The sequence below is a fragment of the Microcoleus sp. PH2017_09_SFU_O_A genome (genome assembly GCF_020738625.1).
GTDB lineage: Bacteria > Cyanobacteriota > Cyanobacteriia > Cyanobacteriales > Microcoleaceae > Microcoleus.
Genome location: NZ_JAEQCF010000051.1, coordinates 1 through 56,981, shown reverse-complemented (window position 1 = coordinate 56,981; position 56,981 = coordinate 1). Strand labels below are relative to the sequence as shown.

Annotated in this window: 55 protein-coding genes and 1 pseudogene; 25 read left to right on the top strand and 31 right to left on the bottom strand. The window is 46.0% G+C overall.

Translation table 11 applies throughout. The features are described 5' to 3' along the window. Positions 1-67: 67 nt before the first annotated feature. Entirely contained in the window at positions 68-1,195 is a 1,128-nt protein-coding gene (locus tag JGK16_RS19605) for a formylglycine-generating enzyme family protein (protein ID WP_293191945.1), read from the bottom strand. Positions 1,196-1,430: 235 nt separating this feature from the next. On the opposite strand from JGK16_RS19605, the gene JGK16_RS19600 reads away from it, so the two are divergent. The 3 genes from JGK16_RS19600 to JGK16_RS19590 all read left to right on the top strand — a co-directional run bounded on the left by JGK16_RS19600 (position 1,431) and on the right by JGK16_RS19590 (position 3,442). Next, positions 1,431-2,372, top strand: coding sequence for a M23 family metallopeptidase (locus JGK16_RS19600; RefSeq protein WP_293191942.1), 942 nt, complete (start codon positions 1,431-1,433; stop codon positions 2,370-2,372). 212 nt (positions 2,373-2,584) lie between these two features. Continuing rightward, positions 2,585-3,127, top strand: coding sequence for a late competence development ComFB family protein (locus tag JGK16_RS19595; RefSeq protein WP_293185350.1), 543 nt, complete (start codon positions 2,585-2,587; stop codon positions 3,125-3,127). Positions 3,128-3,283: 156 nt separating this feature from the next. Beyond that, the gene (locus JGK16_RS19590; RefSeq protein ID WP_293196268.1) at positions 3,284-3,442 is read left to right on the top strand and encodes a hypothetical protein; all 159 of its coding nucleotides are present in this window, start codon (positions 3,284-3,286) and stop codon (positions 3,440-3,442) included. 20 nt (positions 3,443-3,462) lie between these two features. Here JGK16_RS19590 and psb29 read toward each other — a convergent pair whose 3' ends face one another. Then, positions 3,463-4,176, bottom strand: a complete 714-nt coding sequence (gene psb29, locus JGK16_RS19585; RefSeq protein WP_293185349.1) for a photosystem II biogenesis protein Psp29 — start codon at positions 4,174-4,176, stop codon at positions 3,463-3,465. Positions 4,177-4,199: 23 nt separating this feature from the next. On the opposite strand from psb29, the gene JGK16_RS19580 reads away from it, so the two are divergent. Beyond that, positions 4,200-4,535, top strand: coding sequence for a hypothetical protein (locus JGK16_RS19580; RefSeq protein ID WP_293191939.1), 336 nt, complete (start codon positions 4,200-4,202; stop codon positions 4,533-4,535). After that, on the top strand, positions 4,519-5,169 hold the full coding sequence (locus JGK16_RS19575) for a chromophore lyase CpcT/CpeT (RefSeq protein WP_293191937.1): 651 nt from the start codon (positions 4,519-4,521) through the stop codon (positions 5,167-5,169). The genes JGK16_RS19580 and JGK16_RS19575 overlap by 17 nt, the downstream gene beginning before the upstream one ends. 191 nt (positions 5,170-5,360) lie before the next feature. Here JGK16_RS19575 and JGK16_RS19570 read toward each other — a convergent pair whose 3' ends face one another. From JGK16_RS19570 to hemF, 3 genes and pseudogenes are all read right to left on the bottom strand, one after another. Continuing rightward, positions 5,361-5,723 carry an STAS domain-containing protein gene (locus JGK16_RS19570; RefSeq protein ID WP_106149243.1) on the bottom strand — a complete coding sequence of 121 codons (363 nt, stop codon included), beginning with the start codon at positions 5,721-5,723 and terminating at the stop codon, positions 5,361-5,363. A gap of 111 nt (positions 5,724-5,834) precedes the next feature. Continuing rightward, a pseudogene (locus JGK16_RS32780) lies at positions 5,835-5,966 on the bottom strand (zinc ribbon domain-containing protein); the annotation flags it as partial. A 346-nt stretch (positions 5,967-6,312) separates the two neighbouring features. Then, positions 6,313-7,356: an oxygen-dependent coproporphyrinogen oxidase gene (gene hemF, locus JGK16_RS19565; protein ID WP_293185344.1), complete on the bottom strand. Its 1,044-nt coding sequence runs from the start codon at positions 7,354-7,356 to the stop codon at positions 6,313-6,315. A gap of 189 nt (positions 7,357-7,545) precedes the next feature. Between hemF and JGK16_RS19560 the strand changes: the two genes are divergently transcribed. The 4 genes from JGK16_RS19560 (at position 7,546) to JGK16_RS19545 (ending at position 11,421) form a co-directional block, all read left to right on the top strand. Further along, complete coding sequence (locus JGK16_RS19560; protein ID WP_293145049.1) at positions 7,546-8,616, top strand: Mrp/NBP35 family ATP-binding protein; 1,071 nt, start codon at positions 7,546-7,548, stop codon at positions 8,614-8,616. Between the two features lie 198 nt (positions 8,617-8,814). Further along, positions 8,815-9,006, top strand: coding sequence for an NAD(P)H dehydrogenase subunit NdhS (locus tag JGK16_RS19555; RefSeq protein WP_293185343.1), 192 nt, complete (start codon positions 8,815-8,817; stop codon positions 9,004-9,006). A gap of 170 nt (positions 9,007-9,176) precedes the next feature. Beyond that, complete coding sequence (locus JGK16_RS19550; RefSeq protein ID WP_293203350.1) at positions 9,177-9,845, top strand: HAS-barrel domain-containing protein; 669 nt, start codon at positions 9,177-9,179, stop codon at positions 9,843-9,845. A gap of 115 nt (positions 9,846-9,960) precedes the next feature. Further along, positions 9,961-11,421 carry a serine/threonine-protein kinase gene (locus tag JGK16_RS19545; RefSeq protein WP_293185339.1) on the top strand — a complete coding sequence of 487 codons (1,461 nt, stop codon included), beginning with the start codon at positions 9,961-9,963 and terminating at the stop codon, positions 11,419-11,421. Between the two features lie 319 nt (positions 11,422-11,740). On the opposite strand, the gene JGK16_RS19540 is transcribed toward JGK16_RS19545, so the two are convergent. From JGK16_RS19540 to JGK16_RS19520, 5 genes are all read right to left on the bottom strand, one after another. Then, positions 11,741-11,944, bottom strand: a complete 204-nt coding sequence (locus JGK16_RS19540; protein ID WP_293185337.1) for a hypothetical protein — start codon at positions 11,942-11,944, stop codon at positions 11,741-11,743. Then, a complete protein-coding gene (locus tag JGK16_RS19535) occupies positions 11,941-12,285 on the bottom strand; it encodes a hypothetical protein (RefSeq protein ID WP_293185335.1) in 345 nt (114 codons plus the stop codon). Before JGK16_RS19535 ends, JGK16_RS19540 begins: the two co-directional genes overlap by 4 nt. A gap of 249 nt (positions 12,286-12,534) precedes the next feature. Further along, positions 12,535-12,660, bottom strand: a complete 126-nt coding sequence (locus JGK16_RS19530) for a hypothetical protein (RefSeq protein ID WP_293185334.1) — start codon at positions 12,658-12,660, stop codon at positions 12,535-12,537. 5 nt (positions 12,661-12,665) lie between these two features. Next, positions 12,666-14,408: a serine protease gene (locus JGK16_RS19525; protein ID WP_293203349.1), complete on the bottom strand. Its 1,743-nt coding sequence runs from the start codon at positions 14,406-14,408 to the stop codon at positions 12,666-12,668. 365 nt (positions 14,409-14,773) lie between these two features. Next, the gene (locus JGK16_RS19520) at positions 14,774-15,307 is read right to left on the bottom strand and encodes a COP23 domain-containing protein (protein WP_293203347.1); all 534 of its coding nucleotides are present in this window, start codon (positions 15,305-15,307) and stop codon (positions 14,774-14,776) included. A 116-nt stretch (positions 15,308-15,423) separates the two neighbouring features. Between JGK16_RS19520 and JGK16_RS19515 the strand changes: the two genes are divergently transcribed. Beyond that, positions 15,424-15,732, top strand: coding sequence for a Rieske (2Fe-2S) protein (locus JGK16_RS19515; RefSeq protein ID WP_293185331.1), 309 nt, complete (start codon positions 15,424-15,426; stop codon positions 15,730-15,732). A 625-nt stretch (positions 15,733-16,357) separates the two neighbouring features. Then, positions 16,358-16,828: a cupin domain-containing protein gene (locus tag JGK16_RS19510; protein ID WP_293185330.1), complete on the top strand. Its 471-nt coding sequence runs from the start codon at positions 16,358-16,360 to the stop codon at positions 16,826-16,828. A gap of 248 nt (positions 16,829-17,076) precedes the next feature. Here JGK16_RS19510 and JGK16_RS19505 read toward each other — a convergent pair whose 3' ends face one another. Then, positions 17,077-19,941 carry a TIGR02921 family PEP-CTERM protein gene (locus JGK16_RS19505; protein WP_293203345.1) on the bottom strand — a complete coding sequence of 955 codons (2,865 nt, stop codon included), beginning with the start codon at positions 19,939-19,941 and terminating at the stop codon, positions 17,077-17,079. Continuing rightward, complete coding sequence (gene xrtO / locus JGK16_RS19500; protein ID WP_293185328.1) at positions 19,919-21,469, bottom strand: exosortase O; 1,551 nt, start codon at positions 21,467-21,469, stop codon at positions 19,919-19,921. Before xrtO ends, JGK16_RS19505 begins: the two co-directional genes overlap by 23 nt. A 138-nt stretch (positions 21,470-21,607) precedes the next feature. On the opposite strand from xrtO, the gene smpB reads away from it, so the two are divergent. The 3 genes from smpB to JGK16_RS19485 all read left to right on the top strand — a co-directional run bounded on the left by smpB (position 21,608) and on the right by JGK16_RS19485 (position 23,738). Further along, the gene (gene smpB / locus JGK16_RS19495) at positions 21,608-22,075 is read left to right on the top strand and encodes an SsrA-binding protein SmpB (RefSeq protein WP_293185326.1); all 468 of its coding nucleotides are present in this window, start codon (positions 21,608-21,610) and stop codon (positions 22,073-22,075) included. Positions 22,076-22,824: 749 nt separating this feature from the next. Next, positions 22,825-23,511, top strand: coding sequence for a tetratricopeptide repeat protein (locus tag JGK16_RS19490; RefSeq protein WP_293203343.1), 687 nt, complete (start codon positions 22,825-22,827; stop codon positions 23,509-23,511). Next, positions 23,508-23,738: an Osc7112_2153 family protein gene (locus tag JGK16_RS19485; protein ID WP_293185323.1), complete on the top strand. Its 231-nt coding sequence runs from the start codon at positions 23,508-23,510 to the stop codon at positions 23,736-23,738. Before JGK16_RS19490 ends, JGK16_RS19485 begins: the two co-directional genes overlap by 4 nt. A gap of 856 nt (positions 23,739-24,594) precedes the next feature. Here the strand turns inward: JGK16_RS19485 and JGK16_RS19480 are convergent. The 3 genes from JGK16_RS19480 to JGK16_RS19470 form a co-directional block, all read right to left on the bottom strand. Beyond that, positions 24,595-26,034, bottom strand: a complete 1,440-nt coding sequence (locus JGK16_RS19480) for an IctB family putative bicarbonate transporter (protein ID WP_293191920.1) — start codon at positions 26,032-26,034, stop codon at positions 24,595-24,597. A 181-nt stretch (positions 26,035-26,215) separates the two neighbouring features. Next, positions 26,216-27,109, bottom strand: a complete 894-nt coding sequence (locus JGK16_RS19475; protein ID WP_293182804.1) for a histidine kinase dimerization/phospho-acceptor domain-containing protein — start codon at positions 27,107-27,109, stop codon at positions 26,216-26,218. A 454-nt stretch (positions 27,110-27,563) separates the two neighbouring features. Then, a complete protein-coding gene (locus JGK16_RS19470) occupies positions 27,564-29,009 on the bottom strand; it encodes a 1-acyl-sn-glycerol-3-phosphate acyltransferase (protein WP_293182802.1) in 1,446 nt (481 codons plus the stop codon). Between the two features lie 236 nt (positions 29,010-29,245). On the opposite strand from JGK16_RS19470, the gene JGK16_RS19465 reads away from it, so the two are divergent. Next, positions 29,246-29,368 (top strand): hypothetical protein, encoded by a 123-nt coding sequence (locus tag JGK16_RS19465; RefSeq protein WP_293191917.1) that lies wholly within the window; start codon positions 29,246-29,248, stop codon positions 29,366-29,368. Positions 29,369-29,525: 157 nt separating this feature from the next. On the opposite strand, the gene JGK16_RS19460 is transcribed toward JGK16_RS19465, so the two are convergent. From JGK16_RS19460 to JGK16_RS19430, 7 genes are all read right to left on the bottom strand, one after another. Next, positions 29,526-31,535 (bottom strand): ribonuclease R family protein, encoded by a 2,010-nt coding sequence (locus tag JGK16_RS19460; protein WP_293182800.1) that lies wholly within the window; start codon positions 31,533-31,535, stop codon positions 29,526-29,528. Positions 31,536-31,837: 302 nt separating this feature from the next. Next, a complete protein-coding gene (gene rpsR / locus JGK16_RS19455) occupies positions 31,838-32,053 on the bottom strand; it encodes a 30S ribosomal protein S18 (RefSeq protein WP_006631377.1) in 216 nt (71 codons plus the stop codon). Between the two features lie 211 nt (positions 32,054-32,264). After that, positions 32,265-32,453: a 50S ribosomal protein L33 gene (gene rpmG, locus JGK16_RS19450; protein WP_293182798.1), complete on the bottom strand. Its 189-nt coding sequence runs from the start codon at positions 32,451-32,453 to the stop codon at positions 32,265-32,267. Between the two features lie 38 nt (positions 32,454-32,491). Then, positions 32,492-33,025 carry an RDD family protein gene (locus JGK16_RS19445; RefSeq protein ID WP_293203341.1) on the bottom strand — a complete coding sequence of 178 codons (534 nt, stop codon included), beginning with the start codon at positions 33,023-33,025 and terminating at the stop codon, positions 32,492-32,494. Between the two features lie 105 nt (positions 33,026-33,130). Beyond that, positions 33,131-33,418, bottom strand: coding sequence for a type II toxin-antitoxin system mRNA interferase toxin, RelE/StbE family (locus tag JGK16_RS19440; protein WP_293191911.1), 288 nt, complete (start codon positions 33,416-33,418; stop codon positions 33,131-33,133). Beyond that, the gene (locus JGK16_RS19435; protein WP_293191909.1) at positions 33,393-33,623 is read right to left on the bottom strand and encodes a hypothetical protein; all 231 of its coding nucleotides are present in this window, start codon (positions 33,621-33,623) and stop codon (positions 33,393-33,395) included. Before JGK16_RS19435 ends, JGK16_RS19440 begins: the two co-directional genes overlap by 26 nt. 57 nt (positions 33,624-33,680) lie before the next feature. Further along, on the bottom strand, positions 33,681-33,776 hold the full coding sequence (locus JGK16_RS19430) for a nucleotidyltransferase domain-containing protein (protein WP_293191989.1): 96 nt from the start codon (positions 33,774-33,776) through the stop codon (positions 33,681-33,683). 294 nt (positions 33,777-34,070) lie between these two features. On the opposite strand from JGK16_RS19430, the gene JGK16_RS19425 reads away from it, so the two are divergent. Then, a complete protein-coding gene (locus JGK16_RS19425; RefSeq protein WP_293191907.1) occupies positions 34,071-34,925 on the top strand; it encodes an SGNH/GDSL hydrolase family protein in 855 nt (284 codons plus the stop codon). A gap of 285 nt (positions 34,926-35,210) precedes the next feature. Here JGK16_RS19425 and JGK16_RS19420 read toward each other — a convergent pair whose 3' ends face one another. The 3 genes from JGK16_RS19420 to JGK16_RS19410 form a co-directional block, all read right to left on the bottom strand. Continuing rightward, entirely contained in the window at positions 35,211-36,113 is a 903-nt protein-coding gene (locus tag JGK16_RS19420) for a DUF4436 family protein (RefSeq protein ID WP_293191904.1), read from the bottom strand. Between the two features lie 124 nt (positions 36,114-36,237). Further along, positions 36,238-37,749: a carotenoid oxygenase family protein gene (locus JGK16_RS19415; RefSeq protein ID WP_293191901.1), complete on the bottom strand. Its 1,512-nt coding sequence runs from the start codon at positions 37,747-37,749 to the stop codon at positions 36,238-36,240. Between the two features lie 162 nt (positions 37,750-37,911). Beyond that, positions 37,912-39,366 carry a folate/biopterin family MFS transporter gene (locus JGK16_RS19410; protein ID WP_293182782.1) on the bottom strand — a complete coding sequence of 485 codons (1,455 nt, stop codon included), beginning with the start codon at positions 39,364-39,366 and terminating at the stop codon, positions 37,912-37,914. 198 nt (positions 39,367-39,564) lie between these two features. Here JGK16_RS19410 and JGK16_RS19405 point away from each other — a divergent pair, with 198 nt between their 5' ends. The 5 genes from JGK16_RS19405 to JGK16_RS19385 all read left to right on the top strand — a co-directional run bounded on the left by JGK16_RS19405 (position 39,565) and on the right by JGK16_RS19385 (position 43,247). After that, complete coding sequence (locus JGK16_RS19405) at positions 39,565-40,044, top strand: hypothetical protein (RefSeq protein ID WP_293182780.1); 480 nt, start codon at positions 39,565-39,567, stop codon at positions 40,042-40,044. A gap of 4 nt (positions 40,045-40,048) precedes the next feature. Beyond that, positions 40,049-40,561, top strand: coding sequence for a cupin domain-containing protein (locus tag JGK16_RS19400; RefSeq protein ID WP_293191898.1), 513 nt, complete (start codon positions 40,049-40,051; stop codon positions 40,559-40,561). Between the two features lie 129 nt (positions 40,562-40,690). Beyond that, the gene (locus JGK16_RS19395) at positions 40,691-41,335 is read left to right on the top strand and encodes a class I SAM-dependent methyltransferase (protein WP_293182776.1); all 645 of its coding nucleotides are present in this window, start codon (positions 40,691-40,693) and stop codon (positions 41,333-41,335) included. Between the two features lie 104 nt (positions 41,336-41,439). Next, entirely contained in the window at positions 41,440-42,411 is a 972-nt protein-coding gene (locus JGK16_RS19390; RefSeq protein WP_293191895.1) for an AraC family transcriptional regulator, read from the top strand. A 239-nt stretch (positions 42,412-42,650) separates the two neighbouring features. Continuing rightward, positions 42,651-43,247 (top strand): ferric reductase-like transmembrane domain-containing protein, encoded by a 597-nt coding sequence (locus JGK16_RS19385; protein ID WP_293182772.1) that lies wholly within the window; start codon positions 42,651-42,653, stop codon positions 43,245-43,247. A gap of 126 nt (positions 43,248-43,373) precedes the next feature. On the opposite strand, the gene JGK16_RS19380 is transcribed toward JGK16_RS19385, so the two are convergent. The 6 genes from JGK16_RS19380 to kdpA all read right to left on the bottom strand — a co-directional run bounded on the left by JGK16_RS19380 (position 43,374) and on the right by kdpA (position 51,334). Next, positions 43,374-44,642 (bottom strand): sodium:proton antiporter, encoded by a 1,269-nt coding sequence (locus JGK16_RS19380; protein WP_325315472.1) that lies wholly within the window; start codon positions 44,640-44,642, stop codon positions 43,374-43,376. Between the two features lie 192 nt (positions 44,643-44,834). Continuing rightward, complete coding sequence (locus tag JGK16_RS19375) at positions 44,835-45,977, bottom strand: universal stress protein (RefSeq protein ID WP_293182816.1); 1,143 nt, start codon at positions 45,975-45,977, stop codon at positions 44,835-44,837. A 208-nt stretch (positions 45,978-46,185) separates the two neighbouring features. Further along, positions 46,186-46,812, bottom strand: coding sequence for a K(+)-transporting ATPase subunit C (gene kdpC / locus JGK16_RS19370; RefSeq protein ID WP_293182770.1), 627 nt, complete (start codon positions 46,810-46,812; stop codon positions 46,186-46,188). Between the two features lie 162 nt (positions 46,813-46,974). Continuing rightward, positions 46,975-47,244: a K(+)-transporting ATPase subunit F gene (gene kdpF, locus JGK16_RS19365; protein WP_293182768.1), complete on the bottom strand. Its 270-nt coding sequence runs from the start codon at positions 47,242-47,244 to the stop codon at positions 46,975-46,977. Positions 47,245-47,393: 149 nt separating this feature from the next. Next, positions 47,394-49,499, bottom strand: a complete 2,106-nt coding sequence (gene kdpB, locus JGK16_RS19360; RefSeq protein ID WP_293182766.1) for a potassium-transporting ATPase subunit KdpB — start codon at positions 49,497-49,499, stop codon at positions 47,394-47,396. Positions 49,500-49,573: 74 nt separating this feature from the next. Continuing rightward, positions 49,574-51,334 carry a potassium-transporting ATPase subunit KdpA gene (gene kdpA / locus JGK16_RS19355; RefSeq protein WP_293182764.1) on the bottom strand — a complete coding sequence of 587 codons (1,761 nt, stop codon included), beginning with the start codon at positions 51,332-51,334 and terminating at the stop codon, positions 49,574-49,576. Positions 51,335-51,689: 355 nt separating this feature from the next. On the opposite strand from kdpA, the gene JGK16_RS19350 reads away from it, so the two are divergent. From JGK16_RS19350 to JGK16_RS19335, 4 genes are all read left to right on the top strand, one after another. After that, the gene (locus JGK16_RS19350; RefSeq protein ID WP_293182762.1) at positions 51,690-52,796 is read left to right on the top strand and encodes a HAMP domain-containing sensor histidine kinase; all 1,107 of its coding nucleotides are present in this window, start codon (positions 51,690-51,692) and stop codon (positions 52,794-52,796) included. Next, positions 52,786-53,478, top strand: a complete 693-nt coding sequence (locus JGK16_RS19345) for a response regulator transcription factor (RefSeq protein WP_293182760.1) — start codon at positions 52,786-52,788, stop codon at positions 53,476-53,478. Before JGK16_RS19350 ends, JGK16_RS19345 begins: the two co-directional genes overlap by 11 nt. Positions 53,479-53,524: 46 nt before the next feature. Continuing rightward, positions 53,525-54,469 (top strand): Rpn family recombination-promoting nuclease/putative transposase, encoded by a 945-nt coding sequence (locus JGK16_RS19340; RefSeq protein WP_293191892.1) that lies wholly within the window; start codon positions 53,525-53,527, stop codon positions 54,467-54,469. Positions 54,470-54,534: 65 nt separating this feature from the next. Further along, positions 54,535-56,981 (top strand): esterase-like activity of phytase family protein (locus JGK16_RS19335; RefSeq protein ID WP_293191889.1); only part of this gene is annotated, 2,447 nt, incomplete at its 3' end.

The following is a 56,981-nucleotide window of genomic DNA, read 5'->3' as shown; positions in this document are numbered from 1 at the left end:
CTGTGACATTTTCGCTGGAATTTGCATATTTTAGAAGGCGACGCACCGTACTATTGTGTGGAATCATTCACACAAGGTCAATAACAACGCGAAAACCAATGTCATTCCTCCGGCTGTCGCGCGAGAGAGAGTAACGATACAAACTAGAGCACTTGGAGCTATCACTATCCCAAGAGCCTCCACGCAACATCCGTTGATTCTCCGATCCACCTATTTCCCAGGAACTTCCGTCAGAGGGGGCCCCGTTATAGTTAGAGTGGTAGCAATCACTGCACCATTCCCAAACATTTCCGTGCATATCGTAGAGTCCAAAACTATTCGGATAAAATTTCCCATTATTAGTTGTTTGATTACTGCGATGTATAAAAGCATAGTCAGTATCTAGACCCTCGAAAGCAGGAAAACTTGACGTATAAGGCACATCAAAGCTAGTATTAACCAAATCCGTTGTAATTGTCGAACCAAAATAGAAGTCTGTGTTCGTTCCAGCGCGACAAGCATATTCCCATTCTGCTTCTGAAGGTAAACGATAACTATTGCCTGTTTTTTGAGTAAGCCGATCGCAAAATTCGATAGCTTCATCCCATGATACTTGTTCGACAGGTCGTTTAGCTCCTTTAAAATGAGAGGGATTACTTTTCATTACCCTTTCCCACTGTGCTTGATTAACTGTATATTCCGCCATAAAGACAGGTTGAATCGTTACTTGATGCGACGGCTTTTGCTCACTTCCAAGATGTGACGCACCCATCTCGAATTTGCCACCAGGAATATAAACCATCTGAAGTGCAAGTTTGTCACCTAAGTCTTCATTAAAAACTTGAGCCGACTTAACACAACGACTATTTTCGTTGCCGCTGTAGTGGTCTACCGTGATGACATCAAAATTAAAGGTATAAAAAAAATTATTTAATTGCCATTTTATCTTTGATTCATCTCGATCTTTTAGCAAATTGTAAACCGCAAATTTTACTTGTAGCGATTTATCATTCAGTCCTTGAAGAAGCAAGTCTAAGCCAGCTTCTCCATATTGGAGCGCCTCAGATAGTGCAGCGATTCTGACTTCGACAGCGGGTGAGGCTAAGCGGCTTTTAACGCCTGTAATTCCTCCCAGTACCGCCGCATCGACAGGAGTTGAATTTTGACCGCCAAGGACGGCATCATATTCTCCAGGTTGATTTTGCTCATTTGGCATGGCATTTTGACCTCTGTATGATTAACCACTGTGGCATTTACTTAATAGCTATGTCAAATATTCAAAACTTACCAACGCTACAAATAAGACAAATAGTGCGTTACGCTCCGCTAACTCACGCTACATTCGCGTACTTTGCGTAAGTCTTAATAGTCCTTTACCTTTTTGAGTCAAAGCGTGCTAAATTTAGCTACTTTGTGTAACATTAGCTAGACAAAGGTTAAGGATATCGGTAATGACAGCAACTGCGAATCGAGCTAACTGGGGACAAAGTGCCAAAATAGTTGCGAGTGCTATTTGGGAGTGTAGGCTATTGAAGGCAAACATAAACAGGGCGATTTTGACTGGCCCAATTGTTGCCAGCATTCTCAGTCTGGTATCGCCGGTGCAAGCTTTGCAGGTGCAGGTGACGCCGCCAAATCCCGAACTGGGTGATACGCTGTCGGTAATTATTCAGGTTGACGGTAACGGCGGGGAAACTCCAAAAGTGTCTTTACAGCAGAAAAATTACCCTGCTTTTCCGATCGGCAATAATCGCTTTCGGGCCCTGCTACCGACGACACCACTGGAGAAACCCGGTGCGCGCGTTGTTCAAGTCTCCGGTGACGGACAAGTGCAGAAGTTGAATGTGCAAGTGCGCGATCGAGATTTTCCCACTCAATCCATCTGGCTGCCACCTGGGAAAGACTCCGAAGGTACCGATGCCGAATTCGATCGCGTGGACGCGTTTAAAGCACTGGTGACACCCGAAAAATTTTGGGATGGCAAATTGTTGCGCCCCAACTCCGGCGAAATTACCACTATTTACGGCGTGCGTCGGTACTATAATGGGGTATTTGCTAAGGACTACTACCACCGCGGCGTCGATTACGCGGGCGCTTACGGTTCCCCTGTAGTTGCACCGGCTGCCGGTCGCGTGTCTCTCGTGGGACGCGAATCCCAAGGGTTCAAAATCCACGGTAATGTAGTTGGTATCGACCACGGTCAAGGGGTAGCAAGTATTTTGATGCACCTCAGCCGGATTGATGTCAAGGAAGGCGATTTCGTGAAAGCGGGTCAAGTAATTGGTGCTTTGGGGTCAACGGGGGCTTCGACAGGCCCTCACCTGCACTGGGGACTTTACGTGCACGGGCAGTCTGTCGATCCGGTACCTTGGCGGCTTCAGGGAGTTGAGTAGGACTTTTTACCGATTTTGACGAATTTAAAAGTCAATTATGGGGTAAGTTTGTGGCTGGGGTGTGTAGATAACTGTTCTGGGTTATCACTATTGGGTTATGATTTGTACAAAAATTCTCAACTCAAGCCTCAAAACTCGAATCTCAAGACGCCAGCAATTGCGTCTTTACAAAACAAAACTGTATTAATGATGCCGTTGAGCGGGAAGCATATATGAGTATTGAAAAAATTGTTGAACAGGCTTTGCAAGACGGCTATTTAACGCCGTCTATGGAAGCTGAGGTGGGACGAATCTGCAATACGGCTTCTGAATTGTCGATCGAAGAGTACATGGCTCTCGATCGCCTGATGGGAGCTTTGTTGACCGGAGAAGTGGTGGTTCTGCCACGCAAACAGTTCATCAATGTGATGGAAGAGTTGGTGCTTAGCGAGGCGATCGCCAGGGTGGCAGAAATTGAGGCGGCGAGCAGCGAGCAGAGTCTGGATGTGGGAGATATTGCGGCTTATGCTTTAAATAGGCTGCCCCCTCTGTACGCTACGACGGAAGAGGGAGCTCACTTTCAAAGGGCTAGGGCTAAAGAGCAGCTTCACGATTTGATTTCCAAAGAAGTCAACGCAGCGATCGACCGCAACTTGGTCAGACCTGAACCCGTAAACCCCACAGCTTTGGGTAAGCCGTCTTCTGGAACCGAAGTTCTGTCAAATCTCAGCAATTGGCTGCAAGCTAACGCCGTTAATTTTGAGCCGCAGCCGTAGTACCACGTCCAACAGCTCTATTTTGGTTAAGTCGATCCCGCTCAATTCAAAAAGCGGGATTTTTAGTTTTTGAGCCAGAAACAGTTGACAGTTGACAGTTGACAGTTGACAGTTGACAGTTGACAGCAGAAGGAAGGGGGATGTGGGATTGGAGTAATGAATCGTCTGATTTTAATTTCTCCCGATCGGGATTCCGGCTTTAAACCAATTCTTTTTGGTCACAAGACATCCGTCACAATTGAAAAAAAAATTAAAGGAATTGTTTGTTTGCCACCTAAAACAAACAATTCCCTTTTCCTTCTGACTAATGACTAATGACTAATGACTTCAAACAATTAATTATTGCTCTCAGAAGAGTCTGCGGAGGGGCCGGCAGTAACTTTTGTTTCTCGTTTTTCACGTTTTTTCCGTTCAGCTTGGATGACATCTTGAAGCACTATTCGCGCTTGGGCCATTTTTTCCAAATTGCTGCGGTACAAATCTAAATCTTTGCTAACTTTGTCTTCAGGTAAATGCAAAGCTGCACTGATTTTGCCGATCGCCTCGTTGCGAGTTTCTTGGTTTTTTACCATTTCGGGGTCAGCTTTTTCTAACAGCGAGAACAAACCGATCGCAAATAAGCGACTGTACTTAAATTGAGCGTTGCTGGCGATCGCCCCTAAGGACGCTTGCAAATCTCCTGTATCTTCAAAGCTGGTGGAGCGATCGAGCCACGAGAGCAACTCAGACCCTCCAAGGCGATCGGCCAAGCTTTCCAATCTGTGAGCGTCTTGCTTGTAGCGATCGGGATCGTCTTCTAGGGCTTTGCACAAAGCGTTAAAAATCGAAAGTCTGTCTGCTTCTGGGGCGTACCCGAGCATGAATCGATCGAAAGCTGTCACCACGCCCAAAGCATAAATCGGGTCGTATTGAAAATCTACATTCGCCGAAAGCAAGTGCATTTCTACCATCAACTCTTCCACCACTCGACGGTAAATTGAGTTAATCGGTCGAGTGTGAATCGTATAGAAACTTCGCTTAGTATCTGAAACAGTACGGTTCTTGTTCACCTGAGTTTTATAGATAAATAATTGTGCCGCCACAGGTGGACCAGCGCGGCATGAGTAAAGTCGGGAGAGTCGATTGGCGATCTCCCTGGCAAAATTTGCCAGTTTTTTTTAACTGTGCAGCCGAGACTGCGAGGCAAAATTTTACCCTGGAAGATTTTGCGGGCGATCGGCAGCAACAATTAATCTGTCGCAATACGATGGCAAAAGCCAAGTATCTTTACAATCATAGCTCTTCTGGGATCGCTGATAAATCCCATCTTCTGACTTGCCCGGCCCTCTTCGGGCAACCCTTACCACAATCAAATTTTATTGTCAAGCCCAATCCTCAAAAATCGAACGAACATGACAATTTCTCCTGAATTAAGAGCTTTAGCCCAATACATGGCGGGCGAATTTGACAACCAAGAACAAGCGCTAGCAGATCCGGCGTGGTACGTCCACCTGCGTTTTTGGCAAAGACCCCTGCCCGTGCCTCTCTTGGACGAACCCAGCATTGCCCTGTTTGCCGAACAAGCCAATATTCTAGAATTAGACAAGCCCTACCGTCCCCGCATCGTGCAACTGAGGCACGTGAAGACAGCGCCGGAACTTATAGAAGCTCAGTATTATATGTTCAAGGATATCGCAGCCGTCAAAGGAGCCGGTCGCAACCCCGACTTACTGGCAAAACTCAAGGGCGAGCAAGTCGAACTTCTTCCCGGCTGCACCCTCTCGGTTGCGGTGCAAAATTTAGGCTCAAACCGCTATCGATTTCGGGCATCTCTGCCGGAGGGAACTCGTTGCTGCTTTACCTACGATGGGCAAACTTACCAAGTAGACTTGGGATTTGAAGCCGCAGACGAGGAATTTCTCAGCTACGACAAAGGAATAAACCCCACGACAGGTAAGGCTATCTGGGGAGCTTTAATGGGCCCTTTTAGATTTGTCAAGCGTCAGGATTTTGCTTCTGAAATATTTGCCAATACGCTTGGGATCGGATCGGACGGCGGTTGAAACCGCGTCTACAGAAACAAAGTCCGCCTCCGCGGACTAAAGAAGAAGATCGCGTAATTTTCACCGCCCGGTCTTTAACCTGCACCAGACACGTGCAAGTTTGTGTAGACGCGATTTCAATCGCCCGGTCTTCTTCAACCTGCGGAGGCAGGTTTTGTTTGTGTAGAAGCGGTTTCAACCGCCCGGTTTTCTTAACTTGCGCGCGGCACCCCCTCTAGAGCTTCTTCTTCTGTTTCAAATATTTCAAAGACAGAATCCATCATGGTCACTTCAAACACCAGTTTGGCTTCTGGATGAACATTGCAAATGCGGAAACTGCCCTTAACTTTATCCGCATCGCGCATACCGGCTACCAACGAGGTCAGGCCAGAACTATCGATAAAGTTTACCTGACCAAGATTCACGACGACATGACGGCTGAGTTTGGAAATACACTCTTGCAACTTGAGGCGGAATTGCCAAGCTGTCGTGATGTCCAACCGTCCTGTCGGTGCTAAGACGATAACTGTTGTACCGTCAGATAGCGTGTGGGTTTTTTGATCAATATGAATCACTGACCCTTCCCTCAAATTTATTACTATTTATCGCGGTGGTTACTTTCTGCTATACAAATACTAGACAAGTCTAGACATTTGCTTCTTACTTCACAGGGAGCATGGGAGCGGTTATCCCTCAGTAAGCTTTCGCGCTTTAGCCAAGCGTGATAAATTAATCGCTGCCTTCAAGTCTCTGTCCATCGAATTACCACAACTTTCGCAGTTGAAGGTTCTTTCTTTCAGTGGCATATCTTGGATATGCCCACAGCTTGACTATTGTTTTGCAAGGGCGGAAACCAGCGGTCAGCAATGATTATTTCACAACCAAACTTTTTCGCCTTATATTCTAGGTGACGCTTGAATTCAGAGAATCCACAGTCAGCTATTGCCTGCGCTAGTTTGTGATTTTTTGGCATCCGATCAACATTTAAATCTTCTACTTATAGTTGCGTGGTTTTTGCATAAGTAAGTAGTGACTTGATACTGAAAGTCCAAGCTTTTTCGCAAATCGCGCAGGGTTTGAACATGGCACACTATGAGTGTTTGTGTAAAAGTTTACCATTCTGTCTACTTAATTGCTAGCTAAGGACTTTCTCAGTAGTTTAACTCACGTCGGTGACTGCTGAGGCATCCAATTCGCCCAATCTTGCGGTTTTAAGAACTTTGAGTAGAGTTCGGCTTCTGGAGAGTTGGGTTCTGGCTCGAAACAATACTCCCAGCGTACCAGAGGTGGCAGGGACATCAGAATCGATTCGGTGCGTCCGTTGGTCTGTAAGCCAAAGGTCGTGCCCCGATCGTACACTAAGTTAAATTCAACGTAACGGCCGCGGCGGTAAAGTTGGAAATCGCGCTCGCGCTCGCCGTATGCTTTCGATCGATGTTTTTCAACAATTGGGGTGTAAGCCGGCAAAAATGCGCGGCCGCAGTCCTGTATGAAGGCGAACAGCGACTCCCAGCTTCTAGGCTCCGGGTTTCCGACATTTTTGCTGTACTCAGCAGCTTTCCCTTTGACATTTTGGTCGCGGTAAAGCGGGCCTTGAGCGTTTTGGTAGTCAAAAAACAGGCCGCCGATACCGCGAGTTTCTTGGCGGTGGGGCAGGTAAAAATATTCGTCGCACCAGAGTTTAAATGTCTGGTAATAGTCCGAGTGGTGTTTGTCGCAAGCTGATTTCAGAGTTTTGTGAAAATGAGCTGCATCCTCATCCAACAGGTAATAAGGAGTCAAATCGACACCACCACCAAACCACCAAATCGGGCCCGCTTCAAAATAACGGTAATTCAGGTGAACCGTAGGCAAGTAGGGATTGCGGGGGTGCAGCACCATCGAAGTACCAGTGGCGTAGAAATCGTGACCGGCAGCTTCTGGGTGCTTGGTCAGAATCAAAGCAGGCAAACTTTCGCCCCAAACTTGGGAAAAATTAACTCCGCCTTGTTCAAACACATTGCCTTCGCGCATAACGCGAGAACGTCCGCCCCCGCCTTCGGAGCGTTCCCAAGAGTCCTCTTTAAATTTGCCGCCGCCATCGACCTGTTCGAGGGCTTGACAAATTTCGTCTTGTAGGCTTTTCATAAATTGGCTGACTCTAGCTCTAGAGTCAGCGGGCGGCAAAAACGGAGAAGTCGTGGTTTTAAGTGTTGTAGAAACTGTCATAAAATTTTCTGTTGTCAGATTTGAATCTTAGATGGTGATGATTGCCAAATCCAGTCGCCATGTAATTATGCCACCGCAGGTCTGCAAATGATCGCTATGAAGTTACATTAAAAAATAGCAATAAAAATATACTTAAACTTGCGATCGAACATTCACTGACACAATTGCAGAGCTATGGTGGAGAACACAATGCCCAGTACACTCGATATTAGTTCAGTCTTAGAAATCCTGCGACCTGTGCAAGACCCCGAACTGCAAAAAAGTTTGGTGGAATTGAACATGATTCGTAACATCAAAATTGACGGCGGAGTCGTCAGTTTTACTTTAGTGCTGACAACGCCTGCTTGCCCGCTGCGAGAATTTATTGTCGAAGATTGCCAAAAAGCGGTCAAACAGTTGCCAGGAGTCGAAAAAGTGGCTGTGGAGGTGACAGCCGAGACTCCCCAGCAGAAGGGAGTGGTCGATCGCCAAGGCATAGAAGGCGTTAAAAATATTATCGCAATTTCCAGCGGCAAAGGGGGCGTCGGCAAAAGCACGGTGGCGGTGAATGTGGCAGTAGCCCTGGCGCAAACCGGCGCAAAGGTGGGTTTGCTGGATGCCGATATCTATGGGCCCAACGACCCAAATATGTTGGGTTTGGGGGACGCGAAAGTAATGGTTAGGGATGGAAAAAGCGGAGAAAGCCTCGAACCCGCATTCAACTACGGCGTCAAATTAGTGTCGATGGCGTTTTTAATTGAGAAAGACCAGCCTGTAATTTGGCGCGGCCCGATGTTGAACGGAATCATCCGACAGTTCCTCTACCAGGTGAATTGGGGCGATTTAGATTATCTGATTGTCGATATGCCTCCGGGTACTGGAGACGCGCAGTTGACAATGGCCCAAGCGGTGCCGATGGCTGGTGTGGTGATTGTGACGACGCCGCAGACGGTGGCTTTGTTGGACTCCCGCAAGGGGTTGAAGATGTTCCAACAGTTGGGAGTGTCGGTGTTGGGAATTGTGGAAAATATGAGTTATTTTGTGCCGCCGGATATGCCTGACAAGCAATACGATATTTTCGGTTCCGGCGGCGGCGAAAGGACGGCGGCAGAGTTGGGAGTGCCGCTGTTAGGCCGCATTCCGCTGGAAATTCCGCTGCGGGAAGGTGGCGATTCGGGTGTGCCGATTGTGGTGGGACAACCGGGTTCTGCTTCGGCGAGGGAGTTGCGGGCGATCGCGGGTCGCATTGCTGGTAAAGTTTCTGTAGCAGCCCTAGCCTAATAGACATCTCATCCAAAATTTCGTCAAGGGCAGGCTCTCCGGCCTGCCCCACAACAGTTTTTGGGAGAAGTCTCACAAACTTTCGTTTCCCAGCTTTGTCTCCTGTTGGCGAAGGTTTGCCTAATTCCCGAGCTCTGCTTGGGAACTAGAAACGAGAAACGGTAAGCTATAAAGAGCAAACTTAACATTCAAAGAATTATGATTTTTCCAGGTTCGGCAGTTCGAGTTAAAGATAAGGGCGAGATTTACTACGGCTTTCAAGGACTTGTGCAGCGAGTTACCGACGGGAAAGTCGCGGTATTGTTTGAAGGTGGCAATTGGGACAAGCTGATCACGTTCCGCTTATCGCAATTGGATATTGTGGATGCTACGGCTGGCCGCGCGAAATAGTAATTAGTCAGCGGTCATTAGTCAGTTGTTATTTGTTATTAGTTATTGGTTATTGGTTATTAGTACCCACTCACAAATAACAAATAATAAATAACCAACTGCTAACCGCCAACTGCCAACTGCCAACTGCCAACTGCCAACTGTCAACTGTCAACTGTCAACTGACTAATATGCGTTTACCTTTACCCCAATTTGGAACAAAAGAGCGGCATCCCGATCGCATTGCTGAAGTCATCGAGACGGCAACTACAGAGTTTTTGGCTCAATGCTTGGAACCGGATGACTTGAGTTTTCCGGTGATGCCACCTTTTGGGAGTTGGGTGAAGGCCCAAGATGAAGAGTCAAAAAATCAAATCTACGGCGTGGTTTACCATGCTACCACTAGCCCGATCGACTCCGTGCACAGAGCCCGCGCCTTGGGTTTGTCGCTGGAAGAGTTGCGGGAAGAACAACCGCAGATTTTTGCGATGCTCAAAACCGAGTTTCGAGTGGCGCTTGTGGGGTTTGAGAAGCCACCGGAAAGGTTGAACGGCCACGGCCCATCGAGGGGTACAATTTATCAGTATTTGCCGCCGCGCCCGCCGCAAATTCACCAGGCGGTTTATCGCTGCGAACCGGATGAGGTGATTGATTTTACGGTGCAGTTGGATTTTTTGAGGACGCTGCTGGGAGTGACGAATGCGCCTGTGGATGCGCTGACGGCGGCGACGATTCGGGAGATTTATCAGTTGCGAATGCGCGATCGATCTTGGTTGGTGGAAGCGGGCAGGAATTTAAGTGTTTTGTTGAAGGATGATTATGACAGGTTGCGGGTGATTTTGAGTCAGATTCATCCCTAATACCTGACAAAATTGAGATCGTCTGAAGCTAGCCGTTAAACATGACAGGTTTCCCAAATTAAACTAAACTATCAATAGTTCAGCCCGCACACTACTGCTACCCAACATAACTCTCATGCAAGGACAAACACTCGCAGGACGCTATCACATCATCAACCACTTGGGAGGCGGTGGCTTTGGTCAAACTTACTTGGCTGAAGATAAAAGGCGATCGGGAAATCCTCGGTGTGTCGTCAAGCAACTCAAGCCGCAGTTTACAGATCCGCAAACTCTAGAGATAGCTAGACGTTTATTTACAACAGAAACAGACACCCTCCACAATCTAGGAACTCATCCTCAGATTCCCGAACTTTTGGATCATTTTGAGGAAAATCAGGAATTTTATTTAGTTCAAGAGTTGATTGAGGGGAGAGATTTAAGCAAAGAAATTACTCCCGGCCAGCGGCTTAGTGAGTTGCAAGTTATGGCTATTTTGCAGGAAATCGTAGAAATATTGGTGTTTGTTCAGCAGCACAAAGTCATCCACCGGGATATTAAACCTCCTAATTTAATGAGGCGCAATTCTGACGGCAAAATATTCTTAATTGACTTTGGGGCTGTCAAACGAATTAGCACTCAAATAGTTAACACTACAGGGCAAATTCCGCCGACTATTGGCATCGGCACAAATGGTTATACGCCAGCGGAACAAAATAACGGACATCCTAACTTTGGCAGCGATATTTATGCTGTGGGAATGACTGGGATTGAATGGCTGACGGGCATACTTCCTCACGAGTTGCCAAAGGATGCTAACGGTGAAATTGTTTGGCGCGATCGCACTCAAGTTAGCGACGGCTTTGCTAATATTTTAAACAAAATGGTGCGATATCATTTTCGCGATCGCTACCAGTCAGCCGCAGAGGTGTTGCAAGCTTTCAACAATTTGAGGAGAATTCCACCATCTTCTACTGTAGTATCATCTCCTAACTTATTGACATTAATGAGTAACTGGACGCGAGATCATATAATTGGTTTGCTTGGGGTTGGTTTGGCTGCTATATTTGGTGTAGCAGCATTGTTTACACCAGAAATTAGAAAAATGCTGGGATTGGAGGCTGCGGACAATTTGGCAAGTTATGACAATACAGCCCAAGGTATTAAAATCAAATATCCCGATAATTGGACTAAACAAGAAGAGTCTAACGCCGTTACCAAAGATGTGGTTCAATTTATTTCACCTAAAGAAAACGATGCTGATAACTTTCAGGAACGGCTGATTGTGACAGTTGAACCTACGACGAATAATAAAACCCTTGATGAATATACGAAGTTATCTAAACAAGAAATCTTGAATTTAGATAAAAATGCTAAGATAGCTCAAGAGGGTGAATCTACTCTAGCTGGTAAAAACGGGTATAGAGTTGTTTATACAACAAAAGAAGGGAATGAAGAGTTTAAAAAATTGAATGTTTGGACAATGAAAAATGACAAGGCTTATTTGATAACCTACGAGGCAAAAGCGGGGAAGTACGAGCAGTTTTTGCCTGTTGTTGAGAAAATGATTAAGTCGCTCGAAGTTCAAAGCACGAAATAAATTTATTGAGGCAGTTGTCAGATTATGGTGACAGTATCAATCAAATAAGATCCCCCTAAATCCCCCTTAAAAAGGGGGACTTTGAACCGTCTTGTCCCCCCCTTTTTAAGGGGGGTTAGGGGGGATCTCCGGGTTTAATTGCTAAAGCGATAGAAAAACACCGCAAGTTAGGGGAATCAATTAGCATTTGGCAAGATGGCAAAGTAATTACTTTAACTGCCGATCAAATTCCTCCCTTGAAATTAGATAATGATAATTAATCCTTATTTTGCCATCAAATGAGGAACAGATATTTTAGTCAAAAATTTTGGGCAATTATTTAGGATTCGGCTACTTTTTCTTGCACTCGGCGATATTTGCCATCTAAACGTTCCTGTCGCTGACGGCGATTATCAGCTTCTAACATTGCGAGGACTTCATCTAACTTTAGCGTCCAAGCATCAAGCAGGCGACAAGATTCTCGCATTCTAGCAACATTTTGCTGTCTAGTTTCTAAATCGGGTATTCTTGGTTGTTGAGTCATGGCAGATTCCAACTCCTTTTAATTTCTTGAATACTGGCTTCTGAGGCATCGGCGATCGCCTCTCCTTGGTCTATCGTCCTATACAGAAAGTCTAGCACATCGGTTGTTGCTGCTGGTTGAGATTCTGCCACCTGTTGCAAGATTCTGTGCAAACGGTTGTAGGGAATTCTCAAGCGTTCCTTGACATTATCAATTGCTTCTAACTCAGGCATTGTTTCCTGGGTTTCGCCAAATTGCTGTAAGAGGGAATATTCTGCTGCTGTTGCTGTGTCGAGAAGTGCGACTAACCGTTGTTGCAATCTGAAAATAGTGGTGATAGTTTGGTCTGGTAATTTTGCCATGAATTTGAATTTGGAGGATGACAAATTATCAGTATAATAGCACTTGCTGGAGTTCAGAAACCGGGTTTTTTACGAAAAACATTCGTGACCGCCGACAGATTAAATAAAAACCCGGTTTCTTTGGTTAGGACTGACGCATGGGGGTTGAGAAACCGGGTTTTTACGCAAATACTTTCGTTGCAGCCCATATATTCGGTAAAAACCCGGTTTCTTTCTCCCCACGCCGGACACGGCAATGCCGTTTCCCTACTAGCGAACTGTTAAATTGTACCGACCTCTTTCGCCTTTTTTATTAGCATTAACAACTACGGTATAGCGGCCGCTGGCGGGTAAGGTGAAGGTGAGAGAAGAATTGGAATTTGAGATGTTTGCCAAGTCGATTACCTCCCTTGAAGTTCTCTAATTCTATTTAGTGCATTTTGGTAATTATCTCTATCTCCTTTTTGCTGAAATAAGTCTGCGGCTTTTTTGAAATCTTTTATTGCACCCTGCTTGTCTCCTAATTGATAGCGGGTAAAACCTCGGTTGTAGTAGGGAGTGGCATAGTTGGGGTTAATTTTCAGGGCCTGGTTGTAATCTTGTATCGCTCCCTGCTTTTCTCCCAATTCTGAGCGGAGAGCACCCCGGTTGTTGTATGCTTGGGCTAAGTTGGGGTTAATTTTCAGAGCCTGGTTGTAATCTTGTATCGCTCCCTGCTTTTCTCCTAAATCTGAGCGGGCTTGGCCCCTGTTGTAGTAGAAATAGGAATCGTTGGAGTCAATTTTCAGGGCCTGGTTGTAGTCTTGTATCGCTCCCTTCTTGTCTCCTAATTTATAGCGCGCAAAACCCCGATTGTTGTAAGCTTTGGCATGGTTAGGATTAATTCGCAAAGCTTGGTTGTAATCTTGTATCGCTCCCTGCTTGTCTCCTAAGTCATGGCGGACAAGACCCCGGTTGTTGTAGGCTGTGGCATAGTTGGGGTTAATTTTCAGGGCTTGGTTTAAATCAGCGAGCGCTCCCTGATTGTCTCCTAAGTCGTTGCGGGCAAGACCCCGGTTGCTGTAGAGTTCAGCATTGTTAGGGTTAATTTTTAGAGCCTGGTTGTAATCTTGTATCGCACCCTGCTTGTCTCCTAAGTCTGAACGGGCAACACCCCGGTTGTTGTAGGCATAGGCATCATTGGGGTTGATTTTCAGGGCCTGGTTGTAATCTTGTATCCCGCCCTGCTTGTCTCCTAACCTTGAACGAGCAACGCCGCGCTCGTTGTAGGCATCGCCATAACTAGGATTAAGCTGAATTGCTTGGTTGAAATCTTGTATAGCCCTCTGATAATCTCCTTTATTTAATTTTTCCCTACCCTGAATATAGAAATCATCAGCTTTCGGCCCAGTCGCCACTGGCGCACTCGGAACCTTCACCCCTAAATCCACTTGAGATGAAGCCAACAATCTCAAACTCGTATTAATCGGAATCCCCAGATTAAAACCAGTCTTAGCAATTTGAATATTCTGATTAATACTGCTAGATTCCGCCGCCCTCGTATCCGCCCTCCCGTGAATTCCCACCACCTCTCCACTCTCATTCAACACCGGCCCCCCGCTCATTCCCGGCAGTGTATTGTTACTATAAACTAAGGCATAACCATCATCATTTATTGGTTTAGAAGCATTAGCAGTAATCCGCCCATCCGTGAAATTGTAAATTGAAGTGTTAATCGCCGCTGAAGTCTTCGGAAAACCTGCCACATAAGCTGCTTTCCCTTCCGTCGCCAAATCCGAGTTGCCAATCTTCGCCACGCTGTAAGTTTGAGTGCTGGTAAACTCGACAACTGCTAAGTCAATATTTGGCAGTTTTTTGACACTGCTGTAATTGAGCAAATAGCGTTTGTCATCAGGGGTGACAATCTCATATTTAGCTTGAGCATCTTTGAAAACGTGACGGGCTGTGAGCACCGTGTAAGTGTTGCCATTCCGTTTGATGATGATTCCAGAACCGGGATTTTTACTGTCAATCAGGACTGTGATTGATTTAGCTATTTTGCCTACTTCATCAGCAGATATTGCGAAAACTGCGGTTGGTTGGGCGATGACAATAGTTGCAACTGTACCGATTAAGGCGATGGGAATTTTGTTATAGAAGTTCATTGATTTTAGCTGTTAATAGAAGAGATGAGTTGAGCTTAATTTAATTTGTACCTTCGGAAATCTCGTTTTTATCGAAGGCTCGATCCCCCTAAATCCCCCTTCTTAAGGGAGACTTTGAGTTTTCTTGGGTTTCTATGGTTTGTATCGAAGGCTTGATCCCCCTAAATCCCTCTTAAGAAGGGGGGACTTTGAGTTTTCTTGGGTTTCTATGGTTTGTATCGAAGGCTTGATCCCCCTAAATCCCCCTTAAGAAGGGGGACTTTGAATGCTCTCTTGTCCCCCCCTTGTTAAGGGGGGCTAGGGGGGATCTCCGGGTTTGAAAACACGCGCTAGGGGAATCGATCGCCCATAATGAAACGAATCGACTATGGAGAAATAGGAGAAACATTTTCCTCAACAGGTGTCTCTTCCAAATATCTCTCCATATCAACAGAACCAGGCCCAGTTTCAGATAGTACATATCCAGAAGCCAACCCGCGACGATCCATCAATTTTTTCAAAGTAGCGTCAGCATCACTCCCCCGCTTGAGAGTGAATAGCAAAGTCCTATTCGTACAACTATCGTCTTTGTTAACAGCAGCACACACCACCGGTTCTCCGTTCAGAGTCCCAGTGTTAATATATTTGAGAGTACCGTTATCGTAGTTTCGCTGAAATCTTCGACCTACCTCTTCGCAGCGTTTTTGAGCAGTCCACGGCGGCGGAAAATAGTTGTTAGAAGTCCAGCGGACAAGGGGTACACTGCCCCGTGGGGTGCGAACCAAGGTGACAGGCTGTCTATTGAGAGTGCCGCAGAAAAAGCTATTATTGCCCGCACGGCTGGGTTGACAAAACAGCGCACTCGTGCTATAAGAAACAACTAGCCCTGTCAGGAGTCCGGTCAAGATTTTGGATTTCATAAATATAAATTTTTGATATATTATCTCATAGCTGAGCTACATTTGCAACCTGGAACTTATCCTGATGCTAAATCCGCAAATCAGTCTGTCATAATTTATTTAAACCAAAAAATCATATGTGGGTAGACGTAACAGCGCTAAATCAGATTCCCGAACGGGATATTTTGAAGGTAAAAGTTGAAGGAATTTCACTAATTTTGAATCGCCAAGGTGCGAATGTCACTTGTTACCGCAATGCTTGCACTCATTTAGAATATCCGATCGATATGGGGAAAGTAAGTAATGGCATTATTACCTGTCCCTTTCATAAATTTCAATTCAAGTTAGATACTGGTAAATGTTTGAATGCACCGAGTGATTCCCTAGAGTCTTATCCCGTAAAGATTGAGGGCGAAATCGTTTTTGTTGACATCAATGAATCATGATTCATCAGTCATTTATTCATACCAATTTGAAACAAAATCTCATAATAATAAAAAAATAATAACAATAAATTAGAGGTTTTTACCTGTAGGGACACGGCACGGCACCGTGTCTGGCAATCTATGCCTTAAGATAGATATTTTTTATACAGTTAATAACCGTTAATAACCGTAACAACAATTTGTCAAAATCTTATTATGTGCTGTTTCCAACACAAACCTGCTAGCGCCGGGAGGCTTTGCCGACATGGGAGCCAAACAAGGCAGAGCATAAGAATCTGAGTTGCCTGGTAAATTACAAAGTCCCACGCATTTAATAGAAGGGTTCCGAGCGTGATACCAGTAATTTTATAACCCAATACGGTTCACTTAAGACAGATCCCCCCTAACCCCCCGGGAGATGCGGGGGGGACAAGAAGCTCTTAAAGTCCCCGCAACGATGCGGGGGATTTAGGGTGATCTCCGGGCATAAATAGTGTTAAGTAAACCGTATTGTTTTATAACCCAACAAACATTCTCAATAGTGTTCATACTCCTCGTACCTTCACGCGGCAAGGAGCGTCAAAGATAAAATCTCAACTAGGGACGGAAAACCAGATATTCCAACAAATAAAATCATGAAAAAACTATGCCTGTTTTTTTTTTGATGGTGATGATTAGCTTGGGAACAGTTGCAATTGTCAGAAGTCAGCAAACACCACCACCTATCAATACCTATAGTCAAACCGTGAAACGGGAAGTCTTCGCGAGTGGTTATCCTAGTGAGGCAGAAGGTAGAATTTTAGAATTAGTACGTTATACCATTCCTGGTATGGCAAAACTGCTGCCTCACGTTCATCCAGGGATGCAAATTTTCAAAGTTGAATTGGGGACACTCACCTATACTGTTGTCCAGGGAATCGCGAAAATTAAACGCGCCAATGGTAAAGAAGAAACCCTAGACGCGGGCCAAACTACTCGTCTGACGGTGGGAGATTCTTTAGTTGAGGCAGGGGGTATGGTGCATCACGGTCAAAATGAAACAGGAGATCTGGTAATTCTGCTTTCCACTTCTCTCCTGGATTCTCAGAAACCGAAAGCAATTTTGATCGAGCGTTAATCGACTTTACTGGTGCTTGGTGGTGGCGGATTAAAGTTTTGAACTGGCATCTGGGGTTCATATGGTGTCCGAGTAATTAAGCACAATCAGATTGGTTCGTAGTGCGGACTTCAGTCAGCTTTCATGCGGAGGACACTCCCGACGCACTACAAACTGTTTTTGTTATGGTAATAGAGCGGACATGATATGACTCTTTCCCAAGCACATCGCTTGGGAAGGAGTTAATTAACTTTAAACCACCGCACTTTTCAACCTATCACTTTGGCGCGCCGCTGACGGAGGAAAACCCCCAAAAGCCCGATCGCCCCAACGATCAAAAGCAGCCATTCTTCCGGTTCCGGAACCCCAGAAACATTCAAAGGATTGTTCGGTTTCGTCAACTCCTCCTTACCCGATTCTATCTTTCTTTCAAATCGATCGCTCTTAGCTTCCGCCGCCTTTAGCTGCGCCCTTTGCGCGTCATTAACTAGCACAATCATCGAAGAATAAGGCGTGACGACTTTAAAAGTTTTAGCTAGCGAGTGCATTGCATCCAACTGAGTCAACTGATTGGAAGTTTTCTCTTTGCTAAGGGCGGTTATCAACTGCCGCGCAGCTATCGGTTTAAAACCTTCATTTTCATCATCAGTTATTTTCGCAACCGCCGCCGACTTGGGAGTTTTGGCATAACTCCAAACATAGCCATCAACAACACTAATTGCAGATTTCCCTGATGATGCTGTCGTCGCCACTCGCTGCATCGCCTCTTTGATATCGGTAGAAACTCCGCCACCGCTATCTTGAATCAGCTTTAAAGTTCCATCATCGTAAGCCGGTGGTAAGCCTCCCAAATGCACAGTCCATAGGGGTGAGGGCATGGAAACGCTGGTTTTGCGATCGTCGGATAACTCATAGCTGTGGCGATCGCTCACCAAGAATACAGTATCATAAGTGCGATCGGCGCGTAACTGTGCAAACTGTTGCAGAATATCCTTAAGTTGGAGCGTACCATAAAACGTCAACTTTCCAACATCAAAACTCCCCAAATCTTCCACCAACTTCGGCGGCATCCCCGCAGCACTCCCCACATACAAATCAACCGTATTTGCTTTTAAACTATTCGCTTTCAACCATTCAAAAGTCTCCTTAACCTCCTTTGTTTTCCCCGTCATACTGCGGGAAGTATCCAGAATAACTGCAAACTTTTTGCCCTGCGGTAGCGAATAATTTGCATCAACCAGTGGCTTAGCAGAAATCGTATTTTCTCCCGGAAAATTTGCCAGACGCGGTATTGCTTGCTGCCGGGAAACTGCTAGCACAAAACTCGGCAACCAAGTTTCTTTTGCCTCTTTTCCTTTGTAATTTACCTGTTTTCCGGCAATTGTGCGGCGAGTATTTCCATCCCAATAAATGTTACGTTTTTCTGCTAAAACAGGCATCGCCCAACCCTGTGGTTGTCGCATCACTTTGTAAGTCAGCCACAAGTGCATTTCCGTTGGCCCATCAGTTTGCGTGCGCGAAAACTCTCGTTTAGCCGGAATTGGAAAAGCTCGCAAGCGGTATTGTTTCGGGCCAACTTGTTCGAGCAAAGCCGGGTCTACATTTTCTCTCACCTGCTGGTTGTAAACTTGCTGTGCAGCACCTCTGGGCGACACACTAAATGCAAAACGCCTTTTCAAATCCCCAGTATCGCCCAGCCAAACTCCTGTAACTGCGGCGCTTTCCGGCAGTGAAAAGTAATAAAATACTTCTTGCAAGTTCGGCGTTTGATTTTTGTAAACTTCGTAGAGTTGAACATCAGCCCAATCGCCCTTTTCTGTGATTGTAACTTCTTGCGACTGCAACCATACTTTTTCCTCATTGACATTCAGCAAACCTGCCTTAGCTTCTTGGCGGTTAGATGTTGACTGCACTGCGTGCTTTACTGCTTCCGTGTCACCTTTTTGAATTTCGGTATCGAAGAATCCAGCGTAGAGTTTTTCGGCTTTTTTAACATCGGAATCAGAGCCTTGATACAAAAACGGCGACATTAAAAAATTGTAGCTGTTCTGCACGTTGCGAGCCGCTGTGTTAGGCAAACTGAACGTATTTTTGTACATCTCATAAATGTGGTTGTTTTCTCCCACAGTGCTGAGATAGCGGTACGGAGATAAATAAGCATTAACTAAGCCCGATCGAATCATATCAGACTTGGCTAATAAAGTTTGACGCGCAGTGTCATTTGCTGCGGGAGTTGCCAGAATTTTCATGGCTTGAATTTGCGGCTGCTGTAGCAAAGCTGCGAAAATTGCCAGCCAAGCAGCCATGACTCCCAAGCTGCCCATGATTGCTTGATTCTTTCCGTATTGGGAAGCAAAACTGCGAAATACTTTGCGTCCAGATTGGATGTATAGAAAGCCGTAAAGCGAAGGCATTACTACGAACAAGCTGGAGGTAAGACCAAACAGAATCAAGGATAATGGTAGCCACCAAATTATGGATAATGAAGTGTACTTTAGAGAATCAATCAGTGGTGCTACCCAGGCAAAACTTAAAAATCCAACTACCAGCGTAAATGCGACAGGTAGAGCGTAAAACATCAGCAAGGTTGCCGCCCAAGTTCCAACTAGCAGCATTAAGCTGTGAAATGCTAACTGTATCCACGCACTTCGCTTGTTTCCCATGAATCCAATAGAACTGGACTTTCTGTTGCGAGCATCTTGAGATATTGAAATATCTTCAATATTTTCTTGTTTCCCAAAATATCCGTACAGCATTTCTACTAAAAATGCTGCAATGCACAAAACGATTGTAGCGATAATTAGCGAGCTGGCTGGATTCAGTTCTCGAAGCATAAACAGCCTGATTAAGCAGAGCAAAAACAACGGCGCTTCTACTCCGTAAAACAAGCGCATTAGCTGCAATGGTTGCTTGTGAAAGCGCCTTGCTCCTACTATGGTAAACACTGTCGGTACTGCTATCAGTGCTGTTAGGGTTAAGGAAAATTCAAGGGGAATAATTCCGTCTATTGTTGCTTGGATTAACGGAATTGCTAGGTATGGCAAAATTCCTAGATAAACAGTTGACAAAAATGTCAGGTTCCACACCCAAAAAACAATTCTAAAAATTGCATCAAATACCTGCTTTGCTTTCATTTTTTGCTCCTTTTAAGCTTTGTTTGACAGCATTATGTACGTTAGCAGTAAACTCTTGTACCTCGGAATTTTCAGGATTTACGAAACTGTCAAAAAGAATGGAAACTAGCACCCAAGTCTGATTGCGATGGGTGATGTCGCTGCCGATGCGCGACAAGAAGTTATCTGTGGTTTGCGCTTGAGATTGCAGCCAGTATGCAGCGGATAGTTGGTTGTCTTTGAGATACAGCCAGCGAGCGGTTACGGTAGGAGTTAGCTGTTTTTGTTCTATTCGATTAACGGAGATGCCACTGGTTACAAAGCACAACTCTGGTGCGTGATAAGTCTGCCAAGATGTGCTGGCTACTGCGAGGAGGGAACCGTGCAAGTTACCTGAGACAAATCTCTTTTTTTCGGCTTTTGTATCTGGGTAATTGCCGAAGAATCTTTGTTCGCTGGGATTCAGCGGGATTGCTTCGGATATAATTTGTTGGGGTAGTTGTAAAGGGGCGATCGCTACTTTTGTACTTTCGACATGATACAATTGAGAAATTCCTGCTAAAACAGTCACCGTCACAATTAGTCCGGCTTTTGCCAGAGGCTGATTTTTCAGTATTTCCGAATCTCGTTGCGAGTTGAAATCAATTTGTTTTGTTGGCTGAAATTTGGGAACTTGTTGCAGCATCAACCAACTTACAAAACAACCGCAGACTAAACCTACAATTCCCAGTGGTACGTGGAGGATTTCTGCATAGGTTGGCTGTTGCCAAACTTGGGCAACCAGCACTAGCGCGACAACCCGCAAAGCGTTAGCAGACAGCAACATTAACAAGTTAGCAGCGCATACTGCCAGCCATTGAAAACTTAATTTTCGGCTTTCTAACCAGGTAGCCACTAGCAAAAATAGCGTCCCGACTAATAGGGTTTTAATGCCGCTGCAAGGTATATCAACGTGAGCGATGCCGTTTTCCAAAATCAGGATATCGTAGGAAGAAATAGCTCCCACGTGCAGGAATGAGAGCAACTGTTCTACTACGTGAGCAGTCATCACTCGCGCGGGCAAGCCGAGGCCGCTATTAAACTGATTGCTGAAGGGTAAAATACAAGCCAGCAAGCCGGCAATTGGCAAGTTTTTTTGCCAAAAATTCGGTTCCGCAAAGAAGCCGCACAGCCCGTAAGTTCCGAGGATAAATAGCAGTACGCTAACTTGTGGGATATTAATTATGCACCCTGTGGCGATCGCCAAAACACCTGCACCCAACATCAACAGCAGCGGATTGCGCCTCAAAATGAAGTTGCGGGAAAATGCGCGCGGGCGATCGCTCGGTTGGGGCGATCGCACTACTAATGCTACAATCAGAAAACCAATTGCTATCTTGTACAGTGCCGGTATCTCAACAAACGACGATAACAGCCACTTAACAGCCGAGATATTGGCCCAAAACCAAGCAAGCGCCAGCAAAAAAGGAGCCAGCCAAACCAAATTAACCGCCTGAGGGGGACTAACAGAATCTGAAATTCCCGAATCTGGAATATTGGTGCGCTGCATGATACCGCTTGAAATTCACATTGATGAAATCTTAGCTCAGCAAAATTGGTAATGCCTAGACCCGTAAATTAAGTTTTGTCAAGCTTCTATTTTCTATACATAAATGTTAGCCTTATAATAATTTAATCGGAGGTAAAAATGAGCGAAAAAAGTACAGGATACAAAATTCTTAGCGACAACCGACAAGCGCGCCATTTGTATGAAATTATAGATACATATCAAGTGGGAATCGAGTTAAAGGGAACCGAAGTCAAATCGATTCGGGAAGGAAAAGCGAATTTGCGGGACGGATATGCTTTGGTTAAAAATGGCGAAATATGGCTGATTAACGTTCATATTTCGCCGTGGAGAAGTGCTAGCAACTATTTTAATCACGAGCCTCGCCGCACCCGCAAATTGCTGATGCACAAGCAGGAAATTCGCAAATTAATCGGCAAAGTGGAAGAAAAAGGTTTGACTTTAGTGCCGTTAAAAATGTATTTGAAAGGTGGCTGGGTAAAACTTGATATCGGTTTGGGAAAAGGGAAAAAACTGCACGACAAGCGCGAAGATTTGAAGAAACGCGAAGACAAGCGGGATATGGAACGCGCGATGAAGCAATTTTAGTCATCAGTCATCAGTCATTAGTCGGTAAACAGTCAACTGTCACCTATCAACCCAACGACTGTGCTCTTCGGGCAGGGGGCAAGCTGTCAACTGTCAACAGTCATCAGTTATATTATGTGGGAGCATCTCATTTTTGTAAAAAGCATTTTTTTTTGAGTGCGAGCGTCCCCGCTCGCGTATTGTATAGTACGCGAGCGGGGACAGCACTATAAATACAAAACTCAGATGCTGCCTATCATGTCCGATCCATAACCATAATAAAAATGGTTCGTAGTGCGTCCTGGTGTCCGCAGCTTCAGAGCGGACACCAGGACGCACTACAAACTGTTCGCGCGTGCCCTTAATCGAGCGAACACCATATCATCAGTCATTCAGTCATCAGTCCTCTCAACCGCTTCTGTCAACCTCTTCGGGCTCTTCTGTCAACTGCCAACTGTCAACTGTCAACTGTCAACTGTCAACTGTCCTTCTTCCCGCTTCAATCTTCAATCTTCCTGAAAATATCCGGATTGCTTGTGGAGTCCCACGAAGGGTTAACCTATGCTCGAATACATCTAGGTAATCGCAGCATGAGGCAAGCATTCGGCTGTGGAGTTGCAAACCATAAATGAGAAATGAGTTCAAGCCTTCCTTCATTTCCTAAGATTATGATGCCATGAGGGTGGCAATTAAATCTAGACAACAAAATATCCCAACTCTCAAGTTAAAAGATGCTAAAAACGACACCGTTAGCTAACATTTTTAATGTCATGAAAGAGCCAACAAAAAAGCATCATCACTCCAAGTGGGCGGCATTCCTACTGATGCTAGCAGTAGGCTTTGGCGGCTGGCAATTTGGGTTGCCGGAACTCGCCTCACTGTTTAATAATAAGGGCTTTGAAAACTACAAAGCCAATAGATTGGCTGATACTCAAAAAGCCTATGAATTAGCCCTCTCCGTAGATCCCAAGAGCCGAACAGCTCTTTACAATTTGGGATGGCTGTGCGAAGAGGTGCAAGATTTAGAGTGCGCCCGAGGAAAATACCTGCAAGCTGCCAAACTGGGTCTCCCTGCTGCTTACAGCAATTTAGCTCGATTATATATAGTAGACAAGAAAAACTATGCTGCTGCCGTTCACTTGCTGTGGCAAGGTTTAAAATTAGCTGAGGACGATCGAGTAAAATATTCCTTACTCAAAAATTTGGGATGGGCTCGGCTGAAACAGGGTAGATATTCAGAGGCATTGCAGCATCTGGATGCAGCGATTAAGCTTGATAGTGAAAGACCTGCAACTTACTGCTTAAAAGCGCAAGTCCTAGAAGGGATGAAAAAGACGAAGGAAGCGCTACCGCAGTGGAAAACTTGTCTAAAGTATGCGGATTCCCAAGAATTCGATGAGGATATATGGATAGGAATGGCACGTCAACGATTAAAAGAGGAAAAAACAAATAAATGAAACGCACAGTTTTGCTTTCATCAGCCATGCTGGCAATTATAACGGTAATGGAGCTAAGTCAAGCCTCAAGAGCAATGCCAACTCCTGCAACTGTTACACCCACAGTGAATGAATCAGTCGCAACGCTGTTCCAATTGAATCAGTCTACGACGTGGCGGCGGTGCAAAGATAGAGATGGATATTATGCGTGTCCGAGATTTGCAATGCCTTCGGATAGCGAAGAATAAGAGTTATTTTCGATAATTTTTGTAGAGTTCGCCACTAGCACTTTACAACTAACAGGTATGTAGTATGTAGTAGTAGTTATGTAGGTGCACGCTGTGCACCTTATACCATTTGAGATTTGAGATTTGAGATTTGAGATTTGAGATTTGAGATTAAAGAATTGGAAATGACTGATGACTATAGCCTTTTTCAGTAACAGTGCGGTGCTCATAGGGCATAGGGCATAGGGCATAGGGCATAGGGCATAGGGCATAGGGCATAGGGCATAGGGCATACCTCACTTATTTGAGAAAGGCTATAGCGCGTCGCGTGAGAACCCCGGTCTTTCAAGCCGGGGATGAAACGCAGTTGCAACCTTTAGGTTGCCAGTAATCTGTGTTATAGTTTTTAACAATGTGGAACAAGTAGGCGTATCAACTACGCGTAGAACCATTCCTAGAACGGTGAAATTCCGGGCAGTAAGACACCCTCAACATCTTTGTTTGAGAAAGACTATGGCACAGCCAAGCAGCGCAGGATGGGGAGCGTACCGAACTGGCTTAGTGTTGAGAAGTGCGAACGAAAGCATAAATCAAAAAAGTAAGCGTAATTGCAACACCAAAAGGTAGTTGTTTTGAACGTCTAGATGTGTCTTGACAGCGTATTTAAGAGTGTCAAAGCTTCTTAAGAATCTCCGCACCTTCAGGTCGGAGAGTGTCAAATCATCGCTTGCAGCTTTAGGAAAGCTGTCTGCTTTTTGGGAACTGGAATCCTTACCGGGCGGGGATAAAACCCCGCCATTACTTTTATAAGTTCGATTTTTGAACCGCAAGCTTTTCGGTGATTACCCAGGGGTACCTGATTTTTCCGATCGCTATTCTACTCGCCCTGTGTCAAACCTGAATCTTGCTGCTGCTGAGAATTGCTATAAAAACTAGCAATAATCGCCACCATCAACCACCAAAGCATATTAACTTCCGGCCGATACCAAACTGTATCGACAAAACCGTGAGCCATCATACCAGTTAAAGTGGCGATCGCCCCAATCAACCAAAACCCCTGATTTGATTTGAGATTTGGGGATTCTTCCTCTAAATGAGAGCTGTTAAATTGTGCGTCGCGCAATTTTTTGATCTGCAACAAACCTTGATTGACGGTAACAGTCATCAGCCACAGGAAACACATTAAACCGATAAAACCAGTTTCGACGGCAATTTCTAGCAGCACAGAATAAGCGCTCAAAGCAGTGAATTTTGGCTTCATATAAAGCGGATAAACTTTATTAAAAGCAGTATTTCCGGGCCCAATGCCGAGGATTGGCCGATCGCGAATCATGTCAATCACCGCCGTCCAAACATTAATCCGAAAATTGTTGCTGCTGTCGCCGCGGCCGACAAACATACTCGAAACTCGATCGCGCAACGCTGGCACCAAAGCTACTCCCAAAATTAACGCTCCAGCCAAACCTCCTAACCCTAACGGTAGCGCCCAAGTGCGCCAGAACCTAGGCATCAAAGGGCTGTACCAGTACCAAAGCAGGACTAAAAACACTACTAGCAGTGCCACAAAACCGATCCAAGCACCGCGACTGTCGGTGTAGCGCAAACACGCGCAATTCACCACCAGCATCGTCAACGCTAAAAGTTTGGTTCCCCATCCTTGCCACACAAAAAGTGCGGCGGCGCTCAAGGCAATGGCTGGTAGCAAATAGGAACCGAGCAAGTTGGGATTGCCCAAAAAACTGTAAACTCGGGTGACATCGGCTTGAGTAGAAGTCGGATCGTTCCAAGTAGCTAATGGTGGCACTTTATCAATCCACTGCCGCACGCCGTAGAAACTGACAATTAAAGCAACATTAAGATATACGGCTATTAACCACGATCGCAAACGGGAATCTCGCAATATCCGCGCCATCAGTGCAAAAAATAGCAAATACAGCGTTAGCTTCGTCCAGCCTGTAAAAGCGGCGGCTTTCACCGGCGACATTGCTGTGGCGACGGTAGCAATGCCCCAGTACAAAAGTACCAGCAAGTGAATGGGTGTGAGGGCGATCGCGCGATCGTCCGAAACAGTCAGCAGCACCCAAAACGCAGCGCCAGCAGCCATCAACACACCCACCAGGGCGTTGTTTACAAATGGGCCCATACCGAACGTCAAGGCGAGCAAAACAAAACCCAGGGGCTCGGCCCACTGCATCAGCCAGCTACTCTGCCGCCAACCGCGCAAAGAGCCGATCGCCAAATTCAATAAATAACTGCCACTTTGCCACTGAGAGAGCGACAAATTTGCCAGAGTTAACTGTTGCCAAACTGAATTCATTTCTTTAAATTCGTTATTCGTTATTCGTTATTCGTTATTCGTTATTCGTTGTTCGTTATTCGTTATTCGTTGTTCGTTATTGGCTGTAATAACAACAAATAACTAATAACAAGTAACAAGTAACCAATAACAAGTAACCAATAACAACTGTCAACTGTCAACTGTCAACTGTCAACTGACTTCATCTTTCCAACAACTCGGTAGCATTGGTACAGGGGAGCCAGAGCGCGTAGCGATATCCAGATTCTGGAGTGCCTTGAATCGAGAGTTTGCCGCCTTGAATTTCCACCAACTGGCAGCAAAGCAGCAGCCCCAAGCGTTCCCTAGCGCCGTAACCAGCTAACACAGGTGCCGTATCCGCAGCATTCTCGGCCACCAAAGCCGCCAACTCAGAAAACGCCAGCGTTAATCGCTGCGAAGCCTGTGTCTGTGACGGAAGTGGCGGTTCAAATTCCAGGGAGTCGGTTTCGGAGTTCGATCGCGCACCGCGATCGGCTCCGACCTTCAACAAGTAGTCGGAGTAGAGTTTAGCATGGGGCAAACTTTCACCCAACCAAGGATGAAAAACCCAAACTCCGATATTGATACCGTCTTGTTTCCGAGAAACGTGGACTCGAATCACGCTGCCTGCCCCAGCCGATTGAATAATGCTAAAAATTAAGTGGTGCAGCATTTGCTGAACTTTATCCTTATCGGCCAGCCAGATGCGCGGCCCGGGCCCCATTGACAAGTTAATTTCTTGCTCTCGTCTAGAGGCTGCTGGCGACAGGGTTGTCACAACTTGCTGAGACAAAGTTTCTATATCAACTGCGGTTCGCTTCAATGTGAAAGCGGTATCGTCTAGATCTGCCAGTTCCAAAATTTCTTCAACTAGCGATCGCAAAGATCGGCTGCTGTCTTGGATCACGTCGATATATTCTTTTTGCTTGCTCGTTAAGGGGCCGTAAATTTCTTGGTTCAATACGCTTGCCATGCCGAGGACAGAAGTGAGCGGGGTGAGCAATTCTTGCGCTAAATGATTCAGCAGTTTTACTTTAATTGAGTTAGTAGATAAATCGATAGGTTTGTTATTCATCGGTTATTTTTGTTGGTTCATTATCGAGCGCTTATTGTTAGATCGAGTCCGGTTAAATAATTCTAATTAAGTTTGTACTGAGGACGGCAGCCCTCAAAATCTTAAAACGCCGAACGAAAACAACTTTATTATCAGTGATTAACCGGCACTGATACTTAGTTACTTATTATACATCTTCCCCAAGTTTATAACAAGTTGTTTGCTGCACGAATTAAAAATAGAGTGGCAACCCAAAGGCAATATATAGCAGTTGACAGTTGACAGTTGACAGTTGACAGTTGACAGTTACATAGTACGAGAATCAAACCGTTTATGCTAAAGGGTTATAGGATCTATTCATGACATGATTTATGTCCTAACCTATGTGGCGGTTGCTATATCATCCTTATTTTTGCTTCTCTCTTCCTGCGTCTCTCTTCCTACTTCCCTATTCCTAATTGCAGATTCGGACTAATTAAGATTTAATCATTCCTTCTAAAGCGGATTGCAAGTCTTGAGTGAGTTCGGCAACTGCTACCCTGCGGCTGCTTTGATATCCCTCCCAGCGATCGCCGACTGATATCGGTTTGCCCACGGTCATTTGCACCTGCTGTTTGCCCAAAGAAGGTCGGCCGAAAGGATTTCCGCCTTTGATGCGAGTCAGTACGTCCCACAGCAGTAAAGTTGTTTCTGCCAAACGTTCTGCTGTGAGCTTTTCTTGGACGTATCTGCCCGTGACTGAGACGAAACTTTCGACAAGTCTCATGTGCCACATCCGCAGACTTGCTTCTTCAGCGAGGCGATCGGCTAATCCTCTTTCTAAGGCACAAAGTCCTGCAATATCTTTGATATCTTCTCGATAAATATAGTCCCAGCCTGCTTGTTCCAGACGGCGGCAGCGGTCTATCAAACTGCCTTTGGGCTTCAAGTTAAAATATTCTTCTGCTACTTGCAAGCCTACGTCTAACAGTGCTGTCAGTCGAGGAATCATCGCTTCATTTTCCGAATCGTTTGTCGTTGTTTCGGGCAGCGGTATTAATGTCAAAGAAGATGTTTTTAACTGTAAATTTCGATGATAAAAACGGGCGTAAAACTGTTCCATTACTGTTAGTAAATGGTTGCCAACTCGAATCAGGCGCAGATATTGGAATTTGTGATGCTGGTCTGCGGGAGCGAGATTTTCTGCCTCTAATTTAGCAATCTCGGTGGGTTCTAAGGCTGGAAGTCCGCAATCTATTTCTAATTGAGTTAAAAGTTTTTCTAAGGGTTCCCAGGGTGGATTGACATAGCGGTATTGAATGCCGATCGGCACAATCAACACTTTTTCATCAGTACGTCCGGCTTTTAGCAAGTCTTCAACGCACCAGAAGCCCATTTGAGCGATTCCCGGTTCCAGGGGGCTAACTATTTCATTGTGACCGTTGGTGGCGCCTTCTGGGGCGGCGGCGATGGGAAATTGGCTGTTGGCGAATAAATCGCGGGCCGATCGCAATCCAGCGCGATCGATCTTGCCGCGCACAATCGGAGTACCGCCGAGGCGAGAATATAGCCAGCCGACGCTAGAACCGGCCCACAGAGGAATTCCGCGATCGTAGATAAAGTGGGAATGTACCGGGAATTGCAGGGGAATGCCTTTGGCGCGCGCCGCCTGGGGAACGAGTTTCCAAATTAGTTGTCCCAAACAGTAGGGATCGTCGGAGTTGGGATGGCGGAAGGCGAGTAAGAAGCGAACTTTTTGATTTTGAAATTGGTGGAAGAGTTCGGCGAGGGTTTCGACGTTTTCGGCTTGAATGTGGCTGATATTTGTCTTAAATCGCAGCCACCAGGGGAGTATTTGCTGACAACCATTGACGATGAGGGGGTTGTAGGCTGGGGGTATGAATTCCAGCGGTGGCTGAACTTGGTTTATAGAATTGGGCATTTGGCGATTTTAAATCTGTCGTGCATTTCAATTGCATATTCGGGACGGGCTAGAAGCCCATCCCACAAGACTTGAATTATTTCTTGACATACAGTTTAAATGCACAACAGCTTAACTTACAATTTTTATTGTTCTTGTGGGATGGGCGTCCCGCCCGTCCAGAAAGAACGGGATCTTCTGGCCCATCCCACTTTTAAGAGTGTAAGTTATTAAATTTTAGTTCCTTAGTTAATCATGTGCGATCGATTTACCGCAATCAGATTCGATCGCGCGTGCGGACTTTAGTCCGCAGCCTGAAAGCGGACTTTAGTCCGCACTACAAACAAACGGTTTTTGTGATGGTAATCGACTCGACATGATATAAGACGGCGCTTGCAACCGCCCCTAGAGAAACAAAACCCACTTCAATGAGATTGCTAACTTAAGCTTATTGGTTTATAGCCGCAAACGCACAATTCCTGTCAGTAAGATTTTGGCAATCCAAAATCTAAAATCTAAAATCTAAAATCTAAAATCCTATTGTGCTGCTTCAAAAATCATCTCTTGGAAGTTAATCACGTCCGATCGCGGATCGCAGTGAGTGACTTTGACTTCTAGCCGATCGCCAATTTCGACCGATCGACCAAATCGCATCGCCAACTCCAAACCCAACTCTTCCAACAAAATCAAAGCCAGATTGCTATCTTCCCTCAACCAGCGCAGCATCAAAGCTTCCCAAACCTCATCAGGATTGCGCCGCAAATATTCCAATCCCCAATAACGGTTTGTTTGGCGTTCCACGGTAGAGGCTTCTCTAACTGCGGTACCGAGACACATCACAATATCCTGTATTTCTTGGGCGGAAAAAGGCAGTGGTTCGCCCCGCAGGTGGGCTTTAATTTGGAAGTGAGTCAGCAAGTCGGTATAGCGGCGGATCGGGGAAGTAACTTGAGTGTAGGATTCCAAACCTAAACCTGCGTGGCGTCCGGGGGTCAGACCCATTTCGCTGCGGGGCATACAGCGACGTACAGCGCAAGCGCGGGCTGGGCCAGCGGGCACGGCCAGCAGTTCTTCCTCTGGGGGGAGTTCCGGCTGCGGCTGATAGCGGTAGGGTATGGGCAGGCTGTGAGTTTGACCGTAGCGGGCGGCGACTTCGCCAGCTAAAATCATCATTTCTGCTACTAGCAATCTGGCTGTGGAGTCGTCGATGACGTGGATTTTGATTTCGTCGCCGTGGACTTTGATGACGGATTCGGGCATGAAAATGCTGATGGCGCCTTGGGCTTCGCGCCATTTTTGACGCAGTTTGGCCGCCGAGGCGATCGCGCTTATTTCCGGTTCTGCTTCAATTCCCAACTCCAGCATTTCGTCTACGTCATCGTAGGTTAAGCGATAGGTGGGTTTGATCTTGCTGATATGGATGCTGTAATCTTGGGCCGCGCCGATTTCATCTAAGGTGACACTAAAGCTGAGGGCGCTGCACTCTTTACCTTGAATTAAACTCATCGGCCCGGTTGCCAAAGCTGGGGGAAACATGGGGATCATGCCCGTGGGCAGATACACTGTAGTGGTGCGCTTTCTGGCTTCGAGGTCGAGTTCGTCTCCGGGGGAAAGCAAGCGGGTCGGATCTGCTATGTGTATCCACAGACGCTGCTGGCCGTTTTCGAGGAATTCTAGGCTGAGTCCGTCGTCGATTTCCGTAGTGCTTTCGTCGTCGATCGTGTAAACCTTGAGGTGAGTTAAATCGAGACGATCTGTGTCTGAGTCGGTTGAGGGTTCTTCTAGGCAGCTTTGCGCTACTTCTAATACCTTTGCCGATAGTTGTAGGGGAATTTGGCTTCGCCGCAAAAACAGGTTTTCGTGGGGACTCCACAGGCCGAGATCGACTAGGAGTTGAAATGCTGCTTCGGGGTTTTCGGGACGTTGTAAGCTGGCTAAAGTTTCTAAGGCCGGCGTGCGGTGAGTTGCTTCTTCTCCGAGGGTAGCAAAGCGTTCTAGGGCATCGAGGCGAGTTCGATCGCTAGTTGCCCAATCTACATTATTTTCCCCAGCCAGCCGCCGTTTAACTCGATCCCAAAATCCTTGGGATTCTTGGTGTCGGTGCTGTTCTACTTCTTGCTGGTGTTTGATTTCGGCTACTTGGGCAACTGGTCGCGGTTCGTAGCGATCGCCCTTTTGTTTAAAATACAGTTTATCTGTGGACAGCAAACAATAAGCTGCATAACATTGCGCCGGAGTGCGATCGGAAAATAGCAGCATAGCCAGGGCTTCTGGATCTGTATTTTCTCCGTCGCCCACTAGAAGTTCCCAAGCTACTTCTAGACTCGACGGATCTGAGTAAGCTTCTACTTCTTTAAGAAATTTGGAAATGTCGGAGGGTTTGTAAGTTTCTCCGACTGCTTCATAGCTGATTTGTTTTGGCGGAATGCTGTGCGGTTGACCGTTTTCGTCTACCACTACCCAGTTTTTCTTGCCGTCAGGGCGATCGGCAACGGCCAGGCGGCGGTCGCCGTGCACTCTAAATTCTACTAACGTTCCCTTCTCCACTTGCCCGCTTTATTTTTGAGATTTTGGATTTTTACAGTTGCCACTTATCGAGTTTCTTTGCTTCCGATTTTAGATTTTGGATGTTTACATTTTTTAAATCAATTGTCAAAACTAACATCTAAAAAGTTCTGCTTTTTGTGCTTTAATTTTTAACTTTTGAGATTTTGATTAAGACTTACGCACCAGCGACTCAATACCAAATATTGCCAGCTATTAGCTACCATCGCTTGCGACAAAAAGACGTTGTTTTCGCGTAAGTCCTATTTTTGTCCAAAATCTAAAATCTAAAATCCAAAATCCAATTAGCCTTCTTGGTTTACGAAGGGCATCAAAGCTACAATTCTTGCTCTTTTGATGCTGCGGGTCAGGTCGCGCTGTTGTTTTGCCGTCAAACCGGTAATCCGGCGGGGCAAGATTTTACCGCGTTCTGTGACGTATTTTTTGAGCAAATCGACATCTTTATAGTCGATCGGGTCTCCTGGTTTGATTGGCGAAACGCGCCGGCGAAAGTAAGTCATGGTTCTTTGGTAATTGGTAATCTGTCATTGGTCATTGGTCATTGGTCATTGGTAATCGGTCATTGGTCATTGGTAATTGGCAATCGGTAATCAGTAATTCTTAAAAGATTCTTAAATGACTGCGATAGTAGAAACTATTAGCCATTAATCCTTAAATACTACTCATTCCCCATGCCCCATGCCCCATTCCCCATGCCCCATGCCCCATTCCCTACTTGATCTCTTTGTGAGTAGTGTGCTTGTTGCAGTGGGGGCAGAACTTTTTGAGTTCTAGCCGTGCCGTCGTGTTGCGACGGTTCTTGGTCGTGGTGTACCGAGACACGCCTTTGGAGCGTTTGCTCGCGTTTGTTCGGCACTCAGTACACTCTAGGGTAATTATGATGCGGACGCCTTTAGCCATAATTCTAAATAAATTTCGACTAATTTAAACACAATTTATTATCGTCTCACATTTGTCTGCACTTGGTCAAGCAATCTTCTAACTTTGATGTCGAGGGAGTAGCCGCGCTTGGTTCCGATGACGATCGTCCTACCGAGTCGATCGTGAAAAGCTTGGGGAAACCTTTCTGCGTCGGTGAAAGCAACGCTACAGTCGATCGCCAGTGGTAACATCAGCAGCAAGACGCCCGCGTTAGTGGAGGTGAGCCCACCTACACCTGCGAAGGCTAGGGCGGCGCAAAAGCCCAGCAATGCCTCGCGCTTGCACAATTCTTGCACTCCGGGAGTCCGTTGGAATCTAGGATCGAAAATTTTCATGTCCAGGGCCCAGCGCCCGAGACTTTGACCTTGGTTTTTCCTGACGATGGCTACGCGCATTATCATCCACAGCAGGACAAAAAGAAAGGTTTGGGCGATCGGATTGGTGCCGAGAATCAAACTGGGTATCCAAACGGCGATCGCATCGATGCAGAAGGCACCGGCGCGGCGATCGAGTGATACTTTGGGCAAGAGGGGAACTAGGTCGGAACTCATAGGCCAAAAAAAGAATTACTTTGAAATGGGTAAGTCCTATTTCTATCGTAATCGAAATCAAGGGGCTTGAAGCCGTAGGGCATAAAGTCAAGGCGCAGCTACATATTAATAAACCTCATCATGGCTTTCAATATCAACTAAGAGAATCACCATTTCTAACAATTCCTCATCTTCAGAAAAATTAAAAATTATTCTGCAATCATATGCAACAGAACAAGACCATAATCCGGCTAAGTCCCCTCCTAACTTCTGAGACTTCAAAGATGGCGTAAATGGATCATCTGCCAGTAGCTTTAACACCTTAGTAATTTGATCCTTTAATTGTGGATTTTTCTGTACGATCTTCCTAAAAGATCGATTAAATCCACTACTCCAGACAACTTCCATCATCATCTCCTAGTAAATCTGCGATCAAATCATCAACACTTCCTCTCTTTGCTGTCCCATTCTTAAAAGCTTCCATCACTTCCTGAGCATTAGCCAAAATTTCATCCCTCCGATTTTCAATCCGTCGCTTGCGGATTAGCTCAAACAACTGATCCTGATCTTCTATTGATAAACTTTCGACCTGAGCAATAATTTCTTGTACAGTCATCATACAGCCTCCTTTAAACTAAAATCAACGAAATATTTCGCCTCCACCAAAACCCAATCCTTAATCAAACGGCTTAATCCTTATTCCGTTATAATCCACCAAAAGGTCAATATCACTACTCTCATCGACAACACCCCGCGCCACCGAACCAAACACCCGTACATTAAACGCCCCATGTCGCAGCGCCACCGCCAGGATATCCTCGCCCTTGGACTTTAATAACTATTGTAACTTCAGCATAGGATTTCCTCAAGCATCAATTTAATTTGAAACTTTACAGGCTTACAGATCCATTCGTGGAAGCCCCGCGCGTTCACATCAGGAGTGTCAAAAAAGCCCTTAATATAATTATATAGCAACTGCCAAGACTGTTAGGATATTCTTAATCACTGAAAATCTTGCCCGGAAATCCCAAGCTCAAAACTTAAACTTTTCCTCAAAAACTGTGTCATGTCTCCAAATGTGCGATCGCCCCGTCCCAAATCCCCGCTGAAGCAAGTGTTAATCAGACTTGTCCTCGCCGTAATTGCTGCTGTTATCGCGTTCAACATTCCTCACTCCTTAATTCCCGTGTTTAAAGAACCTGTATCCGAAGCATCGCCGCCGCCCGAAATCCAAAACGTGCTCGCCGGGAAGCGCATAATTGTGACTGTGGGGGACAGCATCACCGAAGCGGCGAAATACCCAGGAGGTTACGTTTGGCTGCTGCAACGCTATCTAAATGCCCTGTATCCCGATCGCAAAATCGAGATCGTCAACGCGGGAATCTCCGGTAACAAGGCGAGTGATATGCAGGCGCGTTTTCAGAAAGATGCGATCGACAAAAAGCCAGATTTAGTCACGATCAACGCCGGAGTTAACGACGTTTGGCACGCTTTTTTCGACTTCAAAAACCTGCAATTTCATCCGCAAGGCAACCTAGCTGCGGGATTACCGCTGGCAGAATATATAGACAAAATAACTCAAATGGTACTGGCAGCAAAAGCCGCAGGAATTCGAGTCGTGCTGCTTTCTCCTACTCCCATCCGCGAGATTCTCGACGGCCCAGAAAATCGCAGGTTGCAAGAATATGTTGTGGCGATGCGAGAAATTGCCAAGCAAAATCAGTGCTTGTTTATCGATTTGAATGCGCCTTTTCGGGAAGTTATCGGCACCTATCAAAAACACGCCGGAAAAACTCTAAATTTGTTAGCAGCCGATGGAGTTCACCCGAATCCGTCGGGATATCGAATCATTGCTTTTACTATATTGCGCGGTTTGGGAGTACCCGCTAAGGATATTGAAAATTTGCAGGTGAAAAATTGAGCAGAAGGAAGAAGAAAGAAGGAAGAAGGAAGGAAGAAGGAAGAAGGAAAGAAGTAGCTGTAGGGTGTGTCGCCCTTAACAATCTCTAAATTTGACAGACAATCTCACAGCGACGCACCTGACAAAGAGGGTTGAGGAAACAAGCCGTAGTCATTAGTATTTGTAGGGTGCGTCGCCATAAAAAATCCCTAAATCCAATCGACAATCTCACAGCGACGCACCTGATACTTAGGGTGCATGGAAACAAGTCATTTTTTTTCGCAGCCATATTTTTCATAAATGGTATTAATCATCAAGCGGCGGATGATAGCGCTTCAACCAACAGCTACCGATGATCACCAACGCTACCACAACAATCATTTCCGTCCAAAAAAATGACAGGAAATCGCTAGCAGTTCCCACTGGCGGAACTCCCGGTTGAGAGTTGCGAATGCCGGGAAAAGCAAACAGCATCACACCTGTCCAACTCAACATTCCGACTTCCGGCAACTTGCCAGATTTCATCACCTTTAATGCTAGCAACAGCGCCATGATTGACAGCACCCACATGATCACAATAATCACCAAGGAAAAGAATTTTACCGGAATCGATCGCGTGGCTGAAACATCGATATAAATAAATATAGATGAATTCTCTTCCATCGGCTTATAACTGATATCGAAGCCGGGAACATCGGCATTAAATTTAAATTCCAGCGGCACAGGATTTAGTTGGAAGGGAGCAAACTGTTTGCCAATTGAAGCCAGCGGGTCAATTGAAATAGCTACTTTAGCAATGTGCGTGTCAAACGGATAATTGTTGATTTTTCCCTTGACTAAGTTAAACTTTAATGCCGGGACAATCATCGGTTTGCCTTCTTTAAAGCTAATTTCCGAATCCTCGATATTGGCACCGTTAACTGTCATTAATAAATCTTGAGCCGGGTAAGTAGGCCCTTTTTTATAAATACCTTTAAGCTCGAACTGCAAGCGGGTTTCTAATTCGTTTTTAATCGGGTCTACGCCAATTACGGTCATTTTGACCTCAACCAAGCCTTTGGGGGCTACAGCGGTATCTGGAGAGGGGCTGTAAGGCTCTTGGGCATTAGCATTGTGAGAGTAAATAGATAAGATAATTGCCAAACTTACGGCGAGGCTGCAAATTAAAATAAGTATTTTTTTGATATTTGATTTGTTGACAGTTTGCATTAATTAGGGATATTTTATGTATTGACTTGTTGTTAGTATTCCCCGCAATACAAAAGGTTCGTAGTGAGGACTTTAGTCCTCTGACGGATGCGGACTAAAGTCCTCACTACAAACCTATTTTATCTTAGTTCTCGGGAAGCAGTACGTTTGGTGTAAAGCTGCCGTGCAAACCGTAGGGAATGTGCTGTTTTAAATGCAGGCGCGCTAGGGGGCCTTTGGTGATGTCGCGGGCATCTAGAATCGCTAAGGTCGATCGATGATTAGCCGCATCATACATCAAAACCAGCAGCCAACCGTCATCTTCAGCCCTTGCAGCCTCAGGCGAGACGGCTGAATCACGGGGAACAAAAACTGGTTCACCAGCAAAGCCGCGCGGCGCGACACTCCAAACTTGCCTTTCACCCGTGTGGAAATCTATTTTAAGAATAGCTTGCAAAGGAGCATTCCCAGTGGCAGAGTCAGCGGCGCCGATATAAAGATATCGGTAAGGTTGTCCGACATTATTCGGATGCAAAGTCGGAAACTCGCAGCAACGAGTTTCCACAACTTGATGCTGCACGGTTTTGTCTTGCAGATTTAACTTGAACCGCCACAACTCGCCCGCTGGAATGGTGTCAAAATCAATCTCCAGAAAATCGCCGTCATGTTCGACAGTGGGAAATGATTCGTAGCAAACTGAATCTACAAAAACTTCGCCGTTTTCTTCCCAGGCGTTGCAGTGGTGGAACACAAAACAAGGTTCGGTTTCTAATATTTTTACCTCGTCAGTGCCGTTGCGCGGAATTAAAATTGCTTGGGTGGGCTTGTTTGGCGAAAATTTAATGCACTGCGCTGCACTCCGAAATCCTAATAGGAAAAGTAGGGGATTGAAGCTGACAGGATTTTGGAAGAATATGCAGTAATTCTCGGTAATTACCATGTCGTGTAGGAAGGCAAAACCCGGGATTGCATGGGCGTGTTTCTGCAATAGTTTGCCAGTTTCGTCGAGTTCGTAAATCGTGATTGTACTTGACAAACCGGGCTTGACGGAAAAGTTGATTAATCTGTCTCCTTTGCCATTTTTCCCTTTTTCAATTCTGGGGTGGGCGGCGAAGGCTTCACCGGGTTGTAAGATGCCGTCTAGGGTGTCTAATCCGAGGGTTTCTAGGCTGCGGGGGTCGAGTCTGTAGGGCTGTGCTGCTTCCCAGAGTGCTAGCAGTTTGTCGCCCCAATAAATGATGTTGGTGTTGGCGATGTTTTTGATTTTGACATCAAAGATGTTGGCCAGCCAGCCTCCGGGTTTCTGTGTGCCGAATACGCCTCGGTGCAGGATTTTTCCGGCTTTTTGTTCGGCGAGGTAGCCTTCGGTGTGTACGAATCGGTTGCGGAAGTGGGCGCGTTTTTGGGAAATTGCGATCGCACAAATCATGCCGTCGCCGTCAAAGGGGTGGTGGATGCGCGATCCGTTGACATCCAATAATCCGGGCCCGTTACGAAAGAATGTGCCTTGTAAGCCTTCTGGGATCTCGCCTTCGATGTTGTCAATCCAGTAGTCGGCTTCGTTGGGTTGGGATTCGTAGCCACGCTGCCAGTCTTTGCGATCGTATGATAAGTTTGGGGCTACTGTTTTGGCTGGGGAAGTTTGTAAGTTTTGCATTGGTAGAATAAGCTTTTATTGATTTAACCGCAGAGGGCGCAGAGAGCGCAGAGAGAAAGAAAGAAATAAAGGAGAGAAAAATAGCAGAAAGAAAACTATCAAGATATTCGCAGTCTATTTTCTTCCTTCTTCCTTCTTCCTTCTTCCTTCTTCTTTCTTCCTTCATTTGCTTTCTACGGTGCGGGTTTCGGGAATTGATGTTGGCACTAAGTCGGGAAAGTATTCGGGCATGAAATGTTGTCCGCCCGGTTTTGCACAGCCCAGTTCGGGTTCTAATACTGGGAGAGATTGTTGGTAGTTTGGATCGCCGCTTTCTGTGCTTTCTGCCGGGAGCCAGTTTAAGAAGGGGAGGGGTAGCAGTGTGGAGAGGTTGGCGATGACTACTAGCAGCCAGAGGTTGTCGAAATTGCGATCGGTAATTCCGAGCCAGTGTGTCAAAATTGCACCGCCTTCGTAGGAAATAATTCCTGCTAAATTGGTGACAGACATCAGCACTGCAAATAAGGTTGCTTCGACGCCTGGAGGACACAACCGCGCTGATAGTACCAGCACGGGCATATAGGCAATTTGTCCGATTACTGTCAGGATCAGGCTGTCTCCGATGCTGAACCATTGGTCGTCAATTCCTAATGCTCGGTTGGCATGAGTTACTAATAATAATGTAGTCATGCCCAAGGCACTTGCAATGACTGTTGACCAGCCGAAAATGACTCGAAATGGAATTGCTTTGAGGTAGCGCTGAAACAGCCAAATGCCAACGAGGGCGGCTATGCTGGTGACGAGGCGCACTCGTCCGAGAAATTCTGGCTGAAAGCCTAATTCGTTGGTGCTAAAAAAGAAGAAGGCGGAGTCCGAGCTTGGTGTGGATTGCCACAGAAATAGAAAGGCGGTGGGCAACCAAATTGTTTTTTCGGCAACAGCTTGCCGCAGTTGTTTGAGTTGGTCTTTTACTGTTTCAAAGTCGGTTCTTTTGTTGACTTTTTCTTCGGTAATTAACCAGGCTGTTGTTGATACGATTAGCGGGAAAGATGCAGTGATTAAAAAGATGGTGTGGGTGCTGAAGTGTTGCAGCAGGGAACCGCTGAGGTAAGCGGTAATTAGTCCGCCAATGGCTGATGCGCCCCAAGACAAGGATTGCAGGGAACCGGCGTCGCTAACTGTTTCCTTTCTCGCTCTTTCTACTACTAGGGAGTCGGCGATTACGTCGCTGACGGCTAGTGAAACGGAACTTAGGGCGATCGCCCCTGTGGCCGCTAAGGGCGTGTGTACGACTGTGGCCATCCCCACCCATGCTGCCGTTCCCAACAGCCCCGAGAGGACGATATAAGGCCGTCTGCGGTAGCCGAATATGGGCAACCCGTCGGACATGAAGCCGAACAAGGGTTTGATAATCCAAGGTATGGCGACGACGCCCAGCATGGCTGAGACTTCGGCGGGAGTCATGCCGAGTTCGTCTTTGAGGAAGAAGCTGACGGCTAAGCGGGCTAGTCCGAGGATGCCTTGGACGAAATAAATCAGTAAGATGGCTATGAGTTCCGGGGTTGGCTCATTCCCGAAGAATACTTTTTCTTTTAAGGATTCTTTGAGTTTGCTGGCGCCAGAGGGGGAAAGGAGCATTTGAGCAATATTTCTTAATGAATCTCAATATTTATAACACATTCTTAATGAATTGACAGTTGACGGTTGTGACGGTTGTCAGTTGACGGTTGACAGAAGTCCAAGGGAAGCAAGGGTTTCAGCAATTAGCACTTGGACGATCGCCAGGAGAGCTTGCTACGATTGTAATTAATCTGAATTTAAGGATTTTTTGTATCAATGAAAGCAGAAATCAGAATTTTCTCTCTGGCAGTAACTTGGATTTTAGGAGCGGGGGCTCATTTAGCCTTGGCTTTACCTGTTGCCAATCAGCAAGGAGATTATACGGGGCTGCTGGCGAGACAGCGGGGCAACAGGCAGGTGAATTGGGTGGTTGTTGACTCGGATTCTCAAGGGTTAAATTGCCGGATGGCTCAGCGATTTAGATCTGTTTCTGTAGATGCTCTTGATGCACCAGATGAGTTATTTGAAAAAAATAAACATAATGTTTCGCAGTGGCCTGTGGTGACCACTTTTCGGCGGGGACAGCGCTTGCAAGCGGTGACTGGAAATAATGCTAATCAAATTATGATTGCTGACTCTCAGGGTAAGCCTTGGTTGCCGATTTCCACGGATAAGGGTAATTGTTTTGTGCGGGCGAACAGCCGTTTTGTTAAACCGATTCGTGAAAATCCTACTACTTTGAAACCTTTGGAATAGAGAAATGAACCGCGAAGGCGCGAAAAACGCGAAGGAAGAGAAAGAAGAGAAGGAGTTTTGTATGATTATTCATCCTAATAATGTCCCAGAAAGTACAGGCTCAAATTATCCTCAGCAATTTAAATCTGCTGTTGCGGGAAGAGTTAAAAAACGCTTGGGTGATGCTGCGGGTTTGCAGAATTTTGGGGTAAATTTGGTGAGGTTGGCGCCGGGAAGTTGCTCTGCTCTTCGACATTGGCACTCTCGTCAAGATGAGTTAGTCTATGTTCTGGAAGGGGAAGTTACTCTGATTACAAATTTGGGTGAGCAATTGCTAAAATCGGGTATGGCGGCAGGTTTTCCGGCTGGAGATGCTGACGGGCATCATTTGGTGAATCGCTCGAATGCTGATGTTGTTTATCTGGAAATTGGCGATCGCACTCCTGATGATTCAGCAAGTTATCCCGATGATGACTTAATCGCGAAAGCGGGCGATAATGGTTGGATTTTTACGCATAAAAACGGCGAGATTTACTAAATATCAAGGGTTATTAGCCCCCTTCAGGTGCGGGCGGATTGTTTTTATGGAGAGGTTTAAATCCCCGTCTTAAAAACCTCGCACTCATCTGTCAACTGTCAACTGTCAACTGTCAACTGTCAACTGTTTATGAGTCAAGTTAATCTTTGGAGTTCTGCGGAACACGCTTTGTGGTATCTTGCTAAGGCTGATGGTATTCCTCACCGCACTGAGGGTGAGGCGGTTTTGTTGGAGGAAGTGCCGAAAGATGTCAAGCGGATTCTGGATGTGGGTACGGGTGATGGGCGGTTGTTGGGTTTGCTGAAGTGCGATCGCCCGAATGTTGCATCTGTGGCGATCGACTTTTCGCCAACTATGCTGGAAAAAGCCCGCATTCGCTTTGCTGATGACAATACTGTCACGGTAATCGAGCACAATTTTGACGCACCTCTGCCGGATTTGGGCAAGTTTGATGCGATCGTTTCTAGTTTTGCCATCCATCACGTAGAGGACGATCGCAAACGTTCGCTTTACGCCGAGATTTTCGAGCTTTTGGAACCCGGAGGCATTTTTTGCAATTTGGAGCACGTAGCGTCCCCAACAGAGGCTTTGCATGAGAAGTTTCGAGAGGCACTGGGTATCAGCAAAGAGGGTGAAGATCCTTCTAATAAATTGCTGGATGTGGAAACACAACTGCGCTGGTTTAGAGAAATTGGTTTTGACAATGCAGACTGTTATTGGAAGTGGCGGGAACTCGCTTTATTAATTGGGGTGAAACCAATCGCATCGCAATAATATTAGTTCGATAGTAAGGCGTGCATCTGCAAGCAAATATGCGTGTAGGGGCGAAGCATGACCGCAATCAATATGAGATTATAACTAATAACTTATATGCGGTCATGCTTCGCCCTCTTCAAAAACCAGATGCACCCGACTGTTCGGACTTTAGTCCTCTAAATCTGCGGACTAAAGTCCTCACTACAAACCGTTTTTGTCGCTCGAAGTCGAGACTCGCTGTGTCTGATAATGAACCTGCACCGCATTTGCACCTCCTTTCTAGCTTTGAATTGGGATGGAATGGTTTGAATCTGATTTATGAGCTAGAACCTGCTGACGAAATGCCGGAAACTGATTTAGAACACCACTTTATTCTCATCGCTGAAAATGATTTTCGGGCGAGTTTTATGTTGAATGGAAGTTTGCAAGAGGTAGATTACGCCAGCGGCGATATTGCGATTATTCCTGCTACTCAAACTATTCCGAGAACATTTGTCGATCGCGAAGTTCCATTAATTGAGCTGTTTCTCGCCCCTGAAATGCTGGCGCGCGCTGCTTTTGACTCTGTGGATGCAGATAAAATTGAGTTGGTGCCGCAGTTGCATCTACGCGATCCGTTAATTCAGCATATGGCGCTGGCTTTGAAGCAAGAATTAGCAGCCGGAGGCGCAGACAGTCGCCTGTATGCAGAGTCAATGGCAACAGCGCTTGCTGTGCATTTGCTGAGGCGTTATTGTTCTTTTACTCCTGAAATTAAAAACTATACGGGCGGGTTGTGCAAGTATCAACTAAGGCAAGTATTCAATTATATTGAGCAAAATTTGGATGGTAATTTGAGTTTGGAAAATCTGAGCAGTGCTGTGCAGATTAGTCCGCATTATTTTGCAAGTTTGTTCAAGCAATCTACAGGATTTACACCCCATCAGTATGTGATGAAATGCCGCATTGAGAGAGCAAAGCAGTTGCTTCGGCTGCGGGAGTTGACACTTGTAGAAATCTGCCACCAAGTCGGATTTCAAAGTCAAAGTCATTTTACCAGAGTGTTTCGCCAACAGGTTAAAACTACTCCAAAGGCTTATAGAGATGCGCTTTGAAGGTTGGGAAGATTAGGACATTTTTGGGAAGATTTGGCAAGACAGCGGCCACGGGCGATCGCTAAATTTAGTATGTACTGAGTTCGTGTCCTGTTAATTACTGGCAATCATAAGGTTTGGTTCGTAGTGAGGACTTTAGCCCTCTCTTTGATGCGGACTAAAGTCCTCACTACGAACCAATTTTTTCATGGTGTTCGATCGGACAGGATATGAGAATTTATTGTAAGGATTCATCACGGATGAAAGGTAGTAAATTTGCTGTGGAAGGATGGAGCATTGTTGGTTTTTCGGCGCTGACAATTGGGATTATGCTTGCTGTGATTTGGCTGATTTACGGTGTTGATGAGACAGCGATGCGGTTGGCGATTCGAGCAACTGCTCGTACTTCGTGTATCTTATTTCTATGTGCTTTTGTGGCTTCGTCACTTCGCAGGCTGTGGCCCAATATATTTACACAGTGGCTGTTAAAAAATCGCCGCTATTTGGGGCTATCGATGGCTGTGTCGCATACGTATCACGCGATCGCCTGGACTGGCTTGTGGTGGGCCACTTCTGGCGCGTCGCCCGGGTTTGACCCTCTGGGGATCTTGGGCTACGTGTTCCTGTTTGCAATGACTGTAACATCTTTTGAGCGATCGGCAGCATGGATCGGTCAACGGGCCTGGAAGATTCTACACAATGCTGGAATGCACTATTTCTGGCTGGCTTTTACCTTTGAATTCGGTATCAAGATTGTTAAATCGGCGATCGTATATTTACCTTTGACAGTGTTGCTAGTTGCAGCAATGATGCTCCGCTTAGTTGCTCCGAGAATACAGAGAAAATTAGTTGGTTAGGACTTCGATCATCTCCTGTATCCTTTAATAAAACTGGTTCGTAGTGAGGACTTTAGTCCTGATTTTTGAGGACTGAAGTCCTCACTAAGAACCAGTTTCATCTGCTTGGTGTGTTAGTCCTGTGAATTAAATTAAATCCGGTACTTTAGGTTTAATTCGCCGCTCGTACCAGTTCATTAACGGGGTGGCGCTAATGCCGTGCACAATCACAGAAATTACGATCGTAGTAAAAGTAATCCAGGCAATTTTCTCGGCAGTTTCGCCTTTCAAACCGTGACCGAAAGCATAGGTAAGATAATAGATTGAACCGACGCCGCGAATGCCGAACCAACCGCAGAGCCAGCGACTGGCGGGATGCAAGCGACTGCCAATCGTACTAATCCAAGCTCCCACAGGCCGAATCAAAAAGATTAACAATCCAGCTATTAAAAGGGCGTAGCTTCCATGTGCAACGAGAGCTTCTAGGCGCAACATGGAACCCAATATTAAAATTGTTCCTACTTCCATTAACTTTTCTATGCGCTCAGTAAAGTGCAGTTGGGAAAGCGGTTTTTCGGGGTCGCGGTAACTGCGCTGCACTACAATTCCTGCTACAAAAACTGCGAGGAATCCGTAGCCGTTGACTACTTCGGTGAGGGAATATGTGAGCAGAATTGTGCTGAGAGCGATGAAATCTTCCATTAGTTCGTCGGCGGGCCTGTAGCGTTGCAATCGGCGATCGATCCAAGTGACGGCTTTGGCTACTAAAATGCCCATCACGATACCTGCGGAACCCGCCCAAAGCAAGTCAACTGCCACCCACTGCGAAAACCAGTTCGGCCAGTTGTTATCTTTTAGCGCATAAATGCCGAAATAAACAAAGGGAAAAGCTAAAGCATCGTTCAAACCGCCTTCCGATGTTAAGCCAAAACGCAATTCATCGCGATCTTCTATATCAGCTATCTGAACTTCTGAGGCTAAAACTGGATCTGTGGGTGCCAGAATTGCTCCTAGTAAAATGGCAGGGCCCCAATCTAATTTCACAAACCAATGAGCGATCGCAGCAACAGCAAAAATCGAAATCGGCATTAAAAAACCGAGCAGCCGCGCGGTGGAATTCCAGGCCCAAAGTTGTAGCGGGCGATTCATTTTTAAGCCGCAACTAAACAGAGACACAATAACTACAAATTCTGTGAGTCTTTCTAAAAATTGAGCATCGGGGCGCAATTCAACCAGCTTGACGCCGTAGGGCCCCAATCCGATACCGACAATTAGATAAATTAAGGCATAAGATACCGGCAATCGCGAAATCCATCCGGAGCCCAAGGTGACGGTGAGCAGGAGGATGCCAATCACTAGCAAATTTAGAATGTAATGATCTACCATAGCGATCGCACTTTTAATCAGCTTTAACAAGTGCAATCTTGACAGATAAAAGCTTCTGGCACATCCGCCACCAGCTAGAGTCTGCTATCCTCCGAAAGTTATATTTATGAGTTATTAGTTATGAGTTATTAGTTATTAGAAACAACAACAAACACCAAACCTAAGACAAATAACTAATGCCCTATGCCCTATGCCCTATGCCCCATGCCCCATGCCCAATAACTACCGACTTTTTTCCGTAGAGATGATGTGCAAATCTACGTGTTTGAGCGATCGCACTAACTGTTGAGTCAAAGAACCCCGAAACAGCAATTTCCAGCGTGATTGCTGGCTTTCGCCGATCACAATTTGAGTAATCCGATACTGTTTAGCTACCTCAGAAATTGCTTGTGCGATATTCGGACTTTCCACCCGCAGAAATTGGCCGTTAAATTCTTGGCAAAGCTTCTGGCAAGTTTCAACGTGCAAGCTTTCGGATTTTGTTAAGAAGCGATCGGGAGCATCCACAAACAAAGCATAAAATGGGGCATTCATGTAGTTCGCCAGCCTTGCACCCCGCCGCAGCAGTTGCAAGGAATTAGGAAAAGTCGATACGCATACTAAAACTCGTTCGTGAATGTTGCAAGATTGACCTTTTAAAGTTGCTGCATCGTCTTCAACACTATCTGCTACCTCCCGCAGCGCCAGTTCTCGCAATGCGATTAAATGACGGCGCTGGAAAAAGTTTTTTAAAGATTGTTCTATTTTTTCAGGAGCGTAGATTTTGCCTTCTCGCAACCGTTCTTCTAAGGTTTCGGGCGTGACATCAATAACGACTATTTCGTCAGCTTCTTCGAGAATGCGATCGGGTACTCGCTCTCGCACTACAACTCCCGTAATTCTCGCTACTAAATCGTTGAGACTTTCTATGTGTTGAATGTTGAGGGTAGAGAAAACATCTATCCCTGCTTTCAGAATTTCTTCGACATCTTGATATCGTTTTTCTCGCAGAGAACCGGGAACGTTTGTATGAGCCAGTTCGTCTACTAATGCTAGTTGAGGGCGGCGTACTATTAGGGCTTCAGTATCCATTTCGGTAAGTGCTTTTTCGCCGTGCAGCATTTCTTTTCGCGGGACTATTTCTAGTCCTTCGCCTTTAGCTGCTGTCTCTTTCCGCCCGTGAGTTTCTAACAGTCCAACGGCGACATCAATGCCTTCAGATTTGAGTCTGTGCCCTTCTTCCAGCATTCGGAAAGTTTTGCCGACACCGGGGGCCATTCCGATAAAGATTTTGTGCTTTCCCCGGCGGTGAGGGCGATCGTAACCGCGATTTGGTTGGGCGTAAATTGCGTCGGAATTGTTACTGAGTTCGCTAGAGTGAATCATCGCAGTTGGCAGTTGACAGTTGACAGTTGACAGTTGGCAGTTGGCAGTTGGCAGTTGATAGTTGACAGTTGACGGTTGACGGTTGACAGTCAATTACCGATTACCAATGACTACTAAGAGGGCGGGCATGGGGCACCGCCCCTACCTGACTAATGACTAATGACTAATGACTATTCACTACTGACTGCTGACTACTGACCACAGAGTATTATAAACCGTCGAGAGCCACATTTAGTTTGAGGACGTTAACTCCCGGTTCGCCGAAAATACCGAGAAATCTGCTATCTGTATTTTTGGCTACTAACATTTCGACTTGATTGAGATTGACCGATCGCACTTTTGCTACCCGTTCAATTTGCGATCGAGCTGATTCTACGCTAATGTGCGGGTCGAGGCTAGAACCGGAAGTGTAAACTAAATCCGCAGTCGGTTTGATACCAACTAAATTGAGGCGAGCCAACTCAACTTCTACCCCCTGAAAACCATCTTTTTCATTACCTCGCTTCACCAGATCCGAGTTGCTAGGAGCAAGATTGCTCGCTCCCGAAACGCCCGTTCTCTGACTTAAATTTTCTGCCTTTGTGGGGTCGTAATCTATTGCCGCAAAGCTGCTGTAATTTGTGGTACTGGGGCGACCCCAAAAATATTTATCCGAGCCGAAAGACTGACCGATTAACGATGAGCCGACTACAACTCCTTGGTTGGTAATTAAACTGCCGTTTGCTTGGGAATTGAAAGCAAGTTGACCGATTGCGAGCAGGATTAAGGGATAAATAATCGCTGTGATTCCCCACAAAACTAAAGTAACGCGAATAGCTCTGATTAATTCTCTCATACATGACCTCAATGAAGGAAGTTCGGCAACGGATTGTGTAACGGATTGTGTAACGGATGTCATGAAAAACTGGATGCCCGAAACCGGATTTTTGCGAAAATATTTGGTTTAGCCGCCAGATTCGGTAAAAAAACCGGTTTCTAAGGTTGACAATGGAAATGCCTAAAATCTTTCTGGCTGAAAAATCACGACAAACAAATAAACTGCTAGCCCAATAATTACTAAACCCAAAAGACTTAAACCCCACGCCGCTTTTTTGGTCAAACCTTCATCCGCAGCCGCATAAACCGCGGGTGCAATTATCAAGTTAAAGCACATTACCAGAAATAGCTGCACCGGGATTGGGTGGCGCGATCGCAGCATTTTCGCTAACTCAATTGTTTCTTGAAAGTCTCTGGGTAAAACATCATTCAGCAAATCATTCCGTTTCATGAATTCTCCTTTGTTGGGAACTAAATATCTGTCTTTCTCTTAGATTTTTTGTGGGAAAATCGAGGCATAGCCTCTGGATATGCGTTCCCAGGCAGAGCCGGGAAGAGTCATCCGTTACATCCGCCCTGCGAATCGGTAGTCGAAGTTTTTTATGCTAACCCGATCGCAGCAATGAAAACATCGATAATTTTGATGGCGATAAACGGCGCAACTGCTCCGCCCAATCCGTAGATTAAAATGTTCCGCTGCAACAGTTGATTGGCACTTAGTGGTCTAAATTTGACACCAGTTAGTGCCAGGGGAATCAAAGCGGGAATAATCAAAGCATTGTAAACTAATGCTGACAAAACCGCCGATTGACCGCTGGCTAAACCCATGATGTTTAAAGCGCCGACGGGAGCAAACATTGCGGGAATAATTGCGAAGTATTTGGCGATGTCGTTGGCTAGCGAAAACGTAGTCAGCGCGCCGCGAGTAATTAGCAATTGTTTGCCAATTGTCACTAAGTCAATCAGTTTTGTGGGGTCAGAATCTAAGTCCACCATGTTTGCAGCTTCCTTCGCCGCTTGGGTTCCGGAATTCATCGCCAAACCTACGTTTGCTTGGGCTAGGGCGGGTGCGTCGTTGGTTCCGTCTCCCGTCATTGCTACTAATTTACCTTCGGCTTGTTGCTTGCGAATTACTTCGATTTTGTCTTCGGGAGTTGCTTCGGCGATGAAGTCGTCTACTCCGGCTTCGTCGGCAATTACTGATGCTGTAATTCGGTTATCTCCGGTGAGCATGATGGTGCGAATTCCCATTTTTCGCAGTTGGTCAAACCGATCGCGAATTCCGGGTTTAATCACATCTTTCAAATAGATAATTCCGTAGGTGTCGCTACCTTGACAAACGCCTAAGGGTGTGCCTCCCAATCGCGAAACTCGCTCGTAAGCTTCATCGAGATCCGGGCCGAAATTGCCGCCGCGCGATCGCACAAAACCTTTAACCGCATCCACCGCACCCTTGCGAACTTCCGTACCGTCGGGTAAGTCCGTACCAGACATCCGCGTTTTTGCGGAAAAATCAATGCCTTCAGATCCTTGGGAGTTGGTGCGATCGAACTCCACCTGTGCGCCCAAATTCTGAGCCAAACGGACGATCGACTTTCCCTCGGGAGTATCGTCAAAAACGCTCGCAGTCAGCGCTACCTGCGCCACTTCTTGCAGCGAATGACCGTTTACCGGGATGAACTCCTCGGCTAAACGGTTGCCCAGCGTAATCGTTCCCGTTTTGTCCAAAATCAGCGTATTCACGTCGCCGCAAGCCTCCACGGCCCGCCCAGAGGTCGCTATCACGTTAAATTGAGCGACGCGATCCATCCCCGCAATGCCGATCGCACTTAACAAACCGCCGATCGTTGTCGGAATCAGCGCCACCAACAGCGAAATCAGCGTCACCACACCCACAGGAGTTTTGACATAATTGCCCACGGGCGGAATCGTCGATACCACAATCAAAAACACCAAAGTCAGCACAGCCAGCAGCACTGTCAGCGCGATCTCGTTCGGCGTTTTCGAGCGTTCAGCGCCCTCCACCAACGCGATCATCCTGTCCAAAAACCCTTTACCGGGGTCGGCCATCACCCGCAGCGTCAGTTCGTCCGAAAGGATGCGCGTCCCGCCGGTAACGGAACTGGCGATGTCGGAACCCGGTTCCTTGAGCACGGGCGCCGATTCCCCGGTAATCGCCGATTCGTCTACGGATGCGACACCTGCGATCACTTCGCCGTCGGAAGGAATGACATCGCCTGCGATCACTTTAATTTGGTCGCCGCGTCTGAGAGATGTCGAACTAACTTCTTGAATTGAACCGTCTGGTAAGAGTTTGCGGGCTGTGGTATCTGCTTTTGTCGATCGCAGTGCATCCGCTTGCGCTTTCCCGCGCCCTTCGGCTACGGCTTCTGCAAAATTAGCAAATACTAAGGTGAAGAACAAAATAAACGTGACTAAACCGTTGAAAACTACCTGATTTTTGCCGGGAACCGGGCCGAACAGCGTGGGGTCGATCGTTAATAATGCAGTCACAATTGTGCCTACCCATACCACAAACATCACCGGGTTTTTCAGCATCACCCGAGGATCTAGTTTGATAAAAGCTTCTTTGAAAGCTCTTTGATAAAGGCCTTTAGTATTTGCTTTTGGCGTATGTTTGCGAGACTCGCGAGAGCCTCTGGAACGGGGATTTTTTGGGGAATCAGGGGTATTGGAAGTAGCCATAATTTGGAATTTTAATGAACCGCAGAGGACGCAGAGAACGCAGAGAAAGAGAATAGTGAGGTTGATGTTTTTAGCTATTGAGGTTGAGCAGTTGGTGTTGCTAAAGGTGTTGTGGGTGCAGTTACGGGTGCGGCTTCAAACTTGCCGCTGCTGATTTCATATCCTTCTGCGATCGGCCCTAAAGCCAGCACTGGGAAAAATGTCAGCGCGCCCAAAATGATGATTACTCCTGCGGTGACGCTGGTGAACAAAATCGAATCTGTTCTCAGTGTTCCGGTTGTTTCAGGAACCAGTTGTTTGTTCGTCATGCTGTCAGCTAACAGCAGCAAGGCAATAATTGGAACGTAGCGCCCCATCAGCAAGCTAAAACAAGTGCTTAAATTCCACCAAAGTCCTGTCGGCGCGGGTTGAGAATCGCCCAATCCTTCAAAGCCAGAACCGTTATTAGCCGCCGCTGAAGCGTATTCGTACATCACCTGCGAAATGCCGTGAAATTCTGGGTTGCTGATGCCGCTCAAGCTGTCGGGAAAGGCGAGGGTAATCGCGCCGGGGATTAAAACTGCGATCGGGTGAATCAACAAAACAACGCTAGCTAAAACAATTTCCCGCTTTTCAATTTTTCGTCCCAAAAATTCCGGCGTTCTCCCCACCATCAATCCGGTGAGAAACACGCTCAAAATGGAGTAAATAAATAAGTAAGCCGTTCCCGTTCCCTGTCCGCCCCAAACAATTTGGAGAAACAAGTTAAATAAAGTAGCAAAACCCCCTGGCGGCATTAAAGAATCGTGCATTCCGTTGACAGCCCCGCACATTGTCCCAGTCGTAGTGACAGCCCAAAGTACAGTTTCTGCCCAACCGAATCTAACTTCTTTCCCTTCTAAGTTTGGTTGCACGGAACCGAGCAAACTATTAATTTGGGGATTGCCTTGATATTCGCCAACTGCTGCAATGCCGATCAAAATTACATAGATGGCAAACACCATCCCAAAAATCAGCCATCCCTGCTTTTTGTTGTTAGCAAATCTGCCGTAGGTGTGAATGAGTGCTGCTGGTATAGAAACCATTGCTAGTGTTTCCAGCAGGTTGGTAAAAGGGTTAGGATTTTCAAAGGGGTGAGCCGAGTTAATGGCAAAAAATCCGCCGCCATTTTCTCCCAGTTGTTTGATACTTTCAAAGTGAGCTACTGGGCCGCGAGCAATTACTTGCGTGCCGCCTTCTAAGGTACGCGCAACTGCTGGGCCGGCTAGGGTTTCCGGCACTCCAGAAATTAGTAAGCACAAGCCAATTATCAAAGAAAGTGGCAGCAGAATCCGGGTGATAGATTGAATTAAATCGATATAAAAGTTGCCGAGGGGGCGACCTGTCAGTCCCCGAATAAAGGCAATTCCTACTGCTAAACCCGTGGCTGCTGAGGTGAACATTAAAAAACCCAGGGTTAACTGGGATAAATAACTGAATGTTGTCTCGCCTGAGTAATGTTGTTGGTCGGTATTTGTGAGGAATGAAATAGTTGTATGCAGCGCGGTATCCCAGGTTGGTGCACTCAGGCTGGTGGGATTTAAAGGCAGCAGTCCCTGAAGCATGAAAATCAAGAATACAAATATGCCCATTGCTGCATTGCTGTATAATAGCGATCGGGCATACTGCCAGCCTGTCATGGAATCTACAGACCGAATATTGCTGGCTTTATAGATGAGTTGTTCTAGTGGTTTAATTGCGGGGTCGAGAATGGTTCGTTCTCCCATGTACACCCGTGCCATGTAGTTGCCGAACACGGGCGCGATCGCGATTAAAATGATTAGGGTTAATGCAATTTGAATTAAGCCTTGTAACATAAGTGTGTTAAAAATTCCTCGTTTAGTGATTACTTTACTGAGGTTTGGGGTTGTTGATAATCTGTCTTAAGGTATAAGTTACTGTTTATAAATTATGCTTTTTTTACCTATACTTTTACTGATAGGCGAATGTTTAGCCAATGTATTAAATCTATACTTGCAGGTATAAATGCTGTCTAAACGCTGTTTTTTGCGCCAAAATGTAGTTGATATTTCAATACGGTTTACTTAACGCTTTTTGACGAATTTACTATCGCGATTTTATAGGCGATGCAGGCATTTTTCATGAATCAGATTGTTTTTAAGTTAACTGTATTGGTTGATATTTTACAAGCTTAAAATGGATTAATTAGAGATGTTTGACAGCTTATTGAAAATTCCCAAAATTTTGGTGTTTCAAGAAAAGTATTTGCGCGGAAGGTGGTCGATCGCAATTTTATTCGCGATCGTTATAGCACTGGAATTTACCACGCCGTCAGAATATCTGTTTGGGTATTTGTATACAGGGCCGATTTTACTGGCAAATTCGCGGTTGAGTCGGTTGGGAAAGTTGCAAATTACGCTGTTAGCAGCAGCATTGACGCTGTTGAACTTGTTTGTTCCCTATGGAGAAACGATCGCCCTAGCGACTGTTGCAAATAGGGCGATCGCAGTTATGGCCTTGGGAGTCACGGGATATTTGAGCGATCGCACCCAGCAGTATCAAGAAGCGATCGCGATCGCCAAAGCGCAGTTGCAATCTCAGCAGCAGCTAGCCAGCATCCGAGAGGATTTTGTCTCTACTTTGAGTCACGACTTGAAAACGCCGATGCTGGGCGCAATTGAAACAATCAAAGCTTTTCAGGGAGCAAACTTTGGGGAAGTGACTACCAGCCAGCAAAAAGTTCTCGAAACAATGGCGCGATCGCAAAAAATGTCACTACAATTAGTAGAAACGCTGCTGGATGTTTACCGCAACGATGCCGAAGGTTTAAAACTGCAACTTGCGCCCGTAAATTTAGCAGCTTTAGCAGAAGAAGTAATTGCCACACTCATCCATTTATCGGCAGCGCGCCGAGTTTATATTAGTATAAGTTACGGAGAGTCTGACTTTCGCCGTTCTTTGTGGGTAAACGGCGATGAAGTGCAACTCCAGCGCGTTTTTGTTAATTTGCTAACAAACGCGATCAACCATTCTCCCCGAGGTGGTAAAGTAGAAATAGTCATGGAATCTTACGCAACCGATCAGGTGGTGAAAGTTATCGATAGCGGGTTGGGAATTACTAGCGATGAGCTGCCCCAGTTGTTTGAGCGTTTTTATCAAGGAAATGGCGATCGGCAAGCCAAAGGATCGGGATTGGGGTTATACTTATCTCGCCAAATTATTGACGCCCACGGCGGTATAATTTGGGCAGAAAACAAATTGCCTTTAGGCGCTTTGTTTGGATTCCGACTACCAGCTATCTCCGCCAATGAAACCTAATTCTCCCTTGCGAATTCTCTTAGTTGAAGACGACGAACTGTTTAGGTTGGGACTGCAAACCAGATTGCAGCAAGAAAGTTCTTTGCAAATAATTGCCGAGGCGGAAGATGGAGAAACGGCGGTAGAATTGACTCAGGAACACTTGCCGGATGTGGTGGTTCTCGATGTCGGTTTGCCGGGAATTGGTGGCATTGAAGCGTGCCGCCAAATCAAACAGAGACATCCAGAAATTCCGGTTTTAATTTTAACATCTCACGCCCAAAAAACGTTAATTGAAAGGTTGATGGCTGCGGGAGCCCAAGGATATTGTCTCAAGGGAATTGCGGCAGAAACTTTGGTTTTGGCAATTCGATCGGTAGCGGCGGGCGCTTCTTGGTGGGACAAGGCCGCAACTGCGGAAATTCGGGCGGTTTTTAGTAATCCCGAACCTGTCAAAAGCGCGAGTAAATGGGAAGTTTTAGACAATCCGCTGACTCCGAGGGAACAGGAAATATTAGCCTTAGTTGCGGGCGGGAAAAGCAATCAGGAGATTGCACAAATATTGTACATCGCTCCGGGGACTGTGCGGGTGCACGTCCACGCGATTTTGCAAAAGTTAGAAGTGCGCGATCGCACTCAAGCAGCAGTGCTCGCTATTCAGAAAGGATTGGTAGCAGAGGAACTGTTAGGCAGTCAATCTTAAGTCTGGTAGTTTATAATGATAGACAAAACCTCGATCGCTAAAAACTATGGGTTTTATCAATCCCAAACTATATTTGGCCTTCACGAAGATATTCTGTTCTAACGAAAGCCGAGAAATTTTGATGAGTTTTTTGAACGCTATGCTTTATGCAGGCGAATCTGCGATCGAAGATTTAGAAATCATCCCTCCTTATTTATCTGCTGAGATTTTTGGAAGTAAAGACACTTATTTAGATGTCAAAGCTAAAATTAATGATGGCAAAACTGTGATTGTCACAATCCAAGTTTTGAACGTGGCAAAATATCGTAAGCGAGTTTTATATAATGCTGCTAAAACTTATGGAATGCAATTAAATCTAAGCGATAGCTATTACAGACTCAGACCAGTAATTGCTTTGAATATCACTGATTTTGAAATGTTTCCCAATCAATTGGAAGTAATTTCGAGATTTGCCTTCAAAGAAACACAAAGACTATTCGATTGTCCCGATAGCGAGATTGAGTTGGTGTTTATCGAACTGCCAAAATTCAAAAAGGAATTGGATCAGTTGACAACGCTGACGGACAAGTGGATTTATTTTGTCAAAAATACCAGTAACCTAGAAACTGTTCCCGATACAATGGTTGCGGTGCCAGAAATTGAAAGAGCTTTTCAGATTGCTAACGACACGAATCTGAGTCAAAAAGACTTAGATGAATTGCAAAAACAAGAGTTTTGGATTCAAGATCAACAAGGGGCGATCGATCTAGCGGCTCAGCAAGCTCTAGAACGAGGCATGGAACGAGGAATGGAACGAGGCAAGTCAGAATTAATAGTCCGGAATATGAGGAGGCTAATTGGTGAAATTTCTCCAGACATTCAGACACAGATATGCGAGTTGAATCTTGAGAATTTGGATGATTTAGGAGATGCGATGTTTGATTTTGAAAGTGTTTCAGATTTGGTGACTTGGTTGCAGCAACATTCCCGAAATTTTACGGATGACATTTAATATCTGAGTTTGGTATATTTGGCATATATTTAAGTTATCGACGGTCATCAAACCAGAGGTGTTTTGTGCCAAATTTTATCAATTCTGTTATGAGTTCGATCGCCTTTCTCGACTCTGCCCTCCCCGATATCCAAAATCTTTGCAACGGTATCGCCGCCGGAATAGAAGTAATTATCATCAATGCAGCGCGGGATGGAGTAGCACAAATTACGGAAGTGCTAGGGAGTCGCAGCAATATTAAAAGTATTCATATTATCTCCCACGGTCGATCGGCGAGTTTGCAGCTAGGCGCGATCGACCTAAACTTGACAAATTTAAACTTTTATGGTGAAAAATTGCGGCAATGGTCGCGATCGCTGGCAGAGAGTGCAGAGATTTTGCTGTACGGGTGCGATGTGGCGGCGGATGATGCGGGCGTTAGTTTCGTACAGCAAATCAGTCGGCTAACAAAGGCAAAAATTGCTGCTTCCAGGGGGCCGATCGGCAATTCAGCTTTAGGCGGAGACTGGGAACTAGATTATACAACTGGGTGGGTGGAGTCGGAGTTGGCGATCGAGTCAGCCACAATGGCCGCTTACCAATTTGTGTTCGGCTTACAACTTTTGGGACAAGCAGGATTTCCGGCAAATACAACTTTTGGAACACCAACAACTCAGGTAGGTGGACTGTCGGGCCTTACCTACGCGGGAAGCAACACTTACTACGCTATCTCCGACGGCCGCAATATTCCTGGTGGCAGTCCCGGCCCATCTCGCTTTTACACCCTCACTATACCTACTGTGAGTTCCGGTAGCTTGACACCAGTACCAGGACAAGTGAATTTTACAGGGGTGACACAGATTGGCAATCCGCCTCCCTTTGCCGCAGATACATCGGATACAGAGGGCATTGGCTTCATCGGCGGCAATGTCTTCGTCTCTTCTGAAGGCAATTTCTCGACAAATACCCAGCCTTTTATTAATAGTTTCGCCATTGCAACAGGAGTTCAAAATTTCGCGCTGCCTATTGCTTCTCCCAAATACGACGTATCAGCAGATCCTAACAGCGGCATCCGCAACAATCAAGGTTTTGAAAGTCTGACGATTACTCCCAGTCAAAGTTTTCTATTTACAGCAACAGAAAATGCTCTCGAACAAGACGGCCCTGCTTCAGATATAACGGCTGGCGCGCGATCGCGAATTGTCAGATATAACTTAGGTACAAACACCGCAAACGGAGAATTTCTTTACAATACCGATCCGCGCAACGGCATTTCAGAAATGCTGGCCGTTGATGATAATACACTGCTGGTTCTCGAACGTTTTCTCGACTTATCGACAACACCGCCGTCAGGGGATTTGAAGCTTTATCAAATTTCTTTAAACGGTGCGACAGATATTCAAAACAATACCGGTTTGATTGCTTCTGGTGTTGCTAGCATTACACCAGTATCGAAAACTCCGATCGCCACTTCTGCTTATTTCCTCAGTACAGGCACTCCGGCACTGGTTGACAATTTTGAAGGGATGACATTTGGGCCTCCTCAAACAGCAACTGGGAAACGAACGCTAATTCTTGTCAGCGACAACAATTTTGCCCTTCCCACCAGATTCGCAGCGTTTGCCGCCAACAACGCACCCGTACTCAACAACAGCGGTTCGCCGGTACTAACAGCAATTAACGAAGATGTACCTTCTGCCAGCAACACTGGCACCTTAGTTTCTGTTTTAATTGCAGGAATAGTTACAGATCCCGACACCGCCGACACTCAAGGAATTGCTGTGACGGCGACAGACAATACTAACGGCAGTTGGCAATATTCTATTGATAGCGGTGCGACTTGGACGGCATTCGGTACACCGTCAACAGCAGCAGCGAGACTGCTAGCAGGCAATGCCAGTATCCGCTTTCTTCCCAATAATGACTACAACGGTAGTGCTAATATCACCTATCAATCGTGGGATGGAACGACGACTAACTCTAGCGGTACTACCCTCACGAATGGGGGGACGGCTGATATTTCAACTGCTAGCAGTATTGGGGGTTTAGCAGCTTTCAGTACGGCCAGCGAGACTGCAACAATTACTGTTAATCCTGTCAACGATGCACCGTCGTTTGTCAAAGGGCCCGATCGCACTGTCAATCACAGTGCTGGCCTGCAAACCTTTCCTGGATGGGCCATAGCCATTTCTCCAGGGCCGGTCAACGAGTCAACACAAACCGTCAACTTTCAAGTCGTGGGAAATGACAATCCCGGTTTGTTTAGCGTACCACCGGCGATCGGCTTTTTCGGACAACTGACTTTTACCCCCGCCACAAGTGGAACTGGCAAGGCTAATATCACTCTCAACCTCAGAGACAACGGCGGTATAGCTAACGGCGGCATCGATACTTCGGCAAACCAGACATTTGTAATTAATATTACCAACAGTCCGCCGATCGCCAATCCCGACACATACAAAGTCGAGCACGATCGCGTGTTGACCGGATTTCCATCCGTTTTATTCAATGACTTCGACCCCGACATTTTCGA

What these genes read in the sequence shown, in the direction of transcription:
- JGK16_RS19345 (WP_293182760.1), top strand. Translation starts at nt 52,786, where the DNA reads ATGAAACCTAATTCTCCCTTGCGAATTCTCTTAGTTGAAGACGACGAA.
- JGK16_RS19435 (WP_293191909.1), bottom strand. Translation starts at nt 33,623, where the DNA reads ATGATGACTGTACAAGAAATTATTGCTCAGGTCGAAAGTTTATCAATA.
- JGK16_RS19555 (WP_293185343.1), top strand. Translation starts at nt 8,815, where the DNA reads ATGATTTTTCCAGGTTCGGCAGTTCGAGTTAAAGATAAGGGCGAGATT.
- rpmG (WP_293182798.1), bottom strand. Translation starts at nt 32,453, where the DNA reads ATGGCTAAAGGCGTCCGCATCATAATTACCCTAGAGTGTACTGAGTGC.
- kdpB (WP_293182766.1), bottom strand. Translation starts at nt 49,499, where the DNA reads ATGGCTACTTCCAATACCCCTGATTCCCCAAAAAATCCCCGTTCCAGA.
- JGK16_RS19595 (WP_293185350.1), top strand. Translation starts at nt 2,585, where the DNA reads ATGAGTATTGAAAAAATTGTTGAACAGGCTTTGCAAGACGGCTATTTA.
- JGK16_RS19415 (WP_293191901.1), bottom strand. Translation starts at nt 37,749, where the DNA reads ATGCAAAACTTACAAACTTCCCCAGCCAAAACAGTAGCCCCAAACTTA.
- JGK16_RS19525 (WP_293203349.1), bottom strand. Translation starts at nt 14,408, where the DNA reads ATGAACTTCTATAACAAAATTCCCATCGCCTTAATCGGTACAGTTGCA.
- kdpA (WP_293182764.1), bottom strand. Translation starts at nt 51,334, where the DNA reads ATGTTACAAGGCTTAATTCAAATTGCATTAACCCTAATCATTTTAATC.
- JGK16_RS19540 (WP_293185337.1), bottom strand. Translation starts at nt 11,944, where the DNA reads ATGACTCAACAACCAAGAATACCCGATTTAGAAACTAGACAGCAAAAT.
- JGK16_RS19400 (WP_293191898.1), top strand. Translation starts at nt 40,049, where the DNA reads ATGAACCGCGAAGGCGCGAAAAACGCGAAGGAAGAGAAAGAAGAGAAG.
- hemF (WP_293185344.1), bottom strand. Translation starts at nt 7,356, where the DNA reads ATGACAGTTTCTACAACACTTAAAACCACGACTTCTCCGTTTTTGCCG.
- JGK16_RS19605 (WP_293191945.1), bottom strand. Translation starts at nt 1,195, where the DNA reads ATGCCAAATGAGCAAAATCAACCTGGAGAATATGATGCCGTCCTTGGC.
- JGK16_RS19560 (WP_293145049.1), top strand. Translation starts at nt 7,546, where the DNA reads ATGCCCAGTACACTCGATATTAGTTCAGTCTTAGAAATCCTGCGACCT.
- JGK16_RS19510 (WP_293185330.1), top strand. Translation starts at nt 16,358, where the DNA reads ATGCCTGTTTTTTTTTTGATGGTGATGATTAGCTTGGGAACAGTTGCA.
- JGK16_RS19445 (WP_293203341.1), bottom strand. Translation starts at nt 33,025, where the DNA reads ATGAGTTCCGACCTAGTTCCCCTCTTGCCCAAAGTATCACTCGATCGC.
- JGK16_RS19515 (WP_293185331.1), top strand. Translation starts at nt 15,424, where the DNA reads ATGTGGGTAGACGTAACAGCGCTAAATCAGATTCCCGAACGGGATATT.
- JGK16_RS19350 (WP_293182762.1), top strand. Translation starts at nt 51,690, where the DNA reads ATGTTTGACAGCTTATTGAAAATTCCCAAAATTTTGGTGTTTCAAGAA.
- JGK16_RS19390 (WP_293191895.1), top strand. Translation starts at nt 41,440, where the DNA reads ATGCTTCGCCCTCTTCAAAAACCAGATGCACCCGACTGTTCGGACTTT.
- rpsR (WP_006631377.1), bottom strand. Translation starts at nt 32,053, where the DNA reads ATGACTTACTTTCGCCGGCGCGTTTCGCCAATCAAACCAGGAGACCCG.
- JGK16_RS19545 (WP_293185339.1), top strand. Translation starts at nt 9,961, where the DNA reads ATGCAAGGACAAACACTCGCAGGACGCTATCACATCATCAACCACTTG.
- kdpF (WP_293182768.1), bottom strand. Translation starts at nt 47,244, where the DNA reads ATGAAACGGAATGATTTGCTGAATGATGTTTTACCCAGAGACTTTCAA.
- JGK16_RS19600 (WP_293191942.1), top strand. Translation starts at nt 1,431, where the DNA reads ATGACAGCAACTGCGAATCGAGCTAACTGGGGACAAAGTGCCAAAATA.
- JGK16_RS19505 (WP_293203345.1), bottom strand. Translation starts at nt 19,941, where the DNA reads ATGAAAGCAAAGCAGGTATTTGATGCAATTTTTAGAATTGTTTTTTGG.
- JGK16_RS19475 (WP_293182804.1), bottom strand. Translation starts at nt 27,109, where the DNA reads ATGAATAACAAACCTATCGATTTATCTACTAACTCAATTAAAGTAAAA.
- JGK16_RS19440 (WP_293191911.1), bottom strand. Translation starts at nt 33,418, where the DNA reads ATGATGATGGAAGTTGTCTGGAGTAGTGGATTTAATCGATCTTTTAGG.
- JGK16_RS19480 (WP_293191920.1), bottom strand. Translation starts at nt 26,034, where the DNA reads ATGAATTCAGTTTGGCAACAGTTAACTCTGGCAAATTTGTCGCTCTCT.
- JGK16_RS19405 (WP_293182780.1), top strand. Translation starts at nt 39,565, where the DNA reads ATGAAAGCAGAAATCAGAATTTTCTCTCTGGCAGTAACTTGGATTTTA.
- JGK16_RS19520 (WP_293203347.1), bottom strand. Translation starts at nt 15,307, where the DNA reads ATGAAATCCAAAATCTTGACCGGACTCCTGACAGGGCTAGTTGTTTCT.
- JGK16_RS19490 (WP_293203343.1), top strand. Translation starts at nt 22,825, where the DNA reads ATGAAAGAGCCAACAAAAAAGCATCATCACTCCAAGTGGGCGGCATTC.
- JGK16_RS19425 (WP_293191907.1), top strand. Translation starts at nt 34,071, where the DNA reads ATGTCTCCAAATGTGCGATCGCCCCGTCCCAAATCCCCGCTGAAGCAA.
- JGK16_RS19385 (WP_293182772.1), top strand. Translation starts at nt 42,651, where the DNA reads ATGAAAGGTAGTAAATTTGCTGTGGAAGGATGGAGCATTGTTGGTTTT.
- JGK16_RS19410 (WP_293182782.1), bottom strand. Translation starts at nt 39,366, where the DNA reads ATGCTCCTTTCCCCCTCTGGCGCCAGCAAACTCAAAGAATCCTTAAAA.
- JGK16_RS19375 (WP_293182816.1), bottom strand. Translation starts at nt 45,977, where the DNA reads ATGATTCACTCTAGCGAACTCAGTAACAATTCCGACGCAATTTACGCC.
- JGK16_RS19535 (WP_293185335.1), bottom strand. Translation starts at nt 12,285, where the DNA reads ATGGCAAAATTACCAGACCAAACTATCACCACTATTTTCAGATTGCAA.
- JGK16_RS19590 (WP_293196268.1), top strand. Translation starts at nt 3,284, where the DNA reads ATGAATCGTCTGATTTTAATTTCTCCCGATCGGGATTCCGGCTTTAAA.
- JGK16_RS19395 (WP_293182776.1), top strand. Translation starts at nt 40,691, where the DNA reads ATGAGTCAAGTTAATCTTTGGAGTTCTGCGGAACACGCTTTGTGGTAT.
- JGK16_RS19575 (WP_293191937.1), top strand. Translation starts at nt 4,519, where the DNA reads ATGACAATTTCTCCTGAATTAAGAGCTTTAGCCCAATACATGGCGGGC.
- kdpC (WP_293182770.1), bottom strand. Translation starts at nt 46,812, where the DNA reads ATGAGAGAATTAATCAGAGCTATTCGCGTTACTTTAGTTTTGTGGGGA.
- JGK16_RS19550 (WP_293203350.1), top strand. Translation starts at nt 9,177, where the DNA reads ATGCGTTTACCTTTACCCCAATTTGGAACAAAAGAGCGGCATCCCGAT.
- JGK16_RS19420 (WP_293191904.1), bottom strand. Translation starts at nt 36,113, where the DNA reads ATGCAAACTGTCAACAAATCAAATATCAAAAAAATACTTATTTTAATT.
- xrtO (WP_293185328.1), bottom strand. Translation starts at nt 21,469, where the DNA reads ATGCAGCGCACCAATATTCCAGATTCGGGAATTTCAGATTCTGTTAGT.
- JGK16_RS19470 (WP_293182802.1), bottom strand. Translation starts at nt 29,009, where the DNA reads ATGCCCAATTCTATAAACCAAGTTCAGCCACCGCTGGAATTCATACCC.
- JGK16_RS19485 (WP_293185323.1), top strand. Translation starts at nt 23,508, where the DNA reads ATGAAACGCACAGTTTTGCTTTCATCAGCCATGCTGGCAATTATAACG.
- smpB (WP_293185326.1), top strand. Translation starts at nt 21,608, where the DNA reads ATGAGCGAAAAAAGTACAGGATACAAAATTCTTAGCGACAACCGACAA.
- JGK16_RS19340 (WP_293191892.1), top strand. Translation starts at nt 53,525, where the DNA reads ATGGGTTTTATCAATCCCAAACTATATTTGGCCTTCACGAAGATATTC.